This is a genomic window from Nostoc sp. UHCC 0252 (assembly GCF_034931145.1).
Lineage (GTDB): Bacteria > Cyanobacteriota > Cyanobacteriia > Cyanobacteriales > Nostocaceae > Nostoc.
The window spans coordinates 47,205-88,909 of the sequence record NZ_JAYGHE010000024.1 but is presented as its reverse complement, the minus strand read 5'-3'; the positions used below and the strand labels follow the sequence as shown (position 1 = coordinate 88,909).

The window sequence follows — 41,705 nt, the reverse complement described above, 5'->3', positions numbered from 1 at the left end:
TATAATTTTTCACTTTAAAGGCAGAGAGATTTGTAAAATTGTCCCTTCTTTGACTACACTTTTAAGACTGATTTCGCCGCCGTGAGATTGAACTACTTGTTGAGCAATAGCCAACCCTAAACCAAATCCTCCGGTTTTGCGAGAGCGTTTCTTATCTACTCGATAAAATCGCTCAAAGATATATGGCAAATCATCTTCAGGAATGCCAATTCCATTATCTCTAACTTGAATGACAGCCGAATGGGATTGAGTAAATAGCTGCAATTGTACTTGTCCTCCAGCAGGAGTATATTTGCAAGCATTATTAATTAAATTTCCGATCGCTTGACGAATCAAGTTAGCATCACCAAGTACTATTACACTATTATTAGGCAATTGGAAACTTAAACTAAGATGTTGTGCATCTTGGTGGGTGAGATAATCATTTGTTATCTGCACAAGTAAATTCTTGAGATCAACTGCTTGGAGCAATTCGGTAGGTAATTGGCCTTGTGAGCGTGCTAGAAATAACAAATTATTTACCAATATACTCATAGACTGGGCGATCTCAAAAATCTTCTGGAAGCGTTGACGCTGCACCTCAAGATCGGTAGATTTAGACAGAAAACCAAACTGAGCATTACTAATAATTGCTGTCAGAGGCGATCGCAATTCATGGGAAGCATCAGCTGTAAACCGTTGGAGGTGATCGTAGCTGTGACGAATTGGTTGCATCGCTAATCCCCCCAACCACCAACCAGTGAGAGCAATTGCACCCAAGGTAATGGGTACTGAAATTGCCAAAACTAGCCGAAATTCAGCTAAAGCACTCTCAACAGATGTGAGTGGCATCGCTGCTTGCATATAACCGATTAATAAACCATCTTGGTAAACAGGTAACGTTACCTGACGCAACCATACTTTATCATCGGTTTTAACAGTATCAAATCCACCTAGTACTGAAAGGCGATCGCTGGGAGTTTCACCAAAAAATTGTACCAGCTGCTTTTGGTCATCATACCAACTTGCATAAACTAATCTTATATCTGGCAATGGTTCTACCATGCTTCCCAACAATGGTACGTGTTCCAAGTCTAACTGTCGCTTGCCATTGTACAGTTCTGACTTCACATTCGCCGCCATCACACTAGTTTTTTTATACAGTAATATATCCAGTTCCTCTAACTCATCTATGACTTCCACATAGTAAACTACCGCCGCAAACCCAATTAAAATACTACCCATTGTTAAGGTGAACCAACTTGCAAGATTGCGACGGCTACGATTAAACATAACTTATCATTGCTCGTTGAAATACAAATTTAAAGGCTTCTAACTCTCAACTTACAGCAGTTTGCAAGTACATGAGGTACAAAATGCAGGATTAAGAATCAGATATAAAGAGTTTCTACTTCCTGCCTCAAAACCAATAGCTTTGTACTTTATGCAAAAGAAAACTGCTGTAATTATTGTGGATTTAAGCGATAACCCATACCGTAAACTGTTTTAATCCAGTCTGCTGCACCCAATACTTGCAAGCGCTGTCGCAGCTTGCGTACTAACACAGTTAAAGCATTGCTTTCTGGTTCCATACCCCACTCCCACAACGCCTCTTCAATCTGGTTGCGATTTAAAACTTGATTAGGGTGACGCATTAGGTATTCTAATAATCTTGCTTCCCGAGGAGATAATTCGACTTTTACATGACTTCGTTCTACATTTAATTCAGCTAAGTCTAATTGCAAATCTGCTACCCGCAGGCTGTCTCCCTGCCAATTGGGAACTCTCCGCCCCAAAGCACGTACCCGCGCCAAGAGTTCTACTAAGTCTGCGGGTTTGACTAAATAATCATCTGCTCCCGCATCTAAAGCCATAACTTTATCAGGTGTGGTGTCTTTTGCAGTCAAAATCAACACGGGTGCAGTTTTACCAGAGATACGATACTGGCGACACAGACTCAACCCGCTAATTTTTGGTAGCATCCAGTCTAAAATTAATAGATCGTAATCTTTTTGAGATATTAGCCACTGTGCAATTTCCCCATCTTCGGCAGCATCTACAATATACCCAGCTTCCGATAGAATACCTTGTAATGGCTCTAATTGTTCTGAATCATCTTCTACTAATAGTATCCGCATAAAATCTTTTTATGTCAAGTCATTACAGGAGAATTGCAGCACCATCTTAATAAGAATAAGACCACTTTTCTTTTATGTGTTGTATTAGTACAATCCCAATTTAAGGCTTTAAATTGTTCTATCGAAAGACATATTATGAATACGTCAATAGATAGTTTTTGGTGTAGTCAACTCCACCGATTAAACAATCATATTATATCTAAATTATAAAATTAAAACCTATGCTTTATTTAAAACCACAAATCTTACTAATTATTCTACCTCTACTATCGCTGGGAATTGTTTTTTGGACTGGTAGTGATTTGCTAACAAAGCAGTTATTAGGATTTTCTTATAGAACGCTGGATAAGTTGCAAGCTGATACACTTCCGCAGGTAGAGTTAACACTGAATTTTACAGTGGTTGATATGAAAATAGAGCAAGAGCAAAAATTTACTCAAGTGAAGATTAAAACAGGAAATTCAGTACTTAAAAGGTTAGAATTTGAATTTGCCAATTCCAAGTTTCCAGAAGTAGCGATCGCACAAAAATTTGGATTATATCCTCAACAAAAAAATCTGGAACTTAATAAACAAATGCAGGTAAAAATTCCTGTAACTTTGAAAGCAATCAAAGCTGAAATTCAAAAAGAACAAGGAATTAGCTTTGTTGAGGTTAGAACCGCTAACAATACTCTGAGAAATTTGAGTTTTGTACTACCAGTAACTGAGATTAATATGGTAGAAGCGATGACTGCTAAGTTACTAAATCTGTCTCAACAAGAAATCAGAAAGCTAATACGTTATCAAGTTAGAAGTCAATCTTGGTTGAAATCACAACCCAAACAACGCATACAAACAAAGAAAGACGCTAAAACTGAGATAATTTCAAATACTAATTGAAATGACATGGGAGTTAAAGCAAATCCCCAAACCAGAGAAATTGTCCCAGCTACCATCGCCGCAATACGATTAATTTCGTCTTGAGTTCTCCAAGCCAAGAAAAAAGTTCCTAAACCAATTAATAATAAAACTACGCTACTCATAACGATATTTATTGCTTAGAAGCTGAAAGTAAACTATGCAAAGCTGGCAGCCAATTATATAATATTTAACATCAAAATATCAATTTATTAGTGTGCGTTAGAACTAACGTCTATAAATACCGAAAATCTACGATGGTGCGTTAGCCTCCGGCATAACACACCCTATAAAACAGGATTTGGGGTAATTAAATTATTTGTGTGTACACACCGTATCCGTGTAAAGGAAGGGGCTGGGGGTTAGGTTTGTATTTCATACAGTTAAAAAACTTTATAAGATGAAATATTAATATTCATTTAAATTGAGTTTAAATCTTAATTAAATGCTGGCATTTACCCATTAATCTCTTTCTTAAGATGCAAGCTAACTAGGTTGAAAGGAGAGTAAATTTTTAACGTATACTATTGAAATTGATTTATTTAGTATTAGGCTTGAGCAAGCTTAAATCAACTTTAGATTTTGTACAAGGTTTTAAATAAGTTAACGCTTTAATTTTGAACAGAAGTAGTATTTATTAAAAAAACTAAGAGGTTACAGAAAACATTATGTTTTTAACTAAAAGCTTTAAGAAAGGATTGAACGGGTTAATTTTGAGTATTTTAGTTGCAGCTTTTCTTGCGGCTCCTTCTATTTTCGGAAAAAATTTGTATTGGTTTGATAGGCCATTAGCGCCTTTAGAATTTAGTGTTAATGCTCAGACTCCAGCAGAAGTGGAAGCACAACAGAAAAACAATCAGCAACCTCAGAATTCTGGGGAAGAAACGAAAAATAGTCAACAAGATAAAAGTGTTGAGTCTAAAGGAGAAGAACAGGGATTAGATATTTTCAAAATCATCACGGGGGCGCTGGCGGGACTAGTGCTGTTTTTGTATGGTGTAACGCGAATGGCTGAAGGACTGGAAGCGATCGCAGGCGATCGCGCCAAAGGTCTAATTAGCAAATTTACCACTAATCGCTATGCTGGAGTAGCAACTGGCACGGTTGCGACAACAATATTAGATTCGTCTTCTGTGACAATTATTATTGTGATTGCAATGGTTAGCGCTGGTTTGCTGTCGTTTGTAGAATCTTTGGGCGTGGTTTTGGGTTCCAATATTGGTACAACTATAGGCGCTCAAATCGTTGCTTTTAAAATTAGCGAGTATGCACCAATCGCAATGTTCGTTGGTTTATTACTAATTCTTTTAGGTAAAAAAGAACGCTGGAAGCAAATCGGGTTAGTTATTCTTGGTTTCGGCTTGCTATTTTTCGGGCTTGATACAATTGAAACCGCAATGGAACCTTTCAAAGATTACAAACCATTTATGAAATGGATGGAAACTTTGGGTAATAACACCCTCTTAGGTGCTGGAGTTGGGGCGTTGTTTACAGTTTTAGTTCAATCTTCCTCTGCTACCGTTGCGATTATTGTGACTTTGGCTAGTCAAGGATTAGTCTCATTACCCGCAGGTGTGGCGTTAATGCTGGGTGCTGAAGTTGGGACTTGTGCTGATACACTAGTAGCGACCTTTGGACGCGATCGCCCAGCGTTACGGACAGGTGTTTTTCATTTATTATTTAATCTTGTTTGTGCTGCTTTAGGTGTTTTATTTGCCAGTCAATTGGCAGTATTTGCTCAGTGGTTTTCTCAATTAATGGGTGCAGGAGATGATATTGCCCGCCAAATTGCCAATGCCCAATTGATATTCAATATTCTGGGGGTGATCTTAGCACTTGCATTTTTGCCCTGGATTGCCCGTGGGTTAGAACGGCTCATCCCTGATAGACAAAACCAAAATCGGCAGCCAGAAAGGGTAAAAGGGTAAAAAGAGGCAGGGGAGCAGGGGGCAGGGAGCAGGGGGCAGGGGGAGAGACTGATTACCAATTCACAATTTGCAATTAAAAAGCTTAGATGCAGTAAGGCTTTCAGGGTTTACATCTGCATCAAATTTTTCGTGAAATGGTATCAGATGGAGCTTGTACTTTGCCCAGTCCAAGCGTCCTAGAAGCATGGGGCTTCATACCCATGTTCCACTTTGCTCCACGCAGAAGAGGAATTGAGGGTCTTTGCTGGGAGAAAAGGAGAGAATTCTTTCCCCCTGCTCCCTGCTCCCTGCCCCCCAGCCTCTTCAGTGCTAATTTACCAAGGATTACCAACCATTGTGAATCCAGACCAGTAATAAGGATGAGTAAGTAATTGCTCTCCTTCGTTATCACTGTTAGTAGGTAAAGACAAGTTTCCTACTACCCCGAAACCTTCCAATTGACCATCTTTAACATAAATCTGCCCTTTTACCATAGCTACCTGAGCCTGTCTGAGGGCTTCTGCTTTGATTGGAGCCGTCCTCAAGCTCTCATAAAATTTTGTCATCAAAGCTGCTGTACCAGCATCATTAACCGACCAAAGACTAGCAACAGTAGTTTTCACCCCTGCCAGTACTGCTAAACCTGCAAATCCAAGCTCCGACTCTTCATCCCCTAATGCTGTTCTACAAGCACTCAGAACTAGCATTTCAACTTCGGGTTCATTCAAACGCAGCTGTCGTAATTGGTTCAAGCGTAACTTGTCTTCCCACAGTTGAATATAGGAATTACTCAAAGCGCCGGTGGTAAAATCGGCATGGGTTGCCATGTGAATAATCCCAAAAGGTTGTTGACGGCGGATAGTTTTGAGATTGTCTAAGGTGGCTTGCTTGTCTAACAATAATTTGCCTTGCCAAAGTTTAGACACCAGTGTTGATAACTCTAGGGGAACTGCTGGTAAAGGCTCTTGTCCTTGTGTACTCTGAGAAACCCCCAATGCTAAAATTTGAGATTTTCTAATGTCTTTATAAAGGGTGTTAGTCAAGCTGAGACTGGGCATCAAACCAACGCTATATTTTTCTACTAGAAACCCCTTGCCATCATGAAGTGCTGCCATTGGGGTTGAACGTAACCCGACATCTGGTAAAAAGACCAGATTATTGATTTCTTGTGCCTGTAAATCTGCCTCTAGTGGTGCAATAATCCACCGATAAAGTTGTTGAGATGGACGCAAATAACCAGTACGGCGACGGTTTTGTGGACTAACTATTTGGTCACGAAATTCCTGAGCTACTTGGAGAACCTTGGCTCTAGTCGTTTCTGGGATGCGCTTGCGGATGGGATTACCTTTTCCTGTTACTACGACTATTTCCAGTTGGTCACTACCCTGCTCTGCTATGGTGTTTAACTGTTTAGTCGATTTTTTAGCTTTGCCTAAATTTCTCTCTGGCAAAATCTCCACAGGGACAAAGCTGGTGTAGATAAATGCAGGTTTAACACCAGTAGCTTCTTCAATTTTACGAGCAATTTCTTTGGCATCATCTAGTGTTTTCATTCTAGGATTAGGGATGCCTAAATGGTCGGCAAAATCATCTGTGAAATTACCTTCGGGAGTAGGATCGGTATTAATAACAGGGGGTTCAGGTCTAAAGTCAGGCAGGCTAGGGTTAGGTGGTGTAGTTGGGTTGCACTGGAATGTGCAGGGGGTAGGTTCAGGCTCAGGCTCAGGCTGAGGGGTCTGGCTGACGTTAATTGTTACCTGTGCAGGCGCAGAAGAGGACACACCATCGCTTGCACTGATGGTGAAGGCATTTAGTGACCCATTAGTATCTGCTGGAGGTGTGTATACCAAAGTATCGTTGCTAGATAAGGTAGTAACACCAGGGGTAACAGTAGCATCATTGACAGTCAAATTTCCTGTATTTAGCGCATCAAGACGGATGATGATATTGTCATTATTAGCATCCGTGACCACCGCACCCAAACTGCCGAAAGTCGAGGTCACTGGCTGATTTGTCTCGGTATCAGGTAGTGATGAGTTTAGCGTTAATGTCGGTGGGGTGTTGATGGAAGTAATAGTAATACCGGCTGGCGTGCCGCTAGCATTTCCATTAGTAGGCAAAACTGGAAAGTTACCCGATGTGAGTGTTGTACCATTCCCCACATCAATTGCTCCGGCTGTGCCATTAATAACACTTGTCCCATTACCTACGATAAAATCTACATTCGCTGGGCCACCATCATGTTGAATTGTGACAGTACCTCCAGTGCCTCCGGTAAGGCTAGAACCTCCTTCTCCTCCAAAATCGAAAATTCCGCCAGTAGCGATCGTGACACCTGTATCGGTTTCACCGACAATAATCGTCCCTATTCCTTGAACTAGTCCGTTTGTCAACACCTGCACATTGCCACCTTGAGCAGTATTCTCACCACCAGAGTCTGTTGTGGCCTGTGTGTTGATGCTGCTAAAGAGAATTGTGCTGCCAAAGGGATTGGTAGTTTGTAAAGTAACGTTGCCACCTGTAGCACTTGCAGTCCCATCAACTCCGGTGGCTCTGGCTGAGGTATTAATGTCACCATTAACGGTGATATTCTCTGTGGCAGTTAAGGTAACTGCGCCAGCCGTGCCTTCAAATTCGCCACCTCCAAACTTAACTAAAGAGGAGTCAATTGCTCCTGTAGTGATACTACCGCCTGTGCTTGTTGCGGCTATATCGCCACCTTTACCTGAGCCATTAGCATCATTTGAAGAGGAATTAATAGTACCTGTGAGGATATCGCCTGCGGCAGTCAAATTTACTGTTCCAGCATCCGTAATAGTATTACCACCATAACCAAACCCAAAAAACCCTTCTTGATTGCTAGTGTCGAGGTTATTTAGGGTAATTTCACCAGTAGTACTTTCAACTGTAATATTACCTGCCAAGTAGCTCTGACCGTAGCCTTGACCACTCACAATGTTGGTAGTAATGTTGCCCGCAGTTATATTTCCAGTTGCAGATAAGTCTACATTGCCACTATCCCTAAAAATAGTACTTGTATTTAAATTGCCCAGGGATAAACTAGCTCCTGAAATGTTTATGGCTCCACCGTTTGTCTGGATTGTGTTGGTAGGATCAAGAAAGATTACAGAACCGGTTTGTGAGGTGAGGCTGAAACTACCAATACTACCCAAGTTTAAATTAGCAACACCATCATCGGTAGTTACTCCGTCTGTCTCTCCGGTGATGTCATTGATGGTAATATTCCCTGTGGCTTGTAAGTCTATATTTGCACCAAATCCCAAAGCTGCGATCGCACCCCATGAAACTGTATTCGCCCCAATATCTGCATCGTCAAAGGCAATACTGCCAGCCGTACCATCAAAAGTACCTGCTTCACCATCGATAATAGTCAATGTGCTGGGGTCTAATAATAATGTACCAAAGCTACCGTTGGCGGCTGAAGTATCTACTAAACCGTTAAAGGTCAAGAAATTTTTACCGGATACTTCGACATTTCCACCATTCCCGGCATTTGCTCCTCCACGAGCCGAAATATTACCAAAGTATTGAGTTGTATTATTACCCCAAACAATTACCCGTCCACCGTTTCCATTTAATTTGCTATCGGCATTAATGACGGAGTTGGAGTTAATATAAGTCTGCTCTGCATTGGGTAAAGTCCCCTTTCCTTGGTAATCGCCGCCAATTAAGACAGTACCGCCACCATTGGTTCCAGAGGCGTTAATATTGGCATCAATTACCCCGACTCGTTGACCTAAAGCAGTTACAGTGCCACCTGTTTGACTCGATACATCAACTTTACCAGAAACAATGGTTGTCCCTGGCGTTGTGGGAATTGTTACATTAGATTCTGTTAATTTTACAGTCCCATCAGAATTGGCGGTTAACCCCGTATTACCAACTGTGAGCAATTCTGGTATTGAGGCGATGGGAATTGTCCAGTTATTGGGTTGAGTGCGACTAGAGGCGAGGGGCTGAATTTCCAGACTCAACAGATTTCCTGGCTGACTCAAACGCACCCAATTTTGTCCTGGTACGGATGTGACAGAAATTTGTCCTCCCGGCGCTGAGATTTGCCCAGTGTTGACTACATTACCGCCCAATAAGGTCAAATTTTGCCCAGTGCCTACTGCCAAATTTCCAGCATTTGCGATCGCTCCCGCTTGGTTCATACTAAAGGCAAATCCGTTGGGGTTTCCAACTAAGGCATTGTAATCATTAACACCGATGGCATTGAACCAACTGCTGCCAAAACCAATGCCGTTAGCTGTTGTCACCGTGAAAGCACTAGGTACATTTAAGCTGGCGTTTGATCCAAAAACAAATCCGGCGGGATTCATCAAAAAGAGGTTGGGATTGCCACCTGTTACCTGAATTAAGCCATTAATGACTGAAGGATTCCCACCTGTAATTCGACCAAGGATATTTTGCAGCGCCGGACTAGCTTGAAAGTTGGCGATTTGTTCTGGTGAAATCCCAAATTGTTGAAAGCTGTGGAAGAGGTTTTGACCATTGCCAGAAGTTGTACCCCCAGTGATATCAAGTCGATTACCGTTGGGTGTAACAATTGTGTTTGTGCCATCGGCAGCAGGGACAATTGGTTGAGTTTGGGCTAATCCCGCACTCGTGGCACTCACCAGAGGCACAATAGCTAGGACTGAAGCGGCGATTTTGTGCAGCAGAGGTTTTTTTCGCCGCAATATGAAGCGACCTGCGGGTAATTCTACATCGATTTGTAACTTGTCTGCTAATCCGCGTCGCCAAAGTGCTTGAGCGATCGCCCGTTTAGAGCAGAGGATTTGTTCTTTTCTTCTAGTAACAGAGATGCTTTGAGAATGATTTCGGTAGAGGTAAAGTGGCTCTAGAACGCGGCGCACTTGAGCTACCTCTGAAAGCCGCAGACATAAGTCATAATCATGGGCACAGAGGAACGACTTGCTAATACCTCCCACTTGATCGTAAACTGACCGCCGAATCAGGCGGAAGTGAAACGTCATGAAGTTTACTAAAATTCCTTCTCTTGAGTAAGGAATACTACAACGATGACCGTAGCCGATTACTTTGCTGTGTTGATCAATATTTAAGTAATCGGTGTAAACAAATCCTGTTTCGGGATAGCTGCTGAGGACTTTAGCGGTTTTAGCTAGGGCGGTGGAGGCTAGGATATCATCACTATCTACTATACCGAAGTAAGTGCCCTTAGTTACGTTGATTGCTGCTTTTAGTGCTGCGGTACATCCTTGATGGTGTGCTTCTATTACCCGCACTCGTCCATCTTGTTGAGCATAAGCGTGAGCGATCGCCACTGATCCATCTGTGGAGCCATCATCCCAAATTAGTAGCTCCAAATCTTGCCATGTTTGCGCTAAAACACTGGCGATCGCTACCCCAAGGTAAGACTCCCGGTTGTAATTGACGATGACTATAGAGATCAGTGGTGACATCGAAGTATTCCCAAGTTTTCTACCTATTACCACAATATAATGCTAGGGGGTATTACTTAGAATAAATCTCTGTTAACTATCGTTTTAGTTACAAATCTTCTAAAATCTGAATGTCAAAAATATGATATTCAAATATTCATGCACCCATAGCATACTCAAAAAGTAAAATCAGCCCAGTCGTTAAATAAGGCACCCCACTGAGGAGAAATGAGAAAAGAAACAGAAACTGTTATTAAGCCGAAAACGACGACTCAGCAAAAAAGAATTGTCTGTTTCTCTCATCAGTTAAACACTTGGTTTTTGGCAAGTAGTAAATGGAATCAGCACAGTTTCAGTTTTCAGTGCAGCTTGTTAATTCTGACTGCGGCCTGGATTCTAACTGCAAATGGACTGAGAGCTACGGCAAATAACTTTACACCAGACTCGGCTCAAAATAGTAGTCAGCCAGAGTTACAAATAGTACAAGAAACAGAATCTTCCCCGGTAACTGCCCCGAATCAACCCGAATCGAACCCACAACCAGAAACACCACAACAGATTCGGGTTCGCAAAATCCAAGTTGTCGATAGCACAGTCTTTAATGAAAATGACTTTAATCCAGTAGTCAAACCCTTTGAAGAACGGGACTTGACTTTAGAAGAAATCAGACAAGCCGCAGATGCTATTACCCAGCTTTACTTAAATAAAGGCTATATAAATTCCAGAGCAGTTCCAGACATCCAGCAATCGAATACTGCCGATGGTGTGGTGGTAATTCGGGTGATTGAAGGGCGTTTGACCGAGATTGACATCGAAGGAACGCGGCGATTAAACCCATCTTATATTCGTAGCCGCATCCAACTAGGTGCGGGTATCCCTCTGAATAGTGGTAAGCTCGAAGAACAACTGAAACTGTTGCGACTCGATCCTCTATTTACCAATGTGGAAGCGCGTCTGCGGCCAACGGGTAAGGTTGGTCAAAGTATTCTCATTGTCAGAGTTGAAGAGGCAAGAACTTTAATTGGTAGCTTGGGTGTAGATAATTATTCGCCTCCCGCTATTGGTGGGGAAAGATTAGGTATTGAACTGCGCGATCGCAATTTAACCGGCATGGGAGATGAGTTAGCAGGTTCATATTACCACACCCTTTCTGGTGGTGCTGATGCCTTTGATTTTAGCTATCAAGTTCCTGTGAACGCGATGAATGGCAGGGTGCAAATTAGAGCCGCATTTAATCGCAATGAAATTACCGAACCACCCTTTGATGCCCTTGGGATTCGAGCAAACCAGGATCTTTATGAAATCAATTATCGTCAACCACTGGTGCGATCGCCAAGAGAAGAATTTGCCCTATCTTTGGGATTTACCTACCAAGATGGTCAAACCTTCATCCTCAATAATCTCGCACAACCTTTTGGGATTGGGCCTGATGCCAATGGCGTTAGCCGCACCAGTGTAATTAAATTTGCTCAAGATTATATCAGGCGCGAACCTCAAGGAGCTTGGTTTTTGCGATCGCAATTTAATTTTGGCATTGACATATTAGACGCAACTATCAACAATGATCCCACACCCGATGGCCGCTTTTTCAGTTGGTTGGGTCAAATACAGCGCGTCCAGCAACTCAGTGCCGATCATTTATTACTTATCCAAGCAGACTTGCAACTAACACCAGATAGCCTTTTACCTTCCCAGCAATTCGTCATTGGCGGCGGACAATCTGTAAGGGGATATCGGCAAAATATCCGCTCAGGGGATAATGGATTTCGTGTAGCGATCGAAGATCGGATCACAGTGCAGCGCAATGAATCTGGATTATCCACAATTCAACTCGCGCCATTTATAGATATGGGAGCAGTTTGGAATCAATCTAATAATCCGAATCCGCTAGCCGATCAAACTTTTTTGGTGGGTGCAGGCTTAGGATTAATCTGGAATCAGGCAATGGGAATTGATAATCTGTTTTTGCGGCTCGATTATGGATTTCCATTTATCGATTTGAGCGATCGCGGTAATAATGCTCAAGATGAGGGCTTTTACTTTAGCCTTCGCTATCAACCTTAATACAGTAGGTTAGCACAGCTATGCTAACCTACCGAAATCTATAGGACTACTATTTGATTTCTGAAAAACTCCATACATCTCGAAAAGGTTAATTCACTATTCCCTACCTACGCAAATAATTTCATTTATGGAAATGGTATATGTCCTGTTTTAAATCTGTTCGGGCTTAATACTTAATAGTGTGAGCGTTACAATTTTTCAGCAATAACGATTATTTATCTTATTTTCAAGCCAATTACTATTATTTTGCCTCTGTTTAGCTGATAGTAATAATTTATATTCAAATTTTCCTAACAGACTTATAAATAAAGGGCAGCATCACAACAAATTTTCATGTTTTTGTATACAATAATTAATGATTAAGTTCAACTTTTGTATGAGCTTTCCTTAATATTCCAAGGTAAAATTAAACTTAAGTTAAGTCTATATCCCTGTTCTGTCACTTTCGGAAAACAATAATCAAAGCGAAATTGTCAACCTTTGATTTAATCAAGCTTTGAGCCTTTATTTTTTAACAGTAACTATATAAGCCGAAACCTAAAGATTAAAGCTCCCAAAGGCTTTCCAAGATTGGGTTCTCCTAAAGTTACAGAAGAGGGATAAGTTTCGATGACCTACGCTACAAGACTCAAGTTCACTCATAGAGATATTTATAGAGGAACAGAATTTTATGACCTCAACCACAACTTACACTTACGATCCGACTGGCAAATTGATATCTGAGAATATAGACAACAACAGTGATGGAACAACAGACTCAGTTATTAAATACAGGTATAACAACACATTCGTAAGTGATGACAATAACGGCGACGGCATCACTGATAATGTGAACGCCTTTACTTATGATGCCAATGGCAACTTGATATCTATACGTGTAGATAGCAATGGCGACGGTATAGTTGATTATTTTGAAACCTATACTCGTGATGCCAACGGCAACAAGACATCCGAAAGCGGTGACTTCACCGGAGACGGCATAGTTGATACCGTCATTTATACTTATGATGCTAACGGCAAGCTGATATCCTTTAGCGGCGACTATAATGCCGACGGTGTACTGGATTCTATCGCAACCAATACTTATGATGCTAACGGCAAGTTGACATCTTTTAGCCGTGACAACAATAATGACGGCATCACTGATGAGGTCACAACCTATACTTATGATGCTAACGGCAATTTAACATCCAATAGCTATGACTACAACGCCGACGGCATCCCTGAAATTGTCCAAACCTATACTTATGATGCAAACGGCAACCAGATATCCGAAAGCTTTGACTACAACGCCGACGGCATCACTGATTATTCCACAACCTATACTTATGATGCAAACGGCAACCAGATATCTGAAAGCGTTGACTCCAACGCCGACGATGTACTTGATTATATCGCCACCTATACTTATGATGCTAACGGTAATCAAACATCACAGAGCGTTGACTACAACACCGACGGCATCGTTGATTCTTTCACAACCTATACTTATGATGCTAATGGAAAGTTGATATCCCAAAGTGATGACACCAACGCCGACGGCATTACTGATTATTCCACAACCTATACTTATGATGCAAACGGCAACCAGATATCCAAAAGCGTTGACTCCAACGGTGACGGCATCACTGATTATTCCACAACCTATACTTATGATGCTAACGGCAACCAGACATCACTAGGCGTTGACTACAACGGCGACGGCATCGTTGATTTTTTCAGAACCTATACTTATGGACGCGCTACCGCCAGCTATGACTTCAACAACGATGGTGTAGTTGATGCAGTTGGCACTTATATCTACGATTTGAGCGGCAAGCTAAAATCACAGGAGATTGACAATAATGGCGATCGCATCATTGATGAGGTGATTGCTTACAGCTACGACGCTAACAACAGGCTAGCTGCACAGGTAGCTGACAAAAATAATGATGGCATAGCTGAAGAGATTACTACTTACAACTATGATGCCAACGGCAAACTGACTTCGGCAGATATTGACAAAAACGGCGATGGCATTACTGATGCAGTTGCCACTTATCTGTATGATGCCAACTCTCAACTCATTAGCCAGACTACCACAGAAGGAAATGTTCAGGGGAAAACCTTAAAGGGTGGCAACAGTGCAGATATATTCACTGGTGCGGCTGGCAATGATAAAATTTCTGGCAAAAACGGCAACGATCAACTCTTAGGATTAGCTGGGAATGACTTTCTAGTTGGTGGTAACGGTGATGATATCCTCAACGGCGGCGCTGGTGGTGATATCCTTACAGGCAGGAATGGCGCTGATAAATTTGTATTTAACAGCCTGAGTGATTCACTGCTGTCTAGCTTCGATAGAATTACTGACCTCAAGATCGGTGAAGATAAAATTGATGGTCTAAATGCAGTTTCAGCCTATGATTTGGTTGAACTTGGCACTGTTGCAAGTCTGAACTTGTCAGATGTACAACAAATATTAACTGCAACTGCTTTTGTGGCTAACGTTGCAGCAACTTTTACCCTCGGTACAGGAAATAATGAGCTGACTTTTCTGGCACTGAATGACGATATTAATGGATTTTCTGCCCTCACTGATGCCGTGATTGAGATTAGTGGCTATAAAGGTGACTTAACTCAGTTAGCCATTGTCTAACTTGAGTTACTTCGGGTAGACTAGGCAAATTTGACTAACACCAGAAGACAAAAGGTAAAAAGTCTATTTTGTCAGCTTTTCACCTTTTGTCTGCGAACTGTTTGATATTAAAACTCACGGTTCGCTGATTTTTTTAAAGTTAGGAAAATTCTTAGGTGCTGGTGAGCTACGTCCACAAATAAATCAAAAAATATGAAATAAGCGATCGCTATTCGGGCCAAAGGTTAAATAACGCTTCATTTTCGGAACCCAGTAACTCAATATCTACTTTGAAAAATGATTACGATAGATGGATTAATATAACTCAAACAGAAAAGACAATTCCCAATCCAAAATCTAAAAGCCAAAATGCTATAACTTATCAATGTTCCCTGACTTATGTCAGCATTTTTTGTTTTAAAAATCGCTGAAAAAACGTATTTTCGGATGATTGGCGATTTTTAGTCAATTTATTTTTGATTATTTACTGAGCTAATCTGCATTTGGGGTGTACTCTCAATATACGGTAACTATCACACTCGACCTTTGAGATAAATTACACCCAGAGGTGAATACCATGAAAAATTATGCTGACAAGCAGGAATTTATAGTAAGTCAAATCACAAACAAGTATTTTCAGCGTCGAGATTTCAGTGGATATGACTTAAGTGGAATTGACCTAAAAGGAATTGATTTAAATGGTGTTAACTTCATCGGAGCAGATTTAAGCGGCGTAAATTTGTGTGGCTGTGTCCTCACTCGTGCTAATTTGAGTGGCGCAAATTTGATGCACGCTAGTTTACGTGAAGCTAATTTGTATGAAGCATCTTTGTGTGAAGCTAATTTGACTAATGCTGACTTAACACGAGCAAATTTGTGTGGAACTTTCTTATGGCGGGCAAAATTCACAGGTAGTAATCTTTGGGGTGCTTCTTTATGTGATGTGGATTTGAGAGAAGCAGACTTAAGTGAAGCCAAATTAATTGAAGCATCGCTGATTGAGGCTAACTTAACGAGAGCAAATCTCACAAAAGCAAAGTTATGTGGAGCAAAATTACTAGAAGCTAATTTAGCTGAGGCTAATTTAACTGGTGCAGACTTGACATGGACAAATTTAACTAAGGCAAACTTGAGTAAAGCAAACCTTTGGGAGACAAACCTGATTTATGCGAGGTTCCGAGATACTATCATGCCAGATGACACAATTAAGCAACCTCAGATAGTTATTTATTAGGGATTGGGAATTGGGAATTGGAGTAAATAGCAGTTTCTTCTCTTCTGAATAACGACAAATGACAAATGACCAATGACAAATGACTAAAACTCGCGTTGTGAGAAGATAAAAATAGCGATCGCTAACAACAGGGCACTATAAAGTAAGCCATAGCCAGCATTTGTAATCAGTGCAGTTGGGTCAGGGAGGGCTTGCAAACCATAGACGGCATCATTTTTCAAATCTAATCGAGATAAATCTGGCAAAATCAGAAACAAACCTTGAGTTAGGCGTTCCATACCAGGGTTACGGCTCAGACGACCTAGTTGAACCAAATCTTGGGTGATGTTTCCGATTAAATAGAGAGCAAAGGTTAACACAGTTGCTAGGAGGGAAGCAGTAAAAACACCGAAGGTAATAGCCATAGCGGTGATTAATGACAACTGCAATAATAAGAAAATTGCAGCAATTAGAATACTCGCCGTTGGATGAGGAATGTTACCAAATTGCAGAAATATCAGAAAAATGACTGTCATCGTGGCGACAAGTACAGCTAATACTGCGGATAAACCTAAGTATTTGCCAACGATAATTTCGCTGCGACTGACAGGTTTAGCAATTAACACTAAAATAGTGCGTTTTTCAATTTCCTTATTAACCAGCCCCGTACCAATAAATATCGTCACAATTAAGCCGATGGCATTCATCGCCGCCATCCCGAAGTCTAAAAACATTTTGTCTTCAGTCGTAGCTGCAAATTCAGGAAGGACGCGGAAGGCAATGGCGAGGATTAGCGCATAGAAACCAATAATATATAGGATGCGATCGCGTACCACTTCCTGAAACACATTCTTTGCTAATACAAAAATTCTGTTAATAGCCATTTGTCATTTTTTAGTCATTGGTCATTGGTCATTGAAAAGAGGTTGAGGGGAAAGAGCTAATTTTTTATTCTCCCCCTGCTCCCTGCCCCCTGCTCCCTGCCCCTCACTGCTGCGGAGGTGGCGATCCTGAAATTAATTTACTGGCGCGATCGCATTCAATTTCTGCAACTGTAATCTTATTCTCTGAATTGCTGGGTGCTGCAACTGGTTCAATCCGACAAGATTTTTTCAAGTAATAGCCTCGTGGGTTAGAACTTGGCCCTATCCAAATACTTAATAAATCTAATATATACCCAGACTTAGTATTAGCCACACGTGGTTCAATACGCCATAAATCCTTCTCTTCATATTCACCCAGGTTTTTTTGAATTACTCCCCTACCCAGAGTTCCTACTCGCTGTCTTGCATCTAGTAGCCATTTCTCTACTTCCGACCAAGATGTTTGGTTTATTTGTTGCTCTACTATTGGCTGGAGTCTTTCTAGAACTACAACACCATTTTTGGGGATTTTTACTCGTTCTTCTGTTCTGACAACAAAAGTACTACGTTTAAATGTATCTGCCTGTAAACTGGGATATTGTTTAGCCCAATGATCCATTACAAAATAAAACTGAATCCAGCAACTTAGTAGCATACTACTAGCAACTAAAATTATGATTCTTTGGCGGTCTTCTGGCTTAGGAATTCTAGCTTTTGCGTCGGTATCAGTTCCTTCAATAAATTCTGGTATTGCCGTAATTAGTGCTGAAATTGTCGGCCAAAAAACGATTGTTCTTGGTGTAATTACATCCTCTTGATTTCCAAAAGCAAAAACACTCACTAAGAATCCAGTGATTACTGCCCCAACTGGCATAAAAGTACCAGGAACTCTCAAAGGATCTTCAGTTGTATACCAAGCTGTACCGGCAATTAAAAATAACCAACCGAAAAAGGCAATAACATCTTTGATGTACCCCGTCGCAAAATATGAAAGTACCCAAGAAAAAATACTTGTATAAATCAGTGTTTGCCAAGAATAAGCCTTGGGTGGAACTAATACTTTTCTAATTCCCGCATAAAGTCCTTCGACAAATTTAAAAATTCCAAATGCATCTTTAAGCAGTGTATTCATGTTCCTCCTTGCACCTAATTAATTACTCATCTTTTTTTAATGAAGTAAAGTTTTGCTATTTTGCGCTGAATAATAGAATAATAGTTATAGCAGTATAGCTCAGAGAATTTGCTATTAGTATAGTAATAACCAAGTTATTACTTTGTAATTTCAGATTGCTAAAATTCCGCCACCGCCGCCGTTGAGATACTGGAAGTTCTTCTTCTTTTTTAGCGAAGGTTTCATTTAATGAAAATAGCAATACCCTTAAAATGAAAAACTTCATCAAAAAGGTAGCAAAGAAAATTATAAAAGCAGTAAATATTAGTAAAGCTTGGGTATTAGATGATTTGAAATTATTAAAAAACATATAGTTAATTAATTCTGCTCTCACCTGGATTGGTAAGAGTGGTTCGGCTACGAAAAATACGAACCAACCAATTACGCTAGAAAACAAATTGATAGAGATAGCATAAAAAGTACTAGTTTTTTTGTCAAATTTTAGCCGATGGTTCAAAACATAAGCTTCGATAGGAATGGCAATCAGTACAAATAAAAAGTCAAACAGAATTCCACCAAAGGGAAAAACCGTCGGAAGCATCCAATTCTCAGGCATAAATAATCACGGGTAAGGTTTAACTGTAGAGAGTATAACTGGGATATTGAGGGTGATGGGGAAAATTATTACTACATTTTTCTTGTCCTTTACTATGCTGGTATATCAGTATTCCCTGATTAATATTCTTAATACATCAAGCTGAACTTTATACGGATGCGCCAGAAGGGTAGTTTTTCTACCTGAGAGTACAAGAGGTTAGGTAAGATTAAAGACTGCCACTTATAGCTTTTCGAGAGATGACAAGGAACGGTATCGGTATTCGCACGGCGCAAGTGCGTCAGGAACGGCTCATTGGTCAAATTCACGTCTACGATGGCACGGGTAAAGGCAAATCTCAAGCAGCTTTGGGGGTGGTTTTGCGCTCTATTGGCTTGGGAATAAATACACCTAGCGATTCTAACCGTGTTTTACTACTGCGCTTTTTAAAAGGGCCGGAACGTGATTATGACGAAGATGGCGCGATCGCAGCTTTGCAGCGTGGGTTTCCCCATTTAATAGACCAGGTTCGCACTGGGAGAGCCGAATTTTTTGGCCCAGAGGAAATTACCACCTTTGACCGAGATGAGGCGATGAGGGGTTGGGATGTCGCCAAAGGTGCGATCGCTAGCGGTTTATATTCGGTCGTTGTCTTAGATGAAATTAACCCCGTTCTGGATTTAGGTTTGCTACCAGTGGATGAAGTAGTAAAGACATTAAAATCCAAACCCCAAGAGTTAGAAATCATTGCTACCGGACGCGCCGCACCCCAAAAATTGCTCGATATTGCAGATTTACACTCAGAAATGAAACCTCATCACCACCCAACAGCTAAAGAACTCTTTCTGGAAGGGATTGAAATTTATACTGGTGCTGGTAAAGGTAAGTCTACTAGTGCTTTGGGGAAAGCCTTACAAGCTATTGGTAGGGGAATCAATCATCCAGGGTCTACCCGTGTATTAATTATGCAGTGGCTTAAAGGTGGTAGTGGTTATACAGAAGACGCTGCGATCGCCGCTTTGCAGCAGTCATACCCAGAAGTGGTAGATCATCAGCGTTGCGGTGGAGATTCCATTGTCTGGCGCAATTCCCGACAAGAATTAGACTACGTAGAAGCCGAGCGGGGTTGGGAAATAGCGAAAGTTGCGATCGCCTCTGGAATGTATAAAACTATTATTCTCGATGAACTAAATCCCACCGTTGATTTAGAACTACTCCCGGTTGAACCTATTGTCCAAGCTTTACTCCGCAAACCCCGCGACACTGAAATTATCATCACTGGCCGCTGTCAAAATCAACCGGCATACTTTGACTTAGCTAGCGTTCATTCAGAGGTTTATTGCCACAAACACTATGCAAATCAAGGTGTAGAACTTAAACGAGGGGTAGATTTTTAGGCGTTGCTGCTTAGTTGATATGCTGGATATTCTAGGAAAAAACAAATTTGTTTACCAAAATGGTAAACTTATATTAGTCTAGTAACGCATGGAAATCACCTTCGCTGATCGCCAACTGCAAAAGCTATGCGAACAACAAAACTTAGCGCAAAGAAAATTGGGTGCAAACTGCGCCAAGAAATTGAAAACCCAGTTGGCTATTCTTGGTGCTGCTAATTGTGTCACAGAATTAGTTATAGGCCATCCCCATCCCTTAAAAGGAGATCGGGCAGGTGAATTTGCAGTCAACCTAGAAGGTGGTAAACGACTTGTATTTAAGCCAGACAACGACCCCATACCTCTTAGCGAGGATGGAAGCATTGATTGGTCAAAAGTTACTGCTGTTTCTATTGTTTTTATTGGAGATTACCATGACTAAGACAACCCGACCATTCACTCCAGATTGGGTATCTTCTCCCGGTGATGCCATCGCTGATTTATTAGAAGAGCGTGATTGGACACAAGCACAATTAGCAGAGCGTTTAGGCTATACCACAAAACATATTAGCCAGTTGATCAATGGTAAAGCCCCAATAAATGAAGAAACAGCCCTGAAGCTAGAACGGGTTATGGGTAGTACAGCAGCATTCTGGCTCAGATATGAAGCCCAATATCGCGCCGCTTTAGCACGAATAGAAGAAGAAAACCGCTTAAAGGGGTGGACGTCTTGGTTAGATCAGTTACCAGTGAAAGACTTGATGAACCAAGGTGTAATTCCTAAGTGCCGTTTAATTGCCAAGAATAAGCCTGATTTGGTAAAAAAGTTACTGCAATTTTTCGGTGTTGCCTCACCGGAAGATTGGCAGAATTATTATGCAGGTATGGAAGTTGCTTTTCGTCGTACACGCGAGGAGCAAAGTGATGTTGGTGCTATTTCCGCTTGGTTACGGTTGGGGGAAATAAAAGCAGAACAACTAGATTCTCCCAAATACAGTAAACCAAAATTTGAAAAAGCAGTGCGGGAAATTCGCGCTTTGACGGTGCTACCGCCAGAGGAATTTGAACCACAGATGCAAAAGTTGTGCTGGAAAGCAGGGGTTGTGTTTGTTTTAGTACCATCAATCCAGAAAGCGCATGTCTGTGGTGTTGCCCGATGGTTAAACCCGCATAAAGCGCTGATTCAACTTTCGCTTTATGGTAAAACCAATGACCGCTTCTGGTTTAATTTTTTCCATGAAGCAGCACATATTTTGCTACATGATAAAGAGAATATTTTTCTTGATGAATGGAATAACGGGGAAAGTTTGAAATCGGAGCAGGAAGGTGAAGCAGATAAATGGTCGCGGGAATTTTTGATTCCACCTGAGCATGAGGGGGAATTAACGAAGCTTAAATCTAAAACTGATGTGATTGATTTTGCGGAACGTATCGGCATTCATCCTGCTATTGTTGTAGGTCGGCTGCAACACGATCGTCTAATTGATCCGTCTTGGATAAATGATTTAAAGGTGAGTTTGCATTTTCAACAGATAGAAAGTCTGTAAAGTTTGGCACACTAGCGGTAATTTTTATTTTTGGGTAGTTAGAATATTTTGCACAAAGCGATCGCGTCCTGCTGCCTTTGCTTCATACAATGCCCGATCTGCTTCATCAATCATTTCTTCCAAGTCAGAATCTGGCTGAGGAATTTGTGTCGTCAACCCGACACTAATTGTTACATAAGCTTTAACTGGGGAATTTTCATGAGGTATTGCCAATGTTCGGACAGCATGGCAAATTTTCTCGGCAACATGAATCGCCCCTTCTACATCTGTATCAGGTAAAATCACAACAAATTCTTCCCCACCATAACGGGCAACTAAGTCTGCGGGACGGTTAATAATATCTTTGATGGCTTGAGCAATTTCTTGAAGACAGCGATCGCCAACTCGATGACCATAAGTATCGTTATATGATTTGAAGAAATCAACATCGCAAAGAATCAGCGAAAGCGGCCGTTGCTCTCGTTTTAGGCGTTGCCACTCTTGGTTAAAATACTCTTCAAACCGTCGGCGGTTAGCTACTTGAGTTAATCCATCAATAGTAACTAATCGCTGCAATTCCACATTCACGGCTTCCAGTTTTTGCTGTAACTGAGATTGCTGAATCAAGCGTTTTACCCGTTGTCGCAAAACTGGCCAATGAATCGGTTTGGTAACATAGTCCATTGCCCCCACTGCAAATGCTCGGTCAACTGACTCTTGATCTTCAAGTCCTGTAATCATTAAAACTGGAGTGTGCTTACCACAATCAAGTAGTTCCAAGTGAGTGCAACACTCGAACCCATCCATGTCGGGCATTATGGCATCAAGAAGAATGATATCAGGGTGCAGTTGGTTAAAAGCAGTTAAAGCCTCTCTGCCATTTTGAGCTTCCGCTATTTTATAGCCTTCCCGCTCCAAGAAATGCCGAAGTATCATGCGGATAAAAGGTTCATCATCAACAATTAGAACTAAAGATTGGCTTTCTTGAGCAGTGGCGATCATGACGTTTCCTCCGCAAGTTCTTTTTCTAAGGCAGTTTTAACTTGTTGATATTCTTGGTATAATTGCGTGAGTAATTCTACGCTGTTTTCTAATTCACTGCTGCGTCCTTGTGCTTCTAAGACCTTGCAAACCTGCGCTAAGGCGATCGCTCCAATAGAGGCACTACTAGACTTAAGTTGGTGGGCTGCCTTCCATACAGTTTGAGCATCCTGAGTTGCGATCGCTGTGCCAATATCTTGCACTAATTTCGGTGTCTCTGTAAGATAACACCCAATCAGTTCAGCAAATATAACCCGATCTCCTCTGACCATATCCCGCAAAGATTGAAGAATTTTGGCATCAATTTTGGCACTTTTTAATGTCTGATTTTGCCCTTCTTGGAGAATATTTTGCGAAGGTTCCAATACTTTATCAACGAAGGCAGGAGAAAGACTACCCGATGCAATCGATAAATTATCTATATCTTGCCCAGTCCAGAAGGATCTTGGATTTAAGAACTCCCCTGAACTCTCGTACCCTGCCCCCTGCCCCCTGCCCCCTGCTCCCTGCCCCCTGCTCCCTGCACCCTGCCCCCTGCCCCCTGCCCCCTGCCCCCTGCTCCCTGCCCCCTGCCTCCTATCTCCGACTGTGGAAGTGAATTCCAGACTTCTTTGGCGTGGGCATTTGCTGAGTGCCTGAGTTAATTCTTGGAACTGAATCGGTTTACTGATGTAGTCATCCATACCAGCGCCAAGACAGACTTCGCGATCGCCTCGCATCGCATTAGCAGTTATTGCAATGATATGGGGGCGAAAACCTTCCCATTCTTGACAGATTCTCCGAGATGTTTCTAATCCATCCATCTCAGGCATCTGGATATCCATCAATACCACGTCATAAGGCTGTTTTTCTAATGCCTTAAGTACCTCTACCCCGTTGGTGACGACATCAGCTGAATAACCCATTTTCTGTAGCATCAGTAAAGCAACTTTCTGATTAACAGCCGTATCCTCTGCCAGAAGAATCCGCAGTGGCAGCCGATGATCCAAATGCCGATCGACCAAGGAAAAATCAGAAATACTGGCTGGGCTTGGCTGATTTCCTAAAATCCGGGTAATAATATCGTAGAGTTGAGACTGTTTGATGGGTTTGCTCAAAGAGGCAGCAAACTCTACATCATTAAAATCAGAGGATGTTTCCCCTTTACCCAAAGAGGTCAGAATCACTAAAGGCAGATTTTGACAACCAGATTGTTTGCGGATTTGACGAGCTAGGGTAATGCCATCCATTTCTGGCATTTGCATATCTAAGATGGCAATATCAAATTGTGTTCCCTGAGCAAGTTGGGCTAAAGCTTCTTTACCAGATTTGGCAGCATAAGTTTCCATTTTCCAAGACTCTGCTTGCAAGCTGATAATTTGGCGGTTGGTCAGATTGTCGTCCACAATCAACAGGCGTTTTCCCTGAAGCTGCATCGCCGAATTAACAAATTCAGCTTCTGGTGCAGCAGTCGCTTGGGTGGCAATGGTGAAGTAAAACGTTGAACCTTGCCAAGAGTAAGAAGATGATATTCCACTTTTCCATCTTGGGCTAGGATTACCACCGATAACCCCTTGGCTTTCCACCCAAAGAGTACCGCCCATCATTTTACTCAGCCGCTTGCTGATTACTAGTCCTAATCCTGTGCCACCATATCGTCGAGTCATGGAGACATCAGCCTGAGCGAAGGGGTGAAATAACCGCTCTATCTTTTCTGGCGTGATGCCAATACCTGTATCTTTGATGGCAAATTGAATTTGGATTAGGGATTTGGAAGAAGCAGAAGGGCAGGGGGAAGGCTTGCCGTGAGCGTAGCCGAACGGGTGCAGAAGAGAAGAATTTTCCCCCTGCTTGCGCGAATCCCCAGCCCCTAGTTCAACATAAAGTACCACTTCTCCATGTTCAGTAAACTTAATTGCGTTATTGAGGAGATTCATCAAGACTTGGCGCAGACGTGTCATATCACCAATAATCTGGGCAGGAACTTGCGGTTGGATTAGATAAGCTAGTTCGATATCTTTTTGAGCAGCTTTAGGAGCTAATAAAGAAATGGCCTGTTCCACACAAGCTCTCAAATCAAAAGGCTGTTCTTCTAATTCCAGCTTTCCTGACTCAATTTTAGAGAAATCTAAAATGTCGTTGATGATGGTGAGCAAAGCATCTCCGCTACTGCGAACTGTTTCCACAAAGTCTTGTTGTTGGGGGGTGAGGTCAGTATCTAACAGTAAATCGGTCATGCCAATAACAGCATTCATTGGAGTCCGAATTTCGTGGCTCATCATTGCCAGAAACTCACTTTTTGCTCGATTTGCGGCTTCAGCCTGACGTTTTGCCCGCTCCAAGGCAAAGTTTTTTAAAGTAAGTTCTTCTCGGCGGCGCGTTTCTTGTTCCAGTAAGTAAGCCTGTGCTAAAGCAATACCCAATTGAGCCGCCACTGCTTCTAATAATTCAATTTCGTCTGGTGTCCACTGACGAAAATAGCTGCACTGATGTAGCCCGATCGCACCGTTGGGTTCTCCTTGATAGGAGGTGCGAATTGACAGCATAGACTTCAGCCCAATTTCTCGGCAGATAGCTTCAGTTTTCTGGAGTAAAGGATCGGCATACACATTTGGGGAAGCGATCGCACTTTCTTGTGCCATCATCTGCTCTGCATGGGGATTGTTAGTTATAGGAACTGCTAATTTCACTACTGAGCAGCAATTGGAAAGTGTATTATACTGTGCTACTAAGGGAATTTGGGGAATAGGGTCGCTAATGTAAGAATGGATTAGACAGCGATCGACTTTAAAAGCTTGGCCAATTTGGGTAGCAGCCGTCTCAAAGATTTTGCTAGTATCAAGACTTTGACGAATTTCTTGAGTAATTTGTTCAAGTAGTAGGGTGCGATGCAATTGCCGTTGCAATGCTTCTTCAGCTCGTTTATTCTCGGTAATGTCGTGATTAATGCCAACAGTGGCAATAACTTCTCCTTGTTCATCCTGTAAAGAGACTACAGTTGTTTTACAAATTCCCTTAGTGCCATCTTTACGAAGAAAGTGTATTTCCCCTGACCAGCGTGCTTGCTGGTTGATTTTTTCGAAAATTTTGCCGCTTAATGTTGTGGCTACTTCTGGCTGATGTAAAATACTGATATGTTTAGCTAAAATTTCGGCTTTGGTATAGCCAAATATACTTTCGGCAGCAGGATTCCAGTCAACAATATTTCCGGTTAAATCTGTAATAATTACGCCATCATGCATATTTTCAAAAGTGAGAGCTTGCTTAGGCAGGCTGGCTTCAGCTTGCTTGCGATGGTTAATATTTGTTTGAATTCCAATAAAGTGGCTTAACTTGCCATTTTCGTCATGTATAGGAGAAACACTCAGTTCATTCCAGAACAAGATACCATCTTTGCTATGGTTGCGGAGAATAACTTTACAACTTGTTCCATCTTGAAGGGATGAGTGCAGTTGATTGAGTGCTGATTGCTTGTTATCTGTGCATTGCAAAAACGGCCCAACGTAAATAAATCGCCCAGTTTTCAAGTCTAATTCCCAAGGAATGACTTTGACGCTTTCTAGTAACTGGCGTAGATGATTTTCGCGATCGCGCAAGGCAATTTCTATCTGTTTATGTTCAAAAATCTTGTGAGTTAACTCTTGATTTCTTGCTTTCAGTGCCAGGGCAAAACAGATTGATAATATCAGCGAAACAACAAGCAAGAATCCTGCTATCAATATTAATTGTGTTAACAACCCCGGAATTTGGATTAAAAATCTCTGCCAGAGTAAGACTACAGAGATTGATAAGAAAATCCCCAACAACAAAGCTAGTAATTTTCGCTTGCGGAAAAACATCACAGCTTTTAACCAGTTATATTGGTGCTGTTTAATCACTTCTTTATTAACCCTCAAGTACTTTCAGGGCTTATTGCACTGACTTTTACTTTTAAGTAATCTAAAATATCAATGGCAAGGGGGCAATTACTGAATTTTTTAGGTTAAAATATGCTTTATGCTTTTTGGCAACATCCAAAAATTTTAAGTAGAGCATGAATTGCAATCTGGAGTTGTAAGCAATATTTCTGACGGACTATAAAGCTATCTACGAGACGCTGTGCGTAGCTTGCTTCCCTGTAGAAGTTAAGAATACTCATTATCAGCGTTGTATTTTTAATTCTTTGACTAGTGTTTAGACACTTAGAGGCAGACTTCTTGTGCCCCTACTTTTAAAACAGCTACGCAAATCAACATAAAAAAAAGATTAAAAACAAGGGTTAAAGGGATTGATTCCCCTTAACCCTTCCCTTTTCAACACAATAGTGCAAAAAGAAGTTAATGAACAGAGTCAAGACAAGCACTCCCTACGCGAACACAATCTAGAATGAAAATCTTTTTCTCTGTTCCCTATTTTCCAGATAGGTCTATTGCCTAAAATTGTGCTTTAGATTACAGATGTTTCGCGTTGACAATCAAAAACAACCATGTAGGAAGCATTTGGTATTTCTTGAGGAAGGTGTCGCATATAACCATCTGCATCAGAACGGCTGCGGAAGCGAGCTACAATTTCCCGTTGCGTATTAGGAAGCTGACGAGCGATCGCCCAAGAATTTAGGCGTTCTTTATAAGCAATACCTTGATTGTCTGATTTAGAAGCTTGGTTATCCGTATTTTCTGGCATAATGATGTTAACCGTATGAAGTTTAATGAAGGACGTTAATTAGTTTCTAGGTAGGAATGCACTAACGCTTTTTTTTATGCTGCTGCCACCTTGTTATTCGATTATTAATAAGTTGTCAACACTTAGCGCTATATTTTAGACCAACTAAGTTGTAATTTTCAGATAGTTATGAATCTCAAAGCCTTAATTTGCAATTGTTTTCAGCACACAACAATGTTTAAGCAGAAAGTTCGGCAAATATTGGATTTGCATGATTTTTATGCATATCCATAAGTAAAATCAGTATCAGTAGTAAAACTAAGCTAAGTGTCTTAAAAATAACTATTAAAATTTAATTTGTGAATAAAGATTAACGTGACAGTTTTGATTTCCGATCAGTGCGATGTCTACGATGGGCTACACGCCTACGGGAAAGCTTTATTGTAGACATTTATGTTTTTTATAATTACTTGGTAATAATTAAAAATTAATAATTTATATAGATAGTAATAAATGAATTTTTATTAAACTTTTTGCTATAGCTATAGGAACAATACATAGTGCAATTGTTTAATTTATAAAACCTTGACTATTTGCCCTAAGAAAGTTAGTATTCCCCGGTAAAATTATAGTTATGATAATGGAAACACCATTTTTAACATCAATAATTCAAAAAGTAGCAGAGGAAATAGGAGCAGTAGTTTTAGTAGATCCAGAATGCCCCTTTATGGGACTGATTACCTTTAAAAATGGAAATAAAACTTTTTTTCGCACTACCAGATTTAGTATTAACTCTTCTGGCTCAACAGCAATAGCTAAAGACAAAAGTGTTTCTAGCTTTTTTCTGAATCATTTTGGCTACAAAGTTACTGAAGGAAAAACATTTTTTAGTGAAGAATTATGCGAAGAGCTAGCTAATGTCAGAAATATTGATGCGGGACTCTCTTATGCTAAAGAATTAGGATTTCCCGTAATCATCAAGCCAATTAATCTCAGTCAAGGCATATTCGTTACAAAAATACATAATAAAAAAGAATACTATCAAGTAGCTAAGAAAATATTGCAGAAAGTCTCAGGTTTTATTGTTGAGCGATTTTATAGTGGCAATGACTATAGAATTCTAGTACTTGATAATGAAGTAGTTTCGGCGTATCAAAGAATTCCCCTATTAATAACAGGAGATGGTCAATCTAATGTTTTAGAGCTTATGCAACAGAAGCAAGAAAATTTTATCAAAAATGGTAGAAAAGAAATTATAGATTTTGAAGATTATAGAATTAAAAAAAACTTGCAAAGACGGAAGCTCAATTTTAGTAGCGTTATACCTAAAAATAATATTGTCTATCTTTTAGATAATGCAAATTTATCGACTGGAGGCGAAGCAGTAGATTTTACAGAAAGTATCCATCCTGACTTTCAAAAACTAGCAGTAAGTATTACAAAAGATATGGAGCTGAGATTAGCAGGCGTGGACATTCTGACTAGTGATATAACGTCACCAATCGACGATTATACAATCATTGAAGTCAACGGCGCTCCTAGCTTAAGCCACTATGCATCATTTGGTGAAGTTCAGACTAGGAGAGTAGAAAATTTATATCTAAAAATTCTCAAAATACTTGAAAATGAGAATAACTGGGAAAAGTAATGATTTTGGCTGGAGGTGGAGTAATTCATACTCCTATCTAGCTATCTTTTTACCACTCCTTATCTAGCAGGGATTCAAATTCAGCTTGTAAGGCGGTTATATCCGCCAACCTTGCGACTAGTAAATTATCTTTACCAGCATTACTTAAAGATACTTTCCAATAGCTAATACTTTCTGAGTTGTTCAGCCAAAATTGAATCACGGTATCTACTACTTGATCTAAATTCCAACCCCACTTGGCTGGAACTGGTTCTACCGATTCTAGAAATGTATCTAGTGTGCATGTATGCATTCCCAAGTATTCCACGCCTTGGTGCGGTGGTTTTTGCTCATTTTGCTGCTGGTGATTAAAAAACTGCAAAAGTGGAGATACTCCGACAATATCAAAAGTGTATTTCATGCTAGGACTCCCAGTTTTAAATTACTTGCAGGAAATCTTTAGTTTTTTCTAATATAATATCTGATAAGTAACGAAAGCATCTAGAAAAAGTATAGTTTTGGTTTATATCATAGGGATTAAATCTCAGTCATAAATTAGCACTAACAAGCCTTGAGTGCTAATATTTTTGATAGTTTGATTGATTATTAAAAAGTTCTAGGGATGAATTAAGGGGTGTATATAGCGATGCTATCTGATTTGTGAAAAATAATTTTTTTATAACGAACCGCAGAGGCGCAGAGAACGCGGAGAGAATAAGGAGGATTTTCACAAATGATTTAGGGTTGCTACATATTTTTAAGAATTATTCAATTAATTTCCTTACGGATTGTAAAGGCTTGCCCTAAAAAAGGGAGGAATTAGAGCAAGGCTTTTTTTTAAAGGAGTCAGCCGCGTGCATATTTCCGTCATTAAGCGGAATGGCGTAGGTTGGGGTATCTTTCTTTGTGGCTTATCACTAACCCAAGCGTATTGCTTTAGATGTGGGGTTGAATTTCATATTTTACTTCCAGTTAAAGATACGAATATTATTAAAGTTAATCACGTCAACTTCTACACTCTGAAGATAACTTGCTAGCTTGAAGTCATCAGTTAATACAAGGTACTTCCCTTTAGATAAAGTCAGGATTCCACTGTCAGTAAGTCCGAATTTGACAAATTTTTCAGTATTAACAGCATCTAAACTCTTTACGTAGTATTCATCCAAAAGAGCAACATTTTTAACAAATTGAGCAAATATTGCAAAGCACTGAGAACGTTCAGGTTCACCAAGTTGATTTGCAAGGCTATTAACTTCTGTCAGAATATTCGGAGTTGTTACAAGCTTTTGAAAGTTTGCCATAAATGCTAGCAGAAGCTCATAATCTTCTGCTATAAATTGCTGGGTTCTATTAAATTTAGTTATTCGTTCTTGATTGACACTCCCAACTAAAAAGAGAAGCAATATGTTTGTATCAATTAAAACCCCTTTTTGGCAATAACGACGAATAAGGGAAGCAATCAAATCTTTCATACTTGTCTAATTTTCATTGCTTCTACTTCGCCAGTTTCAGAATTTACCTTAAAAAGTTTATATTCTCGTTCATATAGCACAGGGGTAGAAGTCAGAGAGGTAGTAATAAAGTTTTCCAATTGGCTTTTAGGAGGTTTTTTAGGAATATCGAACCCTAAAGTAATCAACCAGAAGCTTTTATCGTCAGAAAGTTCAACTTCTTCAAGCCTCAAATCTCCTAATGACGAACCCATCATATCTTGTATGGCTTTTATGTATTTATAGGCAGCATTCACTGCTGTTTTGACATCAATCATAATTTTGGTTGTTCCCTAACCTAATTTGCTAATTTTATACTTTATTATAGTAATTTAACCTTGGTTAGTGATAGTTGGTTAGCATACAATTAACAATATCTACTTTACCTATTTTTCAGATATTTTTAATAAAAACCAATTCAGTCAATCTGAATGGTGGGAAATATTTTGTAAAAACTCTCTAACTTCTGTTGGTTCGCGGAGAATAATAACTTGCTGGTTTGGTGGTAATTGACTCAGTTTTTCTAAAATTCCAGGACGGCGAATAATTGGGTATGACCAGATATATTTAATAAATTTCCAAGTCAATCTTTCAGGGCAATCTGATGCTATATCAGGTCTGTATTGTCTAGCATAGACGAAGCGACGTTTAATCACTCGCAACAAACATAAAGTTCGAGGAAAATCCAAAAATATTACTGTATCTGCAACTGATAAACGAATGTCGAGAGTACCATTATAATTACCATCCATAATCCAAGATTCTCGCAAGATTAGGTCTTGGACAATACTTTGCCATTCAGCTTTTGGAGTCTCAACCCAGCCAGAATTCCAGTACCAAGCATCTAAGTGAATGACTTCTAAGCCTAAGATGCTTCCTAGTTCGCGGGCTAAGGTAGATTTACTAGCACCCCCTGAACCAATAATCAAGATTTTCTTCATCTTAGGTTTGCACCTTTCTTTTCAAGCGTATGACGGTAAGCATTACTCACCCGAATAACCGTCTTCAGCGCATGTCAATACGCCGCTACAATAGTACCACTACAAGGATTATGCCGAAATTAGTGATATTATGACGACTGCTACAACTGTAAAAACTGAGTATGAAGCGATTATTGGTCTAGAAACCCATTGTCAGCTGAGTACTAAGACCAAAATTTTCTCTAATAGCTCAACGGCATTTGGTGCTGACCCAAATACTAACATTGACCCGGTTTGTATGGGTTTGCCTGGGGTGTTACCTGTACTCAATGAAAAAGTATTAGAATACGCTGTCAAAACTGGTTTGGCACTGAATTGTCAAATTGCTAGATATAGTAAGTTTGACCGGAAACAGTATTTTTATCCTGACTTACCCAAAAATTACCAAATTTCTCAATATGATTTACCGATCGCAGAACATGGTTGGTTAGAAATAGAATTGGTAGATGCTGAAGGCAATCCCAGCCGCAAACGTATTGGTATTACACGTCTGCACATGGAAGAAGATGCTGGGAAATTGGTACATGCCGGCAGCGATCGCCTTTCTGGTTCTTCTTATTCTCTGGTAGACTACAATCGCGCAGGTATACCATTAGTCGAAATTGTCTCGGAACCTGATTTGCGTTCTGGGTTAGAAGCTGCTGAATATGCCGAAGAGTTACGCCGGATTGTCCGCTATCTCGGTGTGAGCGATGGAAATATGCAAGAAGGATCTCTGCGTTGCGATGTCAACATTTCTGTGCGTCCAGTAGGACGAAAGGAATTTGGCACTAAGGTAGAAATTAAAAACATGAACTCCTTCAGCGCCATCCAACGGGCGATTGACTACGAAATTGAGCGCCAAATCGCCGCCATTGAAGCAGGCGAGCGCATCATCCAAGAAACTCGACTGTGGGAAGAAGGCGCTCAACGCACAAGTAGTATGCGGATAAAAGAAGGTTCTAGCGATTACCGCTACTTCCCCGAACCAGATTTATCACCAATTGAGGTGACAGATGCTCAATTAGAGCAATGGCGTAACGAATTACCAGAATTACCAGCCCAAAAACGCCATCATTATGAAAATGAGTTGGGGCTTTCAGTTTACGATGCACGAGTGTTGACAGAAGATCATCCAGTAACGGAATACTTTGAAACTGCGATCGCATCTGGAGCAAATCCTAAAGCTGCTGCAAACTGGATTACTCAAGATATCGCCGCCTATCTTAATAAGCAAAAACTCAATATTACTCAAATCGGGCTGACTCCCACCAATTTAGCTGAGATCATTAACCGCATCGAAACGGGCAAAATTAGCAATGCTCAAGCTAAAGAAAAGTTGCCAGATTTGCTCAGTGGGATTTCTCCTGAAAAAGCCTTTGCAGGTCAAGAGTTAATCACCGATCCTAGTGTACTAGAACCCATTGTTGATGAAGTCATAGCCGCCAATCCCAAAGAACTAGAAAAGTATCGCAACGGTAACACCAACCTCAAAGGCTTCTTTGTCGGACAAGTTCTGAAAAAGACAGCCAAACGTGCCGATCCTAAGCTGACTAACGAATTGGTAGAGAAAAAACTGAACGCTTTGTAATTCGTAATTCGTAATTCGTAATTCGTAATTCGTAATTACTGTTCGGTAAGGGTTTTAAACAGTATTGGGTGAAGGGCAGAGGGGAGCTATAGTAAGTCTTTTCCCAACTCCCCAATTCCCCATTCCCAATTCCCAAGTAAGTATTTTCCCGTACATCTTCATCAAATCTTTATATAAAACCTGGTGACAACCCGCATACCTAAAATGATATGCTGTGGTAAGTAGATGCACCCTGATGATCTGGAGAGCTGCCTAAGTAGCTCTCTTTTTTATCATAATTTGTGGTATTTACGGAAAAATATGTCAAGTTTTTATAAAAAATCTTAATGAATAAGTATTAACCCTTAGATATTAAAATAAAAGCTGTAAGTAAAAGATGCACCGTAATGATCTGGAGAGCGACCCAAGTTGCTCTCTTTTTTCATATTTGTCTTTCGTCATAAGAAAGGTAAAAACAATTATGCTAATCGCCAACTGGTGCATTATTATTGCCATCAGCAAATAAACTCACAATGGGAATTGGGAATTGGGGGAAACTCCCACTTTTTGTACAGACGCGATTCATCGCGTCTTTCCTAGCTCAAGACTTAGCACTTTTTTAAAGCACAAATTGATTTATCCAACCTGATAGTTGTAAGGAAGAAAATGGCAGATTGGCAAAAAATCACAGGTGGCATCACAGCACCAAGGGGATATCAGGCGGCGGGAATTACCGCAGGGTTGAAACCTTCGGGGTTGCCGGATTTAGCTTTGATATTCTCGGAGGTGGAAGCGATCGCAGCTGGTGTATTTACCACCAGTCAAGTTAAAGCTGCCTGTGTAGAATATTGTCGCCAACGCTTGCAAGCCAAACATAGCGCTCGTGCCATCCTCTGCAACGCTGGACAAGCAAACGCCGCTACCGGAACTCAAGGCTACCTTGATACCCTAGAGTCTGCGATGGCAGTAGCCCAAGCCCTGAATATCTCGTCTGAATCTGTCTTATTAGCTTCTACTGGCGTAATTGGTCAAAGAATCAAGATGGATGCTTTGCGAAGTGGGATTCCCAAGGTAGCAGCAGCATTATCAGCAACAGGTTCAGATGCCGCAGCTGGAGCAATTATCACTACAGATTTAGTTACAAAATCCATTGCCCTGGAGACAACTATAAACGATCGCCCAGTCAGAATTGGCGGCATTGCCAAAGGTTCCGGTATGATCCATCCCAACATGGCAACCATGTTGGCATTTGTTACGTGTGATGCTGTGGTTTCGCCAGCCCTTTGGCAGCAAATGTTAACAAGGGCGGCTGATAGAAGCTTTAATTCCATTACCGTGGATGGTGATACTAGCACCAACGACAGCTTAATCGCCTTGGCAAACGGTCAATCTCGCACCCCAGCAATTATCGAATGGGGCGCAGAAGCAGAGAAATTAGAGGCGATGTTAACAGCAGTTTGTCAGCATTTAGCTAAAGCGATCGCTCGTGATGGTGAAGGCGCAACTTGTCTAATAGAAGTGGAAGTCACAGGGGCCCATGATGAAATTTCAGCCCGACAAATAGCCAAAACCATCGCTGGTTCATCCTTAGTTAAATCTGCAATCTTTGGACGAGATCCCAACTGGGGACGCATCGCCGCCGCCGCCGGACGTGCAGGTATACCCTTTGAGCAAGAAAACCTGCAAATTAAGCTGGGGAATTTCTTAATGTTAGAAAATGGGCAACCCTTAACTTTTGATCGTGCAGCAGCGAGTGCTTATTTGAAAAAAGCAGCGACAAGTGCTTATCTCGAAGAAGATACGGTATTAATTTCCGTTAACGTTGGTAATGGTTATGGTGTTGGTAAAGCTTGGGGTTGTGATTTGAGTTATGACTATGTGAGGATTAACGCCGAATATACTACTTGATCTTTTTTGAATTAAAAATTATCGGAAATACCATAGACATCTCCGAAAAAGAATTGTTTTGACGTAGCACTGCTACGTCAAAACAAGGGTTCTGGATAACGCATATTTAATTTCTGGAGATGTCTCATGTACACAGAAGTCGAATTACCCTCAATACCGTTCGGTTAAGACAAGAGACGCGATGAATCGCCGTCTCTACAATAATCAGTCCTTTGTAGAGACGGCGATTTATCGCGTCTTTGCGATCTAGAATTTTCATCAGAAAACCTTAACCAAACCGTATTGGAATTACTCTGACTTTAAAAATTGTCAGGATCAATATTCAATTCTCGCAGTTTTGCTGCTAATTGATCGGCACGTTGCACCCGTTGTTGAGCAAATTCTTCAGGTGTGGGAATTAGCTCTCCTTTGGGGGTAAAGTAACGCAATTTATTTTCGTGAACACCCAAATACAAACTTAGCTGCTGACTCCACAACCAACCTTGAGGGTTAGGGGTAGCAGTTACCGATGGTGTTGGCTGCGATGTCTGACAACAGAATATGAGGTTTGTTTTTCTAACGGTGCGATCGCTTCCTGTTACAGGTGTTACTTAAAGTTTTAACATTTATCGTTGCTTCCCCATACATCGAAACAGGCATTTTTGTAACTAGCAACTTCAGTTATCTATATCTGTCTTATGTAATGACTTCTATTTATACCTTAAGTAGGGTTATGCATCTTTATTTGTTCGTTAAGTTATATGAAGCTACTGAAAACAAATTTTCTTAGTAAGTAACTGAGGAAATCAAAATAACCTTAACTTAGTTGGAGTTTTTTATGACTTACACAGCCGACGAAGCAACAAAACCAGCTTTAGAAACTTTTCAAGGTTTTGATGCAGATACTCAGCTAGCCCTACTTTGGTTCGGTTATCTGGATCTTAAAGAGCAACTAAACCCAGCACCTCCTTCAAGCGTTGAAGCTCCTGCGAAAGCAGTGTTTGACCAAATCCTGAACTTGTCTAAAGAAGAACAACTGCAAGCACAACGTGACATTATTAATGGTGCAAATAACAATATCACCCAAGGCTATAATGCTCTAAGCCCCAATGCTAAATTAGACGTTTGGCTAATGCTCGCACAAGGAATGGACAATGGAAGCGTCATTCAAGTGCCATCCGACTATCAACTTCCTGGTGAAACAGATGATTTTGTCGCAATGGTCAAAAATTTAGAGTTTGAGCAGCGTGTTAATTTTATGTTGAGTGCAGTGCAAAAAATGGGTTAGTTGAGTGTAGAAACTCTCAGTATTCTAGAATCGGGAATAATAAAAAGTAGCAAATTAAGCTAGATCTAGCTGCTTTGAATGGGCATTGACTTAAAACTACCGCAGAGATCCTTATCTTTGCGGTAGTCTTGATGGAAATGTTAAAGCTGAAAAATGAGAGTTGATTCAGATTTTTTCCAACTGCGCGATCGCATTATAATCAGGGACACCTTCGAGCGATCGCTAATTACCTCTAAAGTTTCATCTCAGCTAACACGGCAAAAGCCTCAAACAATTTTATAATAAAAATCCCTGTCACGGCTGACAGGGATAATAGTTTGTAGTTTTTAGCTATAGCTTGTCTTTTAGCTAACAAAATCTTTGTGGGCAGCAACAAGCATCTGAGCTTGTCTTAAAACGTTTCCGAATAAATAAAAAGGAATCTGCCAAGCTGCAACGGTAACTTCTTTGACTATATCCTGTACACTAATTGCGATTAATTCATGCTCTGGCGGCTCTCCTTCAACTGCACCAGACCAAGTAAAAGCTAATAAAAAATCATCGTCTCCAGGTAAGGATGCAATCAAACATTCTTCTGGTGTTGGTTGGCAAATAATGCCATATTCATTTGCAAGTTCTACTAGTTTTTGAAACTTATTTACGTTGGTCATTTGTCCTTTGGATGTAATTGAATCTCTGTTTGACAAGGAGTTATATTTTGTATACCCAAAAGTAAAATTATTTACTCTATACCCTTAATTACAAATTATTAAGTATTGGTTGAAGTTGGATCTGACTTAAGTCCAAAATCTTACCGCGATCGCCTGGTTAGATCAGCAACAATTGTTACTGTTTCAAAAAAAGCTGAATTACCTACTTTTTCGGTTGAACCTATTTACATACACCTCCCTTCATGACAATGCCCTAACCTCACCCAGCCTGACGAAGTTCTGATTAGTCAGGTGAATAGCTCAAGTATTCCCAAAAGCAGAGCCAGATTTTTCACTCAACTATGATCTATTGGGAATGAGGAATTGGTTATTTTTTACTGCTTGTGTGATGAAATTTAAAATCTAAAATTTAAATTGCTTGACAATATGGCAATATATAAAGTTGTAGCTAACCGCCTACTTGGAGGTTTAACGTGGATACCATTGCAATTCCTGCTCTAAATCGGCCAGTGGATGCCACGGTAGAAATTCCCGGTTCTAAAAGTCTTACCAATCGGGCATTGCTTGTCGCAGCTTTGGCGCAAGGTGACTCTATTTTAGAAAATGCCTTATTTAGTGAAGACAGCGAGTATTTTGTTAAGTGCGTAGAGCAATTAGGCATTCCCATTACTTTGAATCCTCATCAGGCACAAATCCAAGTGGCGGGAAGAGGAGGTGATATTCCAGCTAAACAGGCAGATTTATTTGTGGGTTTGGCGGGTACAGCAGCACGGTTTATTTCGGCGTTGGTGGCACTAGGTAATGGTGAATATCGTCTAGATGGCGTTCCTCGAATGCGAGAACGACCGATGGGTGATATGTTGACGGTGCTGCAAACGGGGGGAGCAACCGTTAACTTTGAGGGAAACTCTGGGTTTATGCCCTACACCGTCTATAGCAAAGGATTCGCTGGCGGAAATTTTAGTTTAAAAGCGAACCAAACAAGTCAACAACTTTCAGCATTACTGATGATTGCGCCTTATGCTCAACAAGATACGAGCATTGAGATTGAGGGGACATTAGTTTCTCAATCTTACGTTAAGATGACCTGCCGTTTAATGGCAGATTTTGGCGTAGAGGTGAATCAAATCGGCGATAATCAATTTCAAATTAAAGCAGGTCAACGTTACCAAGCTCGACACTATACAGTAGAACCCGATGCGTCAAATGCTTCTTACTTTTTTGCCGCCGCCGCCGTCACCGGTGGACGAGTGCGCGTCAAACATTTGACGAAACAATCATGTCAGGGTGATATTCTCTGGCTAGATGTTTTAGAACAGATGGGTTGTGAAGTTAAAGCTTCGGATGATTATACCGAAGTGACAGGGCCGAAGCAATTGCAAGGCATAGATATTGATATGAATGATATATCGGATTTAGTGCAAACATTAGGTGCGATCGCGCCTTTTGCCAGTTCACCAATTACTATTCGTAATGTGGAACATATTCGATATAAGGAAACCGACCGAATTAAAGCTGTGGTGACAGAGTTGCGGCGGCTAGGGGTTCAGGTTGAAGAATTTCCCGATAGACTAAAAATTGAGCCTGGCCCCATTACCCCGGCGGAAATTGAAACCTATCACGATCATCGAATGGCTATGGCTTTTGCTGTCACTGGCTTAAAGGTTCCAGGAATTATCATTAAAGATCCTGGCTGTACAGCGAAAACCTTCCCAGATTACTTTACTAGATTCTTCAAAATGTTAGAAGAATAATTGAGTAGTATTCTGTAGCGACTGTCTTCATTTCGTGTTTGATTTTAGTAGTGAGTTACGACTCATAATAAGTAGTTTGTAGTGGGGACTTCAGTCCCCAAAGCTAGAATTTTAGTCTTGAATACGAACGAAGATTTTTATTTGAAAAGGTTTTTGGTGAATCCAATAATCTTTATAGGACTTACAAAAAACTACATGATGTAGACGCAAAGGGCTTCCCGCAGAGTAGGAGAAGCCCTATATATTGCAAACTTATATTTTATCTTATTTTACCTCTAATTAAAGTCTGCTTAAACTCGCAATTTTAATATAAGGTGCATCCAATTACTTGGAGACTTATTTCTCTTTATTAAAAAGGGAAAAATCATTGATTTTCATCACTGTTCTAATCAGTGATAAATATCTGTTTGGGAAAGAAAGAAGGAAGCTAGAAAGGGCTATTTCTATACCTTTTAGTGTGCATTGCTTATAAAAGTTTATTGTGAGGAAAATGGAAATGAAAATAGTTCCAAAATTAGCCATTGCTGCTGCTAGCCTAACTTTAGGTTTTGCTGTTGTAGATGCAAAATCTGTATCTGCGGCAATTATTAATTACGCTTTCACAGTTGATAGTTCTATAACTAAGGGAAATGGCTTTTTTAGCTTTGATGACTCGACTTTGAGTAATGATTATACTCCCGAAGCTACAATTCAGTCACTCTCTTTTCAATTTGACGGTGATTCTACCGTTTATACAGAACAAGATGACAACAACTATCCAGACTTCCCTGTTGTATTTCAAACCACATCTTTAACAGGAGAAACATCTTTTGCATTAGATTATCTGTTCAACGATAAATCTGATCCTACCAGTTCTCTAAGTTACGAAATCGTCGGTGAAGATTTTACAATTTTCTCTAGAACTTCTCCAGATGTTGCACCTATATCAGGTAGAGTTTCGTATAGACAAGTACCTGAATCTACCCCTTTATTTGGCGCTCTCTTTGCTTGTAGCTTTGGCTTGATGATGAAGAGAAAAGTAGCATCAATGAAAAAGGTTAAAGTCTAGCTTAGTTAAGTTGATATTAACGCTTTCTTTGCCAAGAATTAATCTCTTACTAGTAGGCTTTTCTGTAGAAACATAACATCTAACACATTGACACTAAGAGAAAATTGGGAATTACAACCTGATTTTGGCAAGGGAACTAATTACGAAGTTTGCCTACGATTTCCCTGCCTTCTTTGTGTTAGCTGTTGCTGTGAATTTACCTGTTACTCAGGAGAAGAAAATGGTAGATTACCAAAATTTTGAGCGCTTTCTGCATAGTCGAATGAAACGACGCAACTTAATTATCGGTGCAGGAGCATTGTCTGGTTTAGCGATCGCTAACCAATTTTCTCACCAAAGAGCGATCGCTACAGGCAGATTTTCCAATTATCCTTTTACCTTGGGTGTAGCGTCCGGTGAACCCTATCCTAGTAGCGTAGTAATCTGGACTCGTCTCGCTCCTGAACCCTTAGAGGGTGGTGGAATGCCACCTGTGAATGTACCAATTCGCTGGGAAATAGCAACTGATTCTGACATGAGACGCGTTGTCTCTAGAGGTACGGTACTTGCAACCCCAGAACTAGCCCATTCAGTGCGAGTTGTGGTAGAAGGACTGCAATCTGATACTTGGTACTGGTATCGCTTCCTTGTCGGTCAAGATGCTAGCCCCATTGGTCGCACTCGGACAGCACCTTTAGCAAATAGCTATTTGAGTAAATTTAACTTTGGTCTAGTCTCCTGCCAAAACTATCAGCAGGGATTCTATACCGCCTACAAATATCTAGCACAGGACGACCTCGATTTAGTAGTGCATGTTGGTGATTACATCTATGAAGGGGGAATCTCAACTACTACTCCCAGACAACACAATGGTTCAGAAATTTTCACCTTAGAAGATTACCGCAACCGTCACGCCCTTTATAAAACTGATACCAATCTGCAAGCAGCCCATGCAGCATTTCCTTGGATTGTTACCTGGGATGACCACGAAGTAGAAAACAACTACGCCAACGACATCTCCCAAGTTGATACTGAACCAGATCAGGATCGGGCTATTTTCCTCGAACGACGGGCTATTGCTTATCAGGCTTACTACGAACACATGCCACTGCGACCCTTTTCGCGTCCGGTTGGCCCCGATATGCAACTATACCGTCGGCTTTCCTTTGGTAATTTAGCCACCTTCCATGTTCTTGATACCCGCCAATATCGCACCGATCAGCCTTGTGGTGATGGTACTAAAGAACGTTGTCCAGAGAGTTTAGATCCGAATGCAACCATCACCGGTAAGGCACAGGAGCAGTGGTTATTCGATGGTTTAAATAGCTCACAATCCAAGTGGAATGTTTTGGCGCAGCAGGTTCCGATCGCTCAAAGAGACACGAAACCAGGGCCGGGCGGAACTTACAGCATGGATAAATGGGATGGTTATGTGGCTTCGCGCGATCGCCTCATGGCTTTCCTCGGACAGCGCCAGCCCTCCAATCCAGTATCCTTAGCAGGTGATGTGCATTCCCACTGGGCGATGAATCTCAAAGCTAACTTTGATAATCCACAATCCGCCACAGTTGGCAGTGAATTCGTCTGTTCTTCAATTAGCTCCGGTGGAGATGGATCGGACACCACCCCCACAGTTGAAGCTTATTTACCCGATAACCCACATATTAAGTTCTTCAATAGTCAACGGGGCTATGTTCGTTGTTCCCTGACTCCCACCAACTGGAAGACAGACTATTTGGTTATGTCAAATGTCACAACCCCATTTGGTACGCTTAGTAAGCGGGCTTCATTTGTGGTTGAAGATGGTCGTCCAGAAGTACAACAAGCTTAATGGTTTAATTCCCAGGTAATATCATGTCCGCTTAAATAATTGTCATTGCGAACACTTCGTTGGACTCGCAATGACAGATCACAAGTAATTTGTCGGACATAACATAACACAACCAGACAATCATATCATGTTCGGCAAATCACTTATAATATGTCATTGCGAATGCAACGAAGTGGAATGAAGCAATCGCAAAGGTTTGGGATTGCCGCGCAACGCTTGCAATGACATAAGTATTAAGTCGAACATGATA

The 41,705-nt window shown here is 40.8% G+C and carries 31 protein-coding genes and 1 pseudogene; 16 read left to right on the top strand and 16 right to left on the bottom strand.

From position 1 onward, the window contains the following. Window positions 1–9: 9 nt before the first annotated feature. On the bottom strand, window positions 10–1,272 hold the full coding sequence (locus tag VB732_RS15835) for a sensor histidine kinase (protein WP_323231825.1): 1,263 nt from the start codon (window positions 1,270–1,272) through the stop codon (window positions 10–12). Between the two features lie 173 nt (window positions 1,273–1,445). Then, the gene (locus VB732_RS15830; protein ID WP_323231824.1) at window positions 1,446–2,117 is read right to left on the bottom strand and encodes a response regulator transcription factor; all 672 of its coding nucleotides are present in this window, start codon (window positions 2,115–2,117) and stop codon (window positions 1,446–1,448) included. A 221-nt stretch (window positions 2,118–2,338) separates the two neighbouring features. Here VB732_RS15830 and VB732_RS15825 point away from each other — a divergent pair, with 221 nt between their 5' ends. Together VB732_RS15825 and VB732_RS15820 are read left to right on the top strand one after the other, a co-directional pair. Beyond that, the gene (locus VB732_RS15825; protein WP_323231823.1) at window positions 2,339–2,998 is read left to right on the top strand and encodes a hypothetical protein; all 660 of its coding nucleotides are present in this window, start codon (window positions 2,339–2,341) and stop codon (window positions 2,996–2,998) included. Between the two features lie 686 nt (window positions 2,999–3,684). Next, on the top strand, window positions 3,685–4,944 hold the full coding sequence (locus VB732_RS15820; RefSeq protein WP_323231822.1) for a Na/Pi symporter: 1,260 nt from the start codon (window positions 3,685–3,687) through the stop codon (window positions 4,942–4,944). Window positions 4,945–5,258: 314 nt separating this feature from the next. On the opposite strand, the gene VB732_RS15815 is transcribed toward VB732_RS15820, so the two are convergent. After that, a complete protein-coding gene (locus VB732_RS15815; RefSeq protein ID WP_323231821.1) occupies window positions 5,259–10,370 on the bottom strand; it encodes a CHAT domain-containing protein in 5,112 nt (1,703 codons plus the stop codon). Between the two features lie 207 nt (window positions 10,371–10,577). Here VB732_RS15815 and VB732_RS15810 point away from each other — a divergent pair, with 207 nt between their 5' ends. The 3 genes from VB732_RS15810 (at window position 10,578) to VB732_RS15800 (ending at window position 16,264) form a co-directional block, all read left to right on the top strand. After that, window positions 10,578–12,413 (top strand): ShlB/FhaC/HecB family hemolysin secretion/activation protein, encoded by a 1,836-nt coding sequence (locus tag VB732_RS15810; RefSeq protein WP_323231820.1) that lies wholly within the window; start codon window positions 10,578–10,580, stop codon window positions 12,411–12,413. A 670-nt stretch (window positions 12,414–13,083) separates the two neighbouring features. Further along, window positions 13,084–15,051: a bluetail domain-containing putative surface protein gene (locus tag VB732_RS15805; RefSeq protein WP_323231819.1), complete on the top strand. Its 1,968-nt coding sequence runs from the start codon at window positions 13,084–13,086 to the stop codon at window positions 15,049–15,051. 556 nt (window positions 15,052–15,607) lie between these two features. Then, window positions 15,608–16,264, top strand: coding sequence for a pentapeptide repeat-containing protein (locus VB732_RS15800; RefSeq protein ID WP_323231818.1), 657 nt, complete (start codon window positions 15,608–15,610; stop codon window positions 16,262–16,264). An 83-nt stretch (window positions 16,265–16,347) separates the two neighbouring features. Here VB732_RS15800 and VB732_RS15795 read toward each other — a convergent pair whose 3' ends face one another. The 3 genes from VB732_RS15795 to fraC form a co-directional block, all read right to left on the bottom strand. Continuing rightward, window positions 16,348–17,127 (bottom strand): ABC transporter permease, encoded by a 780-nt coding sequence (locus VB732_RS15795; RefSeq protein WP_323231817.1) that lies wholly within the window; start codon window positions 17,125–17,127, stop codon window positions 16,348–16,350. A 103-nt stretch (window positions 17,128–17,230) separates the two neighbouring features. Continuing rightward, window positions 17,231–18,238, bottom strand: a complete 1,008-nt coding sequence (fraD, locus tag VB732_RS15790) for a septal junction protein FraD (protein ID WP_323231816.1) — start codon at window positions 18,236–18,238, stop codon at window positions 17,231–17,233. 55 nt (window positions 18,239–18,293) lie between these two features. Beyond that, the gene (fraC, locus tag VB732_RS15785; protein ID WP_323231815.1) at window positions 18,294–18,833 is read right to left on the bottom strand and encodes a filament integrity protein FraC; all 540 of its coding nucleotides are present in this window, start codon (window positions 18,831–18,833) and stop codon (window positions 18,294–18,296) included. Between the two features lie 239 nt (window positions 18,834–19,072). Here fraC and VB732_RS15780 point away from each other — a divergent pair, with 239 nt between their 5' ends. The 3 genes from VB732_RS15780 (at window position 19,073) to VB732_RS15770 (ending at window position 21,732) form a co-directional block, all read left to right on the top strand. Next, on the top strand, window positions 19,073–20,209 hold the full coding sequence (locus VB732_RS15780) for a cob(I)yrinic acid a,c-diamide adenosyltransferase (protein WP_323231814.1): 1,137 nt from the start codon (window positions 19,073–19,075) through the stop codon (window positions 20,207–20,209). A gap of 88 nt (window positions 20,210–20,297) precedes the next feature. Next, entirely contained in the window at window positions 20,298–20,627 is a 330-nt protein-coding gene (locus tag VB732_RS15775) for a killer suppression protein HigA (RefSeq protein WP_323231813.1), read from the top strand. Continuing rightward, window positions 20,620–21,732, top strand: a complete 1,113-nt coding sequence (locus VB732_RS15770; RefSeq protein WP_323231812.1) for a HigA family addiction module antitoxin — start codon at window positions 20,620–20,622, stop codon at window positions 21,730–21,732. The genes VB732_RS15775 and VB732_RS15770 overlap by 8 nt, the downstream gene beginning before the upstream one ends. A gap of 24 nt (window positions 21,733–21,756) precedes the next feature. Here the strand turns inward: VB732_RS15770 and VB732_RS15765 are convergent, their stop codons facing one another. The 3 genes from VB732_RS15765 to VB732_RS15755 form a co-directional block, all read right to left on the bottom strand. Continuing rightward, window positions 21,757–22,713, bottom strand: coding sequence for a PleD family two-component system response regulator (locus tag VB732_RS15765; protein WP_323231811.1), 957 nt, complete (start codon window positions 22,711–22,713; stop codon window positions 21,757–21,759). Then, the gene (locus VB732_RS15760; protein WP_323231810.1) at window positions 22,710–26,609 is read right to left on the bottom strand and encodes a response regulator; all 3,900 of its coding nucleotides are present in this window, start codon (window positions 26,607–26,609) and stop codon (window positions 22,710–22,712) included. Before VB732_RS15760 ends, VB732_RS15765 begins: the two co-directional genes overlap by 4 nt. A gap of 547 nt (window positions 26,610–27,156) precedes the next feature. Continuing rightward, window positions 27,157–27,393 carry a hypothetical protein gene (locus VB732_RS15755; RefSeq protein WP_323231809.1) on the bottom strand — a complete coding sequence of 79 codons (237 nt, stop codon included), beginning with the start codon at window positions 27,391–27,393 and terminating at the stop codon, window positions 27,157–27,159. 619 nt (window positions 27,394–28,012) lie between these two features. Here VB732_RS15755 and VB732_RS15750 point away from each other — a divergent pair. Further along, on the top strand, window positions 28,013–29,020 hold the full coding sequence (locus VB732_RS15750) for a cyanophycin synthetase (RefSeq protein WP_323231808.1): 1,008 nt from the start codon (window positions 28,013–28,015) through the stop codon (window positions 29,018–29,020). A 49-nt stretch (window positions 29,021–29,069) separates the two neighbouring features. On the opposite strand, the gene VB732_RS15745 is transcribed toward VB732_RS15750, so the two are convergent. The 4 genes from VB732_RS15745 to VB732_RS15730 all read right to left on the bottom strand — a co-directional run bounded on the left by VB732_RS15745 (window position 29,070) and on the right by VB732_RS15730 (window position 31,430). Further along, window positions 29,070–29,420: a hypothetical protein gene (locus VB732_RS15745; RefSeq protein WP_323231807.1), complete on the bottom strand. Its 351-nt coding sequence runs from the start codon at window positions 29,418–29,420 to the stop codon at window positions 29,070–29,072. A gap of 541 nt (window positions 29,421–29,961) precedes the next feature. Continuing rightward, the gene (locus VB732_RS15740) at window positions 29,962–30,471 is read right to left on the bottom strand and encodes a PIN domain-containing protein (RefSeq protein ID WP_323231806.1); all 510 of its coding nucleotides are present in this window, start codon (window positions 30,469–30,471) and stop codon (window positions 29,962–29,964) included. Continuing rightward, window positions 30,468–30,767, bottom strand: coding sequence for a hypothetical protein (locus tag VB732_RS15735; RefSeq protein WP_323231805.1), 300 nt, complete (start codon window positions 30,765–30,767; stop codon window positions 30,468–30,470). The genes VB732_RS15740 and VB732_RS15735 overlap by 4 nt, the downstream gene beginning before the upstream one ends. A 144-nt stretch (window positions 30,768–30,911) precedes the next feature. Then, a complete protein-coding gene (locus VB732_RS15730) occupies window positions 30,912–31,430 on the bottom strand; it encodes a DNA topology modulation protein (RefSeq protein ID WP_323231804.1) in 519 nt (172 codons plus the stop codon). 130 nt (window positions 31,431–31,560) lie between these two features. Here VB732_RS15730 and gatB point away from each other — a divergent pair, with 130 nt between their 5' ends. Both gatB and argJ read left to right on the top strand, forming a co-directional pair. Beyond that, entirely contained in the window at window positions 31,561–33,039 is a 1,479-nt protein-coding gene (gene gatB / locus VB732_RS15725; protein ID WP_323231803.1) for an Asp-tRNA(Asn)/Glu-tRNA(Gln) amidotransferase subunit GatB, read from the top strand. Window positions 33,040–33,684: 645 nt separating this feature from the next. Next, the gene (argJ, locus tag VB732_RS15720; protein ID WP_323231802.1) at window positions 33,685–34,926 is read left to right on the top strand and encodes a bifunctional ornithine acetyltransferase/N-acetylglutamate synthase; all 1,242 of its coding nucleotides are present in this window, start codon (window positions 33,685–33,687) and stop codon (window positions 34,924–34,926) included. Window positions 34,927–35,050: 124 nt separating this feature from the next. Here argJ and VB732_RS15715 read toward each other — a convergent pair whose 3' ends face one another. Together VB732_RS15715 and VB732_RS15710 are read right to left on the bottom strand one after the other, a co-directional pair. Continuing rightward, the gene (locus tag VB732_RS15715; protein WP_323231801.1) at window positions 35,051–35,185 is read right to left on the bottom strand and encodes a hypothetical protein; all 135 of its coding nucleotides are present in this window, start codon (window positions 35,183–35,185) and stop codon (window positions 35,051–35,053) included. A gap of 40 nt (window positions 35,186–35,225) precedes the next feature. Beyond that, window positions 35,226–35,420: pseudogene (locus VB732_RS15710) on the bottom strand (Uma2 family endonuclease); the annotation flags it as partial. Window positions 35,421–35,743: 323 nt separating this feature from the next. Here VB732_RS15710 and VB732_RS15705 point away from each other — a divergent pair. Together VB732_RS15705 and VB732_RS15700 are read left to right on the top strand one after the other, a co-directional pair. Next, on the top strand, window positions 35,744–36,193 hold the full coding sequence (locus tag VB732_RS15705; protein ID WP_323231800.1) for an orange carotenoid protein N-terminal domain-containing protein: 450 nt from the start codon (window positions 35,744–35,746) through the stop codon (window positions 36,191–36,193). A 153-nt stretch (window positions 36,194–36,346) separates the two neighbouring features. Beyond that, window positions 36,347–36,475 carry a hypothetical protein gene (locus tag VB732_RS15700; RefSeq protein WP_323231799.1) on the top strand — a complete coding sequence of 43 codons (129 nt, stop codon included), beginning with the start codon at window positions 36,347–36,349 and terminating at the stop codon, window positions 36,473–36,475. A 62-nt stretch (window positions 36,476–36,537) separates the two neighbouring features. Here VB732_RS15700 and VB732_RS15695 read toward each other — a convergent pair whose 3' ends face one another. Further along, window positions 36,538–36,843, bottom strand: a complete 306-nt coding sequence (locus VB732_RS15695) for a hypothetical protein (RefSeq protein ID WP_323231798.1) — start codon at window positions 36,841–36,843, stop codon at window positions 36,538–36,540. 473 nt (window positions 36,844–37,316) lie between these two features. Between VB732_RS15695 and aroA the strand changes: the two genes are divergently transcribed. The 3 genes from aroA (at window position 37,317) to VB732_RS15680 (ending at window position 41,455) form a co-directional block, all read left to right on the top strand. Beyond that, window positions 37,317–38,597: a 3-phosphoshikimate 1-carboxyvinyltransferase gene (gene aroA / locus VB732_RS15690; RefSeq protein WP_323231797.1), complete on the top strand. Its 1,281-nt coding sequence runs from the start codon at window positions 37,317–37,319 to the stop codon at window positions 38,595–38,597. 496 nt (window positions 38,598–39,093) lie between these two features. Then, complete coding sequence (locus VB732_RS15685; protein WP_323231796.1) at window positions 39,094–39,645, top strand: PEP-CTERM sorting domain-containing protein; 552 nt, start codon at window positions 39,094–39,096, stop codon at window positions 39,643–39,645. A 220-nt stretch (window positions 39,646–39,865) separates the two neighbouring features. Beyond that, entirely contained in the window at window positions 39,866–41,455 is a 1,590-nt protein-coding gene (locus tag VB732_RS15680) for an alkaline phosphatase (protein ID WP_323231828.1), read from the top strand. The last annotated feature ends 250 nt before the right edge of the window (window positions 41,456–41,705 follow it).

Bases quoted from the DNA above. Each gene is read 5' to 3' on its own strand.
- VB732_RS15835 (WP_323231825.1), bottom strand. From the start codon at position 1,272: ATGTTTAATCGTAGCCGTCGCAATCTTGCAAGTTGGTTCACCTTAACA.
- VB732_RS15830 (WP_323231824.1), bottom strand. From the start codon at position 2,117: ATGCGGATACTATTAGTAGAAGATGATTCAGAACAATTAGAGCCATTA.
- VB732_RS15825 (WP_323231823.1), top strand. From the start codon at position 2,339: ATGCTTTATTTAAAACCACAAATCTTACTAATTATTCTACCTCTACTA.
- VB732_RS15820 (WP_323231822.1), top strand. From the start codon at position 3,685: ATGTTTTTAACTAAAAGCTTTAAGAAAGGATTGAACGGGTTAATTTTG.
- VB732_RS15815 (WP_323231821.1), bottom strand. From the start codon at position 10,370: ATGTCACCACTGATCTCTATAGTCATCGTCAATTACAACCGGGAGTCT.
- VB732_RS15810 (WP_323231820.1), top strand. From the start codon at position 10,578: ATGAGAAAAGAAACAGAAACTGTTATTAAGCCGAAAACGACGACTCAG.
- VB732_RS15805 (WP_323231819.1), top strand. From the start codon at position 13,084: ATGACCTCAACCACAACTTACACTTACGATCCGACTGGCAAATTGATA.
- VB732_RS15800 (WP_323231818.1), top strand. From the start codon at position 15,608: ATGAAAAATTATGCTGACAAGCAGGAATTTATAGTAAGTCAAATCACA.
- VB732_RS15795 (WP_323231817.1), bottom strand. From the start codon at position 17,127: ATGGCTATTAACAGAATTTTTGTATTAGCAAAGAATGTGTTTCAGGAA.
- fraD (WP_323231816.1), bottom strand. From the start codon at position 18,238: ATGAATACACTGCTTAAAGATGCATTTGGAATTTTTAAATTTGTCGAA.
- fraC (WP_323231815.1), bottom strand. From the start codon at position 18,833: ATGCCTGAGAATTGGATGCTTCCGACGGTTTTTCCCTTTGGTGGAATT.
- VB732_RS15780 (WP_323231814.1), top strand. From the start codon at position 19,073: ATGACAAGGAACGGTATCGGTATTCGCACGGCGCAAGTGCGTCAGGAA.
- VB732_RS15775 (WP_323231813.1), top strand. From the start codon at position 20,298: ATGGAAATCACCTTCGCTGATCGCCAACTGCAAAAGCTATGCGAACAA.
- VB732_RS15770 (WP_323231812.1), top strand. From the start codon at position 20,620: ATGACTAAGACAACCCGACCATTCACTCCAGATTGGGTATCTTCTCCC.
- VB732_RS15765 (WP_323231811.1), bottom strand. From the start codon at position 22,713: ATGATCGCCACTGCTCAAGAAAGCCAATCTTTAGTTCTAATTGTTGAT.
- VB732_RS15755 (WP_323231809.1), bottom strand. From the start codon at position 27,393: ATGCCAGAAAATACGGATAACCAAGCTTCTAAATCAGACAATCAAGGT.
- VB732_RS15750 (WP_323231808.1), top strand. From the start codon at position 28,013: ATGGAAACACCATTTTTAACATCAATAATTCAAAAAGTAGCAGAGGAA.
- VB732_RS15745 (WP_323231807.1), bottom strand. From the start codon at position 29,420: ATGAAATACACTTTTGATATTGTCGGAGTATCTCCACTTTTGCAGTTT.
- VB732_RS15740 (WP_323231806.1), bottom strand. From the start codon at position 30,471: ATGAAAGATTTGATTGCTTCCCTTATTCGTCGTTATTGCCAAAAAGGG.
- VB732_RS15735 (WP_323231805.1), bottom strand. From the start codon at position 30,767: ATGATTGATGTCAAAACAGCAGTGAATGCTGCCTATAAATACATAAAA.
- VB732_RS15730 (WP_323231804.1), bottom strand. From the start codon at position 31,430: ATGAAGAAAATCTTGATTATTGGTTCAGGGGGTGCTAGTAAATCTACC.
- gatB (WP_323231803.1), top strand. From the start codon at position 31,561: ATGACGACTGCTACAACTGTAAAAACTGAGTATGAAGCGATTATTGGT.
- argJ (WP_323231802.1), top strand. From the start codon at position 33,685: ATGGCAGATTGGCAAAAAATCACAGGTGGCATCACAGCACCAAGGGGA.
- VB732_RS15715 (WP_323231801.1), bottom strand. From the start codon at position 35,185: ATGAAAATTCTAGATCGCAAAGACGCGATAAATCGCCGTCTCTACAAA.
- VB732_RS15705 (WP_323231800.1), top strand. From the start codon at position 35,744: ATGACTTACACAGCCGACGAAGCAACAAAACCAGCTTTAGAAACTTTT.
- VB732_RS15700 (WP_323231799.1), top strand. From the start codon at position 36,347: ATGAGAGTTGATTCAGATTTTTTCCAACTGCGCGATCGCATTATAATC.
- VB732_RS15695 (WP_323231798.1), bottom strand. From the start codon at position 36,843: ATGACCAACGTAAATAAGTTTCAAAAACTAGTAGAACTTGCAAATGAA.
- VB732_RS15685 (WP_323231796.1), top strand. From the start codon at position 39,094: ATGAAAATAGTTCCAAAATTAGCCATTGCTGCTGCTAGCCTAACTTTA.
- VB732_RS15680 (WP_323231828.1), top strand. From the start codon at position 39,866: ATGGTAGATTACCAAAATTTTGAGCGCTTTCTGCATAGTCGAATGAAA.